This window comes from Methylotenera oryzisoli (assembly GCF_004661485.1).
Classification (GTDB): Bacteria; Pseudomonadota; Gammaproteobacteria; order Burkholderiales; family Methylophilaceae; genus Methylotenera; species Methylotenera oryzisoli.
In genome coordinates this window covers 173,015-230,685 of record NZ_PQVH01000005.1, presented here as the reverse complement: position 1 = coordinate 230,685, position 57,671 = coordinate 173,015, and the positions used below count along the sequence as shown (strand labels likewise).

The 57,671-nt window shown below is 46.5% G+C and carries 54 protein-coding genes (2 of these 54 running past the window's edge); 31 read left to right on the top strand and 23 right to left on the bottom strand.

Translation table 11 applies throughout. From position 1 onward, the window contains the following. A protein-coding gene (locus tag C3Y98_RS03335; RefSeq protein ID WP_135276682.1) for an NAD(P)/FAD-dependent oxidoreductase crosses the window boundary here: on the top strand, window positions 1–375 show its final stretch. 1,263 nt of this gene lie to the left of the window's left edge; only the last 375 of its 1,638 coding nucleotides appear in the window; the start codon falls outside the window, past its left edge; its stop codon occupies window positions 373–375. Between the two features lie 96 nt (window positions 376–471). Continuing rightward, on the top strand, window positions 472–669 hold the full coding sequence (locus tag C3Y98_RS03330; protein ID WP_425339458.1) for a YgaP family membrane protein: 198 nt from the start codon (window positions 472–474) through the stop codon (window positions 667–669). A 41-nt stretch (window positions 670–710) separates the two neighbouring features. Here the strand turns inward: C3Y98_RS03330 and ahpF are convergent, their stop codons facing one another. From ahpF to C3Y98_RS03305, 5 genes are all read right to left on the bottom strand, one after another. Beyond that, complete coding sequence (gene ahpF, locus C3Y98_RS03325) at window positions 711–2,294, bottom strand: alkyl hydroperoxide reductase subunit F (RefSeq protein WP_135276681.1); 1,584 nt, start codon at window positions 2,292–2,294, stop codon at window positions 711–713. Between the two features lie 155 nt (window positions 2,295–2,449). Further along, entirely contained in the window at window positions 2,450–3,013 is a 564-nt protein-coding gene (gene ahpC / locus C3Y98_RS03320) for an alkyl hydroperoxide reductase subunit C (RefSeq protein ID WP_135276680.1), read from the bottom strand. A gap of 199 nt (window positions 3,014–3,212) precedes the next feature. Beyond that, window positions 3,213–3,530, bottom strand: coding sequence for a thiosulfate oxidation carrier complex protein SoxZ (gene soxZ / locus C3Y98_RS03315; RefSeq protein ID WP_135276679.1), 318 nt, complete (start codon window positions 3,528–3,530; stop codon window positions 3,213–3,215). A 53-nt stretch (window positions 3,531–3,583) separates the two neighbouring features. Next, window positions 3,584–4,018 carry a thiosulfate oxidation carrier protein SoxY gene (locus C3Y98_RS03310; protein ID WP_135276678.1) on the bottom strand — a complete coding sequence of 145 codons (435 nt, stop codon included), beginning with the start codon at window positions 4,016–4,018 and terminating at the stop codon, window positions 3,584–3,586. An 8-nt stretch (window positions 4,019–4,026) separates the two neighbouring features. Next, the gene (locus tag C3Y98_RS03305) at window positions 4,027–5,469 is read right to left on the bottom strand and encodes a M48 family metalloprotease (RefSeq protein ID WP_135276725.1); all 1,443 of its coding nucleotides are present in this window, start codon (window positions 5,467–5,469) and stop codon (window positions 4,027–4,029) included. A gap of 110 nt (window positions 5,470–5,579) precedes the next feature. On the opposite strand from C3Y98_RS03305, the gene moaC reads away from it, so the two are divergent. Next, a complete protein-coding gene (moaC, locus tag C3Y98_RS03300) occupies window positions 5,580–6,062 on the top strand; it encodes a cyclic pyranopterin monophosphate synthase MoaC (RefSeq protein WP_135276677.1) in 483 nt (160 codons plus the stop codon). A 118-nt stretch (window positions 6,063–6,180) separates the two neighbouring features. Here moaC and C3Y98_RS03295 read toward each other — a convergent pair whose 3' ends face one another. The 7 genes from C3Y98_RS03295 to rpe form a co-directional block, all read right to left on the bottom strand. Further along, entirely contained in the window at window positions 6,181–9,285 is a 3,105-nt protein-coding gene (locus C3Y98_RS03295) for an efflux RND transporter permease subunit (RefSeq protein ID WP_135276676.1), read from the bottom strand. Next, window positions 9,285–10,421: an efflux RND transporter periplasmic adaptor subunit gene (locus tag C3Y98_RS03290; RefSeq protein WP_135276675.1), complete on the bottom strand. Its 1,137-nt coding sequence runs from the start codon at window positions 10,419–10,421 to the stop codon at window positions 9,285–9,287. Before C3Y98_RS03290 ends, C3Y98_RS03295 begins: the two co-directional genes overlap by 1 nt. A gap of 25 nt (window positions 10,422–10,446) precedes the next feature. Further along, window positions 10,447–11,733 (bottom strand): TolC family protein, encoded by a 1,287-nt coding sequence (locus tag C3Y98_RS03285; protein WP_245234304.1) that lies wholly within the window; start codon window positions 11,731–11,733, stop codon window positions 10,447–10,449. Window positions 11,734–11,963: 230 nt separating this feature from the next. Continuing rightward, window positions 11,964–14,561, bottom strand: a complete 2,598-nt coding sequence (locus C3Y98_RS03280) for a bifunctional diguanylate cyclase/phosphodiesterase (protein WP_135276674.1) — start codon at window positions 14,559–14,561, stop codon at window positions 11,964–11,966. A 9-nt stretch (window positions 14,562–14,570) separates the two neighbouring features. Then, entirely contained in the window at window positions 14,571–16,052 is a 1,482-nt protein-coding gene (trpE, locus tag C3Y98_RS03275; RefSeq protein ID WP_135276673.1) for an anthranilate synthase component I, read from the bottom strand. 181 nt (window positions 16,053–16,233) lie between these two features. After that, window positions 16,234–16,899, bottom strand: a complete 666-nt coding sequence (locus C3Y98_RS03270; RefSeq protein ID WP_135276672.1) for a phosphoglycolate phosphatase — start codon at window positions 16,897–16,899, stop codon at window positions 16,234–16,236. A gap of 122 nt (window positions 16,900–17,021) precedes the next feature. Then, window positions 17,022–17,732, bottom strand: a complete 711-nt coding sequence (rpe, locus tag C3Y98_RS03265) for a ribulose-phosphate 3-epimerase (protein WP_019896891.1) — start codon at window positions 17,730–17,732, stop codon at window positions 17,022–17,024. Window positions 17,733–17,849: 117 nt separating this feature from the next. Here rpe and hemA point away from each other — a divergent pair, with 117 nt between their 5' ends. The 7 genes from hemA (at window position 17,850) to C3Y98_RS03230 (ending at window position 24,848) form a co-directional block, all read left to right on the top strand. Continuing rightward, a complete protein-coding gene (gene hemA, locus C3Y98_RS03260) occupies window positions 17,850–19,094 on the top strand; it encodes a glutamyl-tRNA reductase (RefSeq protein WP_135276671.1) in 1,245 nt (414 codons plus the stop codon). 24 nt (window positions 19,095–19,118) lie between these two features. After that, entirely contained in the window at window positions 19,119–20,201 is a 1,083-nt protein-coding gene (prfA, locus tag C3Y98_RS03255) for a peptide chain release factor 1 (RefSeq protein ID WP_135276670.1), read from the top strand. Beyond that, entirely contained in the window at window positions 20,202–21,080 is an 879-nt protein-coding gene (gene prmC, locus C3Y98_RS03250; protein WP_135276669.1) for a peptide chain release factor N(5)-glutamine methyltransferase, read from the top strand. A gap of 162 nt (window positions 21,081–21,242) precedes the next feature. Next, window positions 21,243–21,716 (top strand): BLUF domain-containing protein, encoded by a 474-nt coding sequence (locus C3Y98_RS03245; protein ID WP_135276668.1) that lies wholly within the window; start codon window positions 21,243–21,245, stop codon window positions 21,714–21,716. 48 nt (window positions 21,717–21,764) lie between these two features. Continuing rightward, window positions 21,765–22,907 carry a homoserine O-succinyltransferase MetX gene (gene metX / locus C3Y98_RS03240; RefSeq protein WP_135276667.1) on the top strand — a complete coding sequence of 381 codons (1,143 nt, stop codon included), beginning with the start codon at window positions 21,765–21,767 and terminating at the stop codon, window positions 22,905–22,907. Further along, window positions 22,897–23,514, top strand: coding sequence for a methionine biosynthesis protein MetW (metW, locus tag C3Y98_RS03235; protein ID WP_135276666.1), 618 nt, complete (start codon window positions 22,897–22,899; stop codon window positions 23,512–23,514). The genes metX and metW overlap by 11 nt, the downstream gene beginning before the upstream one ends. Continuing rightward, window positions 23,514–24,848: an AmpG family muropeptide MFS transporter gene (locus C3Y98_RS03230; RefSeq protein ID WP_135276665.1), complete on the top strand. Its 1,335-nt coding sequence runs from the start codon at window positions 23,514–23,516 to the stop codon at window positions 24,846–24,848. The genes metW and C3Y98_RS03230 overlap by 1 nt, the downstream gene beginning before the upstream one ends. 131 nt (window positions 24,849–24,979) lie before the next feature. Here the strand turns inward: C3Y98_RS03230 and C3Y98_RS03225 are convergent, their stop codons facing one another. Next, window positions 24,980–25,750 carry an exodeoxyribonuclease III gene (locus tag C3Y98_RS03225; protein WP_135276664.1) on the bottom strand — a complete coding sequence of 257 codons (771 nt, stop codon included), beginning with the start codon at window positions 25,748–25,750 and terminating at the stop codon, window positions 24,980–24,982. Between the two features lie 33 nt (window positions 25,751–25,783). Between C3Y98_RS03225 and pyrE the strand changes: the two genes are divergently transcribed. Beyond that, complete coding sequence (gene pyrE / locus C3Y98_RS03220) at window positions 25,784–26,437, top strand: orotate phosphoribosyltransferase (protein WP_135276663.1); 654 nt, start codon at window positions 25,784–25,786, stop codon at window positions 26,435–26,437. A 59-nt stretch (window positions 26,438–26,496) separates the two neighbouring features. Next, a complete protein-coding gene (locus tag C3Y98_RS03215; RefSeq protein ID WP_245234303.1) occupies window positions 26,497–27,180 on the top strand; it encodes a DUF4124 domain-containing protein in 684 nt (227 codons plus the stop codon). Window positions 27,181–27,337: 157 nt separating this feature from the next. Here the strand turns inward: C3Y98_RS03215 and gatB are convergent, their stop codons facing one another. The 3 genes from gatB to gatC are packed head-to-tail and all read right to left on the bottom strand — an operon-like array spanning window position 27,338 to window position 30,592. Beyond that, window positions 27,338–28,786: an Asp-tRNA(Asn)/Glu-tRNA(Gln) amidotransferase subunit GatB gene (gene gatB / locus C3Y98_RS03210; RefSeq protein ID WP_135276661.1), complete on the bottom strand. Its 1,449-nt coding sequence runs from the start codon at window positions 28,784–28,786 to the stop codon at window positions 27,338–27,340. Further along, on the bottom strand, window positions 28,786–30,270 hold the full coding sequence (gene gatA / locus C3Y98_RS03205) for an Asp-tRNA(Asn)/Glu-tRNA(Gln) amidotransferase subunit GatA (RefSeq protein WP_135276660.1): 1,485 nt from the start codon (window positions 30,268–30,270) through the stop codon (window positions 28,786–28,788). Before gatA ends, gatB begins: the two co-directional genes overlap by 1 nt. 7 nt (window positions 30,271–30,277) lie before the next feature. After that, the gene (gatC, locus tag C3Y98_RS03200; protein WP_135276659.1) at window positions 30,278–30,592 is read right to left on the bottom strand and encodes an Asp-tRNA(Asn)/Glu-tRNA(Gln) amidotransferase subunit GatC; all 315 of its coding nucleotides are present in this window, start codon (window positions 30,590–30,592) and stop codon (window positions 30,278–30,280) included. A 299-nt stretch (window positions 30,593–30,891) separates the two neighbouring features. On the opposite strand from gatC, the gene C3Y98_RS03195 reads away from it, so the two are divergent. The 16 genes from C3Y98_RS03195 to C3Y98_RS03120 all read left to right on the top strand — a co-directional run bounded on the left by C3Y98_RS03195 (window position 30,892) and on the right by C3Y98_RS03120 (window position 46,283). Next, window positions 30,892–31,935 (top strand): rod shape-determining protein, encoded by a 1,044-nt coding sequence (locus tag C3Y98_RS03195; RefSeq protein ID WP_135276658.1) that lies wholly within the window; start codon window positions 30,892–30,894, stop codon window positions 31,933–31,935. Window positions 31,936–32,110: 175 nt separating this feature from the next. Beyond that, entirely contained in the window at window positions 32,111–33,214 is a 1,104-nt protein-coding gene (gene mreC, locus C3Y98_RS03190; protein WP_135276657.1) for a rod shape-determining protein MreC, read from the top strand. Then, window positions 33,201–33,680 carry a rod shape-determining protein MreD gene (gene mreD, locus C3Y98_RS03185; RefSeq protein WP_135276656.1) on the top strand — a complete coding sequence of 160 codons (480 nt, stop codon included), beginning with the start codon at window positions 33,201–33,203 and terminating at the stop codon, window positions 33,678–33,680. Before mreC ends, mreD begins: the two co-directional genes overlap by 14 nt. A 7-nt stretch (window positions 33,681–33,687) precedes the next feature. Continuing rightward, window positions 33,688–35,622, top strand: a complete 1,935-nt coding sequence (gene mrdA / locus C3Y98_RS03180) for a penicillin-binding protein 2 (RefSeq protein ID WP_135276655.1) — start codon at window positions 33,688–33,690, stop codon at window positions 35,620–35,622. Then, window positions 35,615–36,709 carry a rod shape-determining protein RodA gene (gene rodA / locus C3Y98_RS03175; protein ID WP_135276654.1) on the top strand — a complete coding sequence of 365 codons (1,095 nt, stop codon included), beginning with the start codon at window positions 35,615–35,617 and terminating at the stop codon, window positions 36,707–36,709. Before mrdA ends, rodA begins: the two co-directional genes overlap by 8 nt. Before the next feature lie 27 nt (window positions 36,710–36,736). Further along, the gene (locus tag C3Y98_RS03170; RefSeq protein ID WP_135276653.1) at window positions 36,737–37,705 is read left to right on the top strand and encodes a septal ring lytic transglycosylase RlpA family protein; all 969 of its coding nucleotides are present in this window, start codon (window positions 36,737–36,739) and stop codon (window positions 37,703–37,705) included. An 18-nt stretch (window positions 37,706–37,723) separates the two neighbouring features. Further along, window positions 37,724–38,902: a D-alanyl-D-alanine carboxypeptidase family protein gene (locus tag C3Y98_RS03165; protein ID WP_209308731.1), complete on the top strand. Its 1,179-nt coding sequence runs from the start codon at window positions 37,724–37,726 to the stop codon at window positions 38,900–38,902. Window positions 38,903–38,913: 11 nt separating this feature from the next. Then, window positions 38,914–39,195, top strand: a complete 282-nt coding sequence (locus C3Y98_RS03160; protein ID WP_135276652.1) for an HP0495 family protein — start codon at window positions 38,914–38,916, stop codon at window positions 39,193–39,195. A gap of 18 nt (window positions 39,196–39,213) precedes the next feature. Beyond that, on the top strand, window positions 39,214–39,864 hold the full coding sequence (gene lipB, locus C3Y98_RS03155; RefSeq protein ID WP_135276651.1) for a lipoyl(octanoyl) transferase LipB: 651 nt from the start codon (window positions 39,214–39,216) through the stop codon (window positions 39,862–39,864). Then, window positions 39,845–40,807 (top strand): lipoyl synthase, encoded by a 963-nt coding sequence (lipA, locus tag C3Y98_RS03150; RefSeq protein WP_135276650.1) that lies wholly within the window; start codon window positions 39,845–39,847, stop codon window positions 40,805–40,807. The genes lipB and lipA overlap by 20 nt, the downstream gene beginning before the upstream one ends. A gap of 65 nt (window positions 40,808–40,872) precedes the next feature. Further along, window positions 40,873–42,183, top strand: coding sequence for a glutamate--cysteine ligase (gshA, locus tag C3Y98_RS03145; RefSeq protein ID WP_135276649.1), 1,311 nt, complete (start codon window positions 40,873–40,875; stop codon window positions 42,181–42,183). Between the two features lie 11 nt (window positions 42,184–42,194). Continuing rightward, the gene (gshB, locus tag C3Y98_RS03140; protein WP_135276648.1) at window positions 42,195–43,130 is read left to right on the top strand and encodes a glutathione synthase; all 936 of its coding nucleotides are present in this window, start codon (window positions 42,195–42,197) and stop codon (window positions 43,128–43,130) included. Then, entirely contained in the window at window positions 43,131–44,234 is a 1,104-nt protein-coding gene (locus tag C3Y98_RS03135) for an FAD:protein FMN transferase (protein ID WP_135276647.1), read from the top strand. It abuts the gene before it with no gap. Further along, window positions 44,209–44,607: a NusG domain II-containing protein gene (locus C3Y98_RS03130; protein WP_135276646.1), complete on the top strand. Its 399-nt coding sequence runs from the start codon at window positions 44,209–44,211 to the stop codon at window positions 44,605–44,607. The genes C3Y98_RS03135 and C3Y98_RS03130 overlap by 26 nt, the downstream gene beginning before the upstream one ends. Before the next feature lie 39 nt (window positions 44,608–44,646). Beyond that, entirely contained in the window at window positions 44,647–45,183 is a 537-nt protein-coding gene (locus C3Y98_RS03125) for a Gx transporter family protein (RefSeq protein ID WP_135276645.1), read from the top strand. Between the two features lie 8 nt (window positions 45,184–45,191). Beyond that, window positions 45,192–46,283, top strand: coding sequence for a DUF3108 domain-containing protein (locus tag C3Y98_RS03120; protein ID WP_135276644.1), 1,092 nt, complete (start codon window positions 45,192–45,194; stop codon window positions 46,281–46,283). A 53-nt stretch (window positions 46,284–46,336) separates the two neighbouring features. Here C3Y98_RS03120 and C3Y98_RS03115 read toward each other — a convergent pair whose 3' ends face one another. From C3Y98_RS03115 to C3Y98_RS03090, 6 genes are read right to left on the bottom strand one after another with little or no spacing between them, the layout of a single operon-like run. Beyond that, window positions 46,337–50,725, bottom strand: a complete 4,389-nt coding sequence (locus C3Y98_RS03115) for a pilus assembly protein (protein ID WP_135276643.1) — start codon at window positions 50,723–50,725, stop codon at window positions 46,337–46,339. 8 nt (window positions 50,726–50,733) lie between these two features. Next, window positions 50,734–51,384: a pilus assembly PilX family protein gene (locus C3Y98_RS03110; RefSeq protein WP_245234302.1), complete on the bottom strand. Its 651-nt coding sequence runs from the start codon at window positions 51,382–51,384 to the stop codon at window positions 50,734–50,736. A gap of 11 nt (window positions 51,385–51,395) precedes the next feature. Continuing rightward, window positions 51,396–52,475 carry a PilW family protein gene (locus C3Y98_RS03105; protein ID WP_135276642.1) on the bottom strand — a complete coding sequence of 360 codons (1,080 nt, stop codon included), beginning with the start codon at window positions 52,473–52,475 and terminating at the stop codon, window positions 51,396–51,398. A gap of 37 nt (window positions 52,476–52,512) precedes the next feature. After that, on the bottom strand, window positions 52,513–52,935 hold the full coding sequence (locus C3Y98_RS03100; protein WP_245234301.1) for a type IV pilus modification PilV family protein: 423 nt from the start codon (window positions 52,933–52,935) through the stop codon (window positions 52,513–52,515). Between the two features lie 18 nt (window positions 52,936–52,953). Beyond that, a complete protein-coding gene (locus C3Y98_RS03095; RefSeq protein ID WP_135276720.1) occupies window positions 52,954–53,508 on the bottom strand; it encodes a GspH/FimT family pseudopilin in 555 nt (184 codons plus the stop codon). Continuing rightward, window positions 53,502–53,945, bottom strand: a complete 444-nt coding sequence (locus tag C3Y98_RS03090; protein WP_135276641.1) for a type IV pilin protein — start codon at window positions 53,943–53,945, stop codon at window positions 53,502–53,504. Before C3Y98_RS03090 ends, C3Y98_RS03095 begins: the two co-directional genes overlap by 7 nt. A gap of 254 nt (window positions 53,946–54,199) precedes the next feature. On the opposite strand from C3Y98_RS03090, the gene lptM reads away from it, so the two are divergent. Both lptM and lysA read left to right on the top strand, forming a co-directional pair. Then, window positions 54,200–54,322, top strand: coding sequence for an LPS translocon maturation chaperone LptM (gene lptM, locus C3Y98_RS03085; protein ID WP_135276640.1), 123 nt, complete (start codon window positions 54,200–54,202; stop codon window positions 54,320–54,322). A gap of 37 nt (window positions 54,323–54,359) precedes the next feature. Beyond that, window positions 54,360–55,610 carry a diaminopimelate decarboxylase gene (gene lysA, locus C3Y98_RS03080; RefSeq protein WP_135276639.1) on the top strand — a complete coding sequence of 417 codons (1,251 nt, stop codon included), beginning with the start codon at window positions 54,360–54,362 and terminating at the stop codon, window positions 55,608–55,610. 93 nt (window positions 55,611–55,703) lie between these two features. On the opposite strand, the gene purU is transcribed toward lysA, so the two are convergent. Beyond that, window positions 55,704–56,558, bottom strand: a complete 855-nt coding sequence (purU, locus tag C3Y98_RS03075) for a formyltetrahydrofolate deformylase (protein ID WP_135276638.1) — start codon at window positions 56,556–56,558, stop codon at window positions 55,704–55,706. A gap of 157 nt (window positions 56,559–56,715) precedes the next feature. On the opposite strand from purU, the gene ispH reads away from it, so the two are divergent. Further along, window positions 56,716–57,671 carry the 5' portion of a 4-hydroxy-3-methylbut-2-enyl diphosphate reductase gene (gene ispH, locus C3Y98_RS03070; protein WP_135276719.1) on the top strand. Its footprint extends 61 nt past the window's final position, so only the first 956 of its 1,017 coding nucleotides appear in the window; it begins with the start codon at window positions 56,716–56,718; its stop codon lies beyond the right edge, outside the window.

The window sequence follows — 57,671 nt, the reverse complement described above, 5'->3', positions numbered from 1 at the left end:
GGTGACTTTTTGCAAAACAAGCCTTCTACCCAGTTTGGCGAAGTAACGCCTTCTTACAAACCAGGCGTACACCTGACTAATTTGGCATCCGTCTTACCGGAGTTTGCCATTAGCGCTATCCGTGAAGCAATTCCGGAATTTGCAAAACAGGTAAAAGGCTTTGATTTAGCCGATGGCGTACTCACAGGGGTAGAAACGCGCACCTCCAGCCCTATCCGTATCAAGCGTGATGATGACAGCTTAGAAAGTATTAACACTAAGGGCTTATACCCTTGTGGTGAAGGTGCGGGCTATGCTGGCGGGATTTTGTCTGCTGGGGTTGATGGCATCAAAGTAGCGGAAGCCGTCGCACTAAGTATCATCAACGCTGGCTAGAACATCAAGCCAATACAAGCCACTTTCATGCACAGCGAGTTGAGCGTACACTAAACATTCTGTACTTTTTAGTGAGTCTTTACTCATAGGAGTTGCATGATGAAAGCTAATATTGGCGGAATCGACCGCACCATACGCATTGTTGCAGGACTGGCACTCATTGCATGGGCATTATTCGCAAACGGCCCGACTTGGGCTTGGATTGGCCTAGTACCGCTAGCAACCGGACTGATTAACTTCTGCCCAGCTTACGGTTTACTCGGAATGAGTACCTGTAAAACCAAACACGAATAAAAAAAGGCGGCCGAAGCCGCCTTTTTTATTGCCAGTTTACTTTACTGCCTAATCAAATAATCAAAGGCACCTAGTGAAGCTTTGGCACCTTCGCCCATCGCAATAATAATTTGCTTGTAAGGTGTAGTCGTCACATCGCCAGCGGCAAACACGCCCGGCAGCGAGGTTGCATTGTGATGATTCACTTCTACTTCGCCGTACTTGCTTAGGTTCACACTACCTTTTAACCAATCACTATTAGGCACCAAGCCAATCTGTACAAACACGCCATCCAGTGCCAAATGCTTAGATTCACCCGTCACACGGTCGTTATAGGTCAATCCATTCATTTTGTTACCATCGCCAGTGACTTCTGTCGTTTGCGCACTAGTAATAATGGTGACGTTGCTTAAGGTACGTAGCTTTTTCTGTAACACAGCATCGGCTTTTAATTCAGTATCAAATTGCAGCAAGGTCACGTGACCTACAAAATTGGCTAAATCGATAGCGGCCTCCACCCCTGAGTTGCCGCCGCCGACTACAGCTACCGGCTTACCTTTAAACAACGGGCCGTCGCAGTGCGGGCAGTATGCAACGCCTTTGCCTCGATATTCTTTTTCACCGGGCACATTGAGCTCGCGCCAGCGCGCACCAGTGGCAAGAATCACCGATTTACTTCTTAAAGTTGCGCCGCTTTCCAACTTCAACTCGATCAAATCATCGTTTTTGTTGCCATGTTTACCTGGCTCAGTTAAAGCAACTGCACGCTGTAAATTCATGATTTCCACGTCATAGCTTTTTACGTGCTCTTCCAGCGCCATCACTAATTTCGGCCCTTCTGTTTCTTTCACAGAAATAAAGTTCTCAATGCCAAGCGTATCCATCACTTGCCCACCAAAGCGCTCCGCAACGATGCCTGTGCGTATGCCTTTACGCGCTGCGTAGATAGCAGCTGACGCACCTGCTGGACCACCGCCTACCACCAACACATCGAAAGGTGCTTGTGCTTCTAGTTTTTTCGCTTCACGCGCTACCGCACCAAGGTCAATTTTTGGCAAGATTTCATCTAACTCCATACGACCAGCACCAAACACTTCACCATTTAAGTAGGTAGTTGGTACGGACATAATGTCTCTGGCTTTTACTTCATCCTGATATAGCGCACCATCAATCATCACATGGGTAATATTGGGGTTAATCACCGCCATCATATTCATTGCCTGCACCACATCCGGGCAGTTATGGCAGCTCAGTGAAATATAAGTCTCGAAGTGGAAACTGCCTTCAATTGCTGCGATTTGTGCAATTTTTTCAGCCTCTAGCTTCATCGGGTGACCACCAGTATGAAGTAGCGCCAACACTAAAGATGTAAATTCATGTCCCATAGGAATACCAGCAAAACGCACGCCGACCGCTTTATGTGCCTCGGTATGGGTTGCACCACGTTTTACAGCGAATGAAGGTTTACGCGCATCATCTTCCATGGTCAGCGTAATTTTGTCTGACATGCTCGCGATTTCTTCCAGCAGTTCACGCATCTCTTGTGCTGCTGCAGTTTCATCTAATGATGCAGCCAATACGATAGGCTCACGCAACATCTGTAAATAGGTTTGCAATTGGGTTTTGATACCGGTTTCTAATGCCATGATTGCTCTCTTCTTCAAATTCTCATCTGGCTGCGATTTAACGCAACCAACTTTACTTAAAATAAAGGCATTATCTTTTGAATAATGCCCTTGTTATTTCACTGCGCTAAGAGATGTTTGCTCGTTAGCGCAGCATTACCTTGCTTAAACCAGTATTAGATCTTACCTACTAAGTCTAATGATGGAGTGATTGTTTGAGCACCTTCTTGCCATTTAGCTGGGCAAACTTGGCCTGGGTTAGCTGCTGTAAATTGTGCAGCTTTCAATTTACGTAGTGTTTCTTTTACATCACGTGCGATTTCGTTGCTGTGCACTTCAACAGTTTTAATCACGCCTTCTGGGTTGATCACGAAAGTACCGCGTAATGCTAGGCCTTCTGCATCAATATGCACATCAAATGCACGTGTCAATTGGTGTGTTGGATCACCCACTAATGGGAATTTTGCTTTACCAACTGCTGGTGATGTTTCGTGCCATACTTTGTGTGAGAAATGTGTGTCGGTTGTTACGATGTACACTTCAGCACCTGCTTTTTGGAACTCAGCATAGTTGTCAGCAGCATCTTCAACTTCGGTTGGGCAGTTAAAAGTAAATGCAGCCGGCATAAAAATGACCACAGACCACTTACCCTTCATGCTTACATCGCTCACTTCAACAAACTTACCATTGTGGAAAGCTTCTGTTTTGAACGGTTGCACTTGTGTATTGATTAATGACATCGTTTTTTCCTATCTATTGATTAAAAAATGGGTTAATAGAACTATAAATTCATGATTTGAATTATAGAGATTAATTTTAATAAATCCAATATATCATTTTAATGATTATGATAAGTTAAATTTATCAAAGTTGACTGCGAAAGCATGTGCATAACGTCGATTGTAAATAAACTGAACCAAGTCAAGATATGTGGCTAACTCAAGCCGGCGTCACTGCAATACTTTGGCTGGCACTTTCACCAAGATTGTCATGCCACGTCACTTCAACGACATCCCCCACCTTGGCGCCTTTTAACCTAAAGGTTAAATATGGGTTTTTAGCAATACCTGTGCCCCACTGTGCTTCTATCACCGGCTTTCCATTCAAGGTAGCCGTCAATAGCTGTACAAAATGTGCAGGCACTAATTGGTCATGGTCATCTTTTCTGCGCCCAGTTTCCATCGGGTGACTCATCAACACCTTCACTTCGGTGTAGTCTCCCTTCAGTTGGGCACGCATTTTCATGTTGTTATCCATGTAAATTCCTTAGTACACAACGGCTAGGCCACGTTGAATCATATCAATCAACATTAACCGCAGCCGTTTTCTAACACGATGATATTTTTACTGCGTGTGAAATATTGCGTGCCTGACTTCACAATGATTTTAAGGTCAGAGGTTTCCGCCATTTTAATGCGTGTGATCACAAACGGCTCAGCGCCATTACTGAACATAAAATTGGCAATGAGCGGTGTGGGGTTGTGCTCCACCAAAATCGCAATCGCCTCTGTATTCTCGATTTTGCTGTGTACTTCCACCTGAACAATAGCGCCATTCTCGGCGCGGTCTGGCGCGATAATCACGATATCTTGCGTTGGGATCTCGGCACTGATATTTAAAGAGCGCGTTGCGTCATTGATTTTCACCGCTTCAAACGCGGTTTTATTCCATAAAGCAGCCCATACCTTAACCGGCGCTAACGCAATCAAAGTAAGCATTCCTAACAAAAAACTTCTGCGCTGCATATCGCCCCCTACAGTTTTGCCTTTTTCTCATCACCCATCATTTGCCTGAGCTGCCTTAAGCGTGCTTCAACAATTGATTGCTGATAAAAATCGCCGTCATTCGCTTTTGCAGCCAAATCCATCTGCTCGATAGCACGCGCAAGGTCATACTTTCTGTAATAGGCCTCACTCTGCGCCTGATGGCTAAGTAGCACTTTATTCTGCATAGTGTACGCCTTAGCTAGCAAGTCATACAAATAAGCATCATTCGGATATAAACCCTGTTTTGCTTTCACCAACTGGATAGCCTGGTCTGCCTGCCTCGTGGCGAGATAATGCTCTGCGTAACCATAAATCAAAGCGCGGCTGTCCGGAAAAATCTTTAATGCTGATGCATATTTCTCTGCGGCTGCGGCGGGTTTGTCTCTACCCACTTCTAAACGCGCAGCCAAGCTCTCTATCATAGGATGTGGCGTAGCGTTCTTCTTAAGCCATGCCAATTCCTTTTCCGCTTGCGCCCATGCGCTTTTGCGCAACAAAGCCACGGCTAAACCATAATGCTCTGCCGCAGCATTGGCATAGCGCTGCTCGCGGATATTCTGCTCAAATAAATCAATCGCAGCCTGATCGCCACCCTGCAGCGCACGCAGCTTGGCTTTTACATACTGAAACTCCACGCTATCTGCCACTTGCTTGTAGTGCATTTGTTCTACGCGGTTAGCCACGTCAGCGATACGCTCAGTGGTTAATGGGTGAGTACGCAAAAAGCTAGGCGCACTTCCCTCGGCAAAGCGTGAACCACGCTGCAAAGTTTTAAAGAACTCCGGCATGGCGCGCACATCAAAACCACCTGAATCTAAAATCTGCAAACCGATACGGTCAGCCTCACGCTCATGCTCCCGCGTGTAATCAAGCTGATTCTGTACGCCTATCGCAGAAGATGCCGTGAGCGCCCCGGTCGCCAACTGTGGGTTAGATCTCGCGACAAGCAACGCCAACGCAATGCCCGCTAAGTTTTTAAATGTGTCGTACTTTTGCGAAGCAAGCATACGCGCCAAATGTCGCTGCGTTACGTGGCCAATTTCATGCCCGAGCACACTGGCAAGCTCAGATTCACTGGTTGCCGCTAAAATCAAACCTGTATGCACACCAATCACGCCACCAGGCATTGCAAATGCGTTAATAGATGGGTCCTGCAGCACAAAAAAGTTAAAGCTCTGACGCTTATCGGGGCCATTCGCTACTAATTTTCCGCCCAAGCCTTGTAAGTAGTCAGACACTTCTACGTCATTCAACACTTCATCACTCACCGCCACCTGACGCATAATCTGCTCGGCGATTTCTTGTTCTTGCAAGGGCGAGAGTACTGTAGCTGAAACATCGCCTAAATCTGGCAACTCATTCGCGATTGCGGGATATACATGCGCTACAGATACAACTAATAATATAATGGTACGTAAAGTTAATTTCATCATTACTATGATAACGTTTGTCGTTGAATGTTTCATAATTTTGCGCAAATTATCCACCATCAACCTATGCATTTCAACACAGTAACACCCTAGATACCGAGACTTTCAAGATGACAAACCCACTTACCCACTTTGATCAAAATGGCCAAGCACATATGGTAGATATTGGCGAAAAAGCTGAAACTCACCGCATTGCCATTGCCACAGGCCTTATCAGCATGCTGCCTGCAACTTTGGCGTTGATTCAAAGCGGTACCAGCAAAAAAGGGGATGTGCTTGGTATTGCCCGAATTGCAGCGATTCAAGCCGCAAAGAAAACCTCAGACCTTATCCCGCTATGTCATCCCATTTTTCTCACGCGCATTGCGGTCAGTTTTGAGATAAACGAAACGCAATCTAGTATTAGCTGCACCGTCACCAGTGAAACCTATGGAAAAACAGGCGTGGAAATGGAGGCCCTCACCGCAGTGAGTGCTTGCTTACTCACGATTTACGATATGTGTAAAGCGGCTGATCGCGGTATGGCGATTTCTGAAATCAAACTGCTCGAAAAACAAGGCGGAAAATCGGGGCATTGGGTAGCTGAAAAGTAAATGCCATCTTGTGATTTAGCCATAGGATTTCTATCGCTAAATCACATCTAAGCGGGCGCCGAATATGTACATAGTCGGGTTAAATATTGTCCTCAATGAATGCCGCCTTGATTGCCAGTCACTCGCTAGAGGCTTCTTTATTTTTGATCTCTCCAGAGAATAGCGGGAACAATAAAGGCAGCAGTAGCAAGGTGAATATCGTGGCCGTGATAAGTCCGCCAACAATCACAACCGCGAAAGGACGCTGTGTTTCAGAGCCTATCCCATGCGAAAGAGCCGCTGGTAACAAGCCCAAACCAGCCATTAACGCAGTCATTAAAATCGGGCGTAAACGCACCACAGCACCCTCCATCACCGCCTCAGCGACACTGCGTCCTTCTAACAGCAGGTGGTTAAATTGTTCCAGCATAATCACGCCGTTTTGTACTGATATCCCAGCTAATGCAATAAAGCCAACCGCGGCCGAGATGGAAAGGTGGAGTCCTGCCAAACCTAGCCCAGCAAAGCCGCCAATTAAGCTGAAGGGTATCATCAGTAAAACCAGCAGTGCATTACGTACAGAACGGAATGCGCCAAATAACACCACAAAAATTAGCATTAATGATAACGGCACAATCACCTTGAGACGTTTAATTGACCGTTGCTGATTCTCAAATTGGCCACCCCATGTCATGGTATAGCCCGGCGGCAGCTTAACTTGCTGCTTCACCTTGGCCATGGCCTCTTTCACAAAGCTACCTTGGTCGCGATCAATCAGATTGGCTTTAATAGCCACTATCCGGGAAACGCCCTCGCGCGCTACTCTAGATGCACCCTGCTTAATGGTGACATCTGCAACCTCGCCCAAAGGGATAGTGCCTGCATTGTTAGGTAAAGCGATTGGCAGTTCATTAATATCATCTAAAGAGTCGCGGTAGTCTCTTGCTAACCTAAGCGTAACGTCGAAGCGGCGGTCGCCATCATAGAAGGTGTTTGTCGTCGTGCCGCCCAATGCGGTTTGCACAGAAGCATTCACGTCATTCACATTCATGCCGTAACGAGCAAGTTTCTGGCGATCTAAGGTGATATCAAGCTCCGAATTACCTGAGATGCGGATAGCCGCCACATCTGTAGCGCCTTTAATTGAGTTAAGCACAGTGGCAACCTGATCCGACTTTTCTTCCAGAACTGCTAAATCCGAGCCGAAAATTTTGACTGAAATCTCGCCTTTTACCCCGGACAAAGCCTCTTCCACGCTATCTTGAATCACTTGAGAGAAGTTAGTTGGAATACCCGGAATTTGGTGTATTTTCGCGGAAATGTCTGCAATCAGTGCTTCTTTGTTACTAAAGTGCCAAGTATCTTTAGGCTTTAAATCAGCCAATATCTCAATATTATTGGGGCCTTTGGGATCGGTGCCATCGTCTGGCCGTCCTACGTGGCTTACCACCAGATTAATTTCTTTATAGCTGGTTAAAACATTGCGAATGTTGCGTTCGATTTCTTTGGTTTTTTCTAAGCCTGTGGATGGTGGCATGCTGATGGTTAGCCAAATATTACCCTCATCCAGCTTGGGCAAAAATTCTGAACCTAGTAGTGGTGACAACACTAGAGAAAGTACTAATAAAGACACCGATGCCAAGATGACAGGCAGGCGGATTTTAACCACCTTGAGCAAAACAGTGCGATACCACTCTTGGGTATTGTGCATCCATGTGCTGTGCTTCTCCGCCATGTCCGTGCGCTTCATTAGGTAAGACATCAGTGCAGGCACCAGCGTGAGGGTGAGTAAAATTGAGCCCAGCAAAGCAAAACTCAAAGTAAACGCCATGGGTGAAAAGATTTTGCCTTCTACACGCTGGAAAGTGAAAATCGGCAGAAAGGCCAAAATAATAATCACTTTTGAAAAGAGGATAGGGCGCCCCATTTCAATGGCCGTATTTTTAAGCGTCGTGACACGCCATGAATGCGTACCATGATGTGGAAACTCATCTACTTTAGCGAGGGATAACTTCACCATGAGCGCCTCTACTAGCACCACGGCACTATCGATAATAATACCGAAGTCCACCGCTCCCAGTGAAATCAAGTTTGCCGAAACGCCGCGGATATCCATGACGATAAAAGCAAACAGCAGTGATAACGGGATAACCGCCGCAACAATCAGTGCTGCGCGCCAGTTACGTAAAAAGATGATAAGAATAGCCACCACAAGAAGCGCACCAACAATCATGTTTTCAGTCACCGTGTGAACTGTGTGATGAATCAGGCTAGTACGGTCATAAAAAGGTCTAATTTTGACACCTTCAGGCAGCTTGGGATTGACCTCGTCTACCTTGGCTTTTAAGGCTTCAATCACCTTCGCTGGGTTCTGACCTTTGTTCATCAGCACGATGCCTTCAATCACATCATCTTGATTGTTAAAAGCTACAATGCCTGAGCGGAAGCGGTTACCAATAACAACCTCGCCTACATCTTTGACTAGAATGGGTTTGCCCGCACTCGACAAAATAACGGTGTCGGCAATATCATCCAGCGAACGGTACAAGCCCAATGAACGCACAACCAGCGACTCATCGCCGCGGTGCATCAGGCCACCGCCTACATTACTGCTACCATTATTGAGTGCTTGATTAACCTGATCGATGCTGATGTTGTACTTCTTGAGCAGGTATGGGTCTAGCTTGACTTGGTATTCTTTAACTGCACCGCCAAAACTAGTAATGTCAGCTACACCAGGTACTGTTCTTAGCACTGGAATAATCTGCCAATCTTGAATTGCACGCACCTCGCGCTGAGGCATATCTTTCGGCGCATCAACCAAGAAGCGATAAATTTCACCCACAGCGGTTGTGAGCGGTGCCAGCGTGGGCTGGTACTCTGGCGGCAGATTGACCGCTTGCAACTTTTCCAACACTTGCTGGCGGGCAAAGTAGTCATCTGTCTTTTCAGAAAAAGTCAGTGTCACTACAGATAAACCAGTAATTGAAACTGAGCGCATCTGCGCTAGATTCGGCACGCCGCTCATGCCGTGTTCAATCGCTAGCGTCACAACACGCTCGACCTCTTCCGGTGCTAGGCCCGGCACTTGCGTGACGATACCTACGTGAACATCCTCAACATCAGGGAAAGCCTCTATCGGCAGATTCTGCACTGAGACGATCCCCGCGACCACAAGAACAAATGTTGCAATCAGTACGAAGGTACGTTGTTGCAGCGAAAAGGTAATCAGTTTTTCTAGCATTATTTACCCGCTGCCAGCTCTGAGTTAATCAAAATAGCGCCTTTGGTCACCACACGCTCACCTGCTTTGAGGCCGTCTTTAATGGTGGCGTAGTCACGCCCTTGCAAATCTAGCGTGACGCGGCGTTTTTGAATATGCCCATGACTGGTTTCAACGAATACATAGCTATACAAACCCTCAGTAATCAACGCGCTATTAGGGATGCGAATCACTTTTTGCTGCGACATGCTGAGCGGGGTCACGCGTGCATACATTTCGGGGCGCAGCTTGCCCTTACTCTCCACCGAGCAGCGCACTTGAACGCGGCGGCTGACTGGGTCCAGCATAGTACCAATTGACTGCACCTTGCCCTGAAACTCTTCATCCGGATAAGCATCCACCTTGATGCTTAAGGTTTGACCAAGACTCACTTTGCTAAGATCGCGCTCAGGCAGATCAATGATTGCCCACAGGTGATCTGGATTGGTAATAATAAATAGTGGGTTTGCTGCATCGGGACGGACTTCGTTGCCGATGTTAATCTGGCGGTCAACAATCATACCCGCCATCGGCGCTTTCAAGGTAAAGCTCTCATTGCCAAAAGTTGCGTGATTAATGCCCAGATTATGTAAGCGTGATTTTGTACGCTCTGCCTCAGCTTGTGATTGCGCCATATCCGCCTGCGCAGACTCCAGCTCTTTGTGTGCAACTACGCCGCCATCCACAAGCACTTTACTACGCTCCAAGGCCTTTCTTTTTAGGTCTAAATCCGCACTGGCTTTACGGTAGTCAGCAACTGCAGAGCCCATGTCAGGTGAGTCGATAGTTAAAAGCGCCTGGCCGGCCTTTACGCGGTCACCTAACTGCGCATGTATTTTGATAGCACGGCCTAGTACTGGAGAGCTGATGCGTGAGGTGTAGTTTTCATCAAAACCAATCTTTCCATTAAGAGGCTCGGTAGTGGAGGCAACCACCTCAGCAACAGGCTCAATTTTCAGATTAGCCTCCTGAGCGGAGTTTTCTTTCAGGATGACTTCATTGTCTGGCTTGGCGTGCTGGGCCGGGGAAGGCTTAGGGCCGGCCATAGCAGATGTCGGCAGCGTGAAGGAGGCTCCAACCAGTAGAATAGTGAGTAAAGAGCTGAGTCCGTGCTTCATGTGCTTCCCTTATTAATACTTAATTTTAATTATCTTCTATTCTTGTTGCTGCTTGCCATGCCGCTAGGGCTTTTGCATAATCCGCGTGGGAGGTGGCAGCATCTAATTGTATTGAACGCACTACACGGCGCGCATCGAGTAAATCAGTAATACCCGTAGCGCCATGACTATAAGCAAACTCAGCGGCGTCTGCCGCTTTTTGTGCCTCGGTCAAGATTTGTGTGTCAAAGCGATTTACTTTTTCGATAGCTGCATTTAAATCGGCGCGTGCACGCGAGATTTCACTCACCGCTGATGCACGTGCCTGCTGTTTTGCCTCCAACGCCGAAGTCAAATCAACTTCAGCACGGCTGATTTCACCTTGGTATTCGTAGTTAGTAAATAATGGAATGGTAATCGCGGCGCCAATGGTATTGGTGTCAGCACCTGGCATTTGCCCGGGAAAGCGTTGGTATTGCAGCGCAATATTCACATCGCGCGTTTTTAACGCATTGGCGAGACGTTGATTCTCTTCGGCTTGCTTGGTGCGTGCCTCTGCTGCTAATACATCGGGCCGTGCATCTACATCTTGCAGCGTGCTGATAGTCTGGCTAATTTTAGGCCAGCCATCTTGAGCATACAAACGAGCCGCCTCGTTCTCTTGCCCCATCATGTAGGCAAGATTCGCTTGCGCCTTTTCACGGTTTGCCTTGGCCTGACGCATGTCATTTTGTATTTTTAACAAATCCACGCGCATTCTGGCAACGTCGCTAGCGGCAATGTCACCCACTTTTAGTCTTAGTTCGGCTGCCTGAATGGTTTTTTCGTAAGCGGCACTATTACCAGCCAGAATTTTTTCGGCTTCTTGTGCCAATAGTAAGTCGTAATAAGCATCATTAAAATTCAACAGTAATTGACGCTCTGCGTCTTTTAAGTCGTAATTGGAGGCTTTGATCGCATTTTTGGCTGATGCCATGCGTAGCTCACGCTTATCACCGCGCTCGATTAATTGGCTAATCTGCACGGTTGAGTTGAGGGTTTGATCCGGCAGGCTGTTGCTGCCATTGGGGTTTTTATTGGCTGCTGAGCGATTAAGGTTAAAGCTTGCAACGCCGAGTGATAAGTTTGGATTTGGCTTTTGTGAGGCCGTGATTGCGTCGGCTTCTGCGCCTTGCACCATGCGCTTGGCGGAAATTAGCTCTTTATTATTTTCATGAAATAAATGTTGAGCTTCCTCCAGAGTTAAATGTGCCAAATCAGCTTCGGCATAGGCAACGGGCAGATTGCTCAAAAAACCGAGCGCCAGAATGTAAGCAACTTTTTTAAACATCATTATTCGCTATAGTTATTTTTAGTCAGAACGTCAGGGGAGTCTCGGGCTGCTTTAAAATAGATAGAATGCTCAATTGACCAATCTGCGTAAGAAAAATTCCACGAACGCATTAAGTTTAAATTTCAGATCAAACACCCCTGAGCAAAGCCCAAACAAAGATAGTAGTTCAAAAACATCGGGCAGTATATCCTATCTCCACCACTCTAATTATTACGAAATTATTATCCACCCTAGCCATTAATAACGAACTCTTCAAAATTTGCTACAACTACAGGCCGGCTAAAATAATACCCTTGGAAATAATCGCAGCCAAAGTCCCTAAGCAGGTCAAACTGTTCGACCTGCTCCACACCTTCCGCCACAATGTCACAATGAATGGTCTTGCCAACCGCAAGCACCATCTGAATAATGGCAGCATCGTTCGAGTCGGTTAGCACATCGTGCACAAATGACTGGTCAATTTTAATTTGTGTCACTGGCAGTTTTTTCAGATAAACCAATGATGAGTGGCCAATCCCAAAATCATCCAACGCGATACGCACACCCATTTGCCTCAGAATGCTAATCTTATTGATCACATCATCCATATTATCAATGACCGCTGTTTCAGTCAGTTCCAGCTTTAGCAAGCCAGGGTTAATCGCTGTTTTAGCCAGTATCTCTCGCAGCTCTTTTACAAAGTTGATGTATAAAAATTGCTTAGCACTAATATTGACCGAAAGCTTGATTTGGCTGAGGGCAGGGTTAGCCTCCCATGTTTTCAGTTGCTGACATGCCTGCTCAAGCACCCAATGCCCAATTTTAATAATGAGATTTGTTTTTTCAGCAATCGGTATAAACTCAACCGGACTAATCTCGCCTAATGTCGGATGACTCCATCTTAGTAGCACCTCGGCTGCCACCACTTGTTTAGCCACATTAACGATAGGCTGGTAATTGAGATACAACTCTTGATTCACCAACGCTAGGTTCAGCGCCGACTCTAATGCAAAGTTTTTTTCTATGCTCTCTTGCGTCAACTGATCATAAAAACGATAAGTATTGCCACCGCTGTCCTTTGATAGGTACATCGCGGTATCTGCATGCCTTAGATGATCTTCAAAAGTAAGTGCATTGTCATTAAATAAAGTGACGCCGATACTGGCAGAGGTGGAAAATTCAAATAAGCTTAGGTAGTAACTTTTATTCAACTCAGCCAACAGCTTTTGTGCAATCTCGCTTACCTGCTGATAGGCAATGCTGGCATTCTGGTCCAGGCTTTCTAATATCACCACGAACTCATCACCACTAAGTCTGGCAACGGTGTCACCAGAGCGCACCGTATGTTGAATGCGATGCGCCACCTCAATCAGTAGCTGGTCACCTACATCATGTCCCTTGGTATCATTAAGTACTTTAAATTTATCTAAATCAATAAACAATAAGGCGCAGTAAGTCTTAGCGCGCTGGGCAATCGACATAGCATGCTGATAGCGATCTGCGAGCAAACGCCTATTGGGTAAACTAGTTAACGCATCATAATAAGCAAAATTCTCGATTTCCTGCCTTGCTCTTTTTTGCTCGGATATATCACGCACAAAGCCGGTAACTAACGACAAATTGGCATCTTTTAAAGCAGTCAGCGTTAATTCGATAGGAAACTCACTACCATCTGCCCGCATCCCTACCAACTCAATACGCTGATTAAAAATATGCGTCACACCTGACAACTTATATTGCTGATGTCCTGCATGGTGAGCAGCACGGTAGCGTGCGGGAATAATCAGCTCAGACATTGACTTGCCAAGCACATCTTCTTTTTTATATCCAAAAATACGCTCAGCTGCCGGATTAAACTCAACTAATAAGCCAGCAGAATCTATGGTAACAATCGCGTCAAATGCCCCATCAATGACTGCGCGTAATTTTTTATCATTTTTTTGTATGGTCATATGCGCTAAATTGCGCTCAGACTGCAAAGCGGAAATTAATAGCATGGTCACCACCAGTGCCACCATAAACGTCCAAAGTGAAAACACGCCCTCACTTAGATCATGGCTGTAAAAATTGCCGCTGCCCTGTGAGGTTACCCAGACGGCTATGCTGGATAAAATAATCACAAAAAACGAACCACCAACCAAACCAAAGCTCATTGAAGCCCATATCAACATGGGTAAAATCACGAACATGGATAAAATAAACTGCTTATTTAGGTCCGGCACCGCACTCACAATGATGAGCTCAACGCAAACAAATAAAATGATCCACGCCAGCAACTGATAGCACTTGTTGTTACAACTAAATGTGCCCCTCCTACCTAGATTGAGCACCAAAGGCAATGCGAGTAGCACACCGAGGCTATCACCTAGCCACCAAATGAACCAGATACTGGATAACTTATCAGCTGGGGCAAGCCCGGTAATATATAAGCTAAACGCTCCACCCGTGGCGCATACCGACATGCCGATCAAGGCGACGATAATCATCAGAAAGATATCTTTTTGCTTATATAGATGATGATTAAAACGAAGTTTTGGCAGGAGGTATGCGGCGAGCACAGGACCCAGCGTATTGGTAATTGCAATCAAAACGCTGGTAGTGAAGGGTAAAACAGTTAACTCAACAAGCAATGATGCGATAAAGACAGCAGGAATGCTGACACGCCCCCACCGCATGATGGAACCGATAGCAATCCCGGTAGGAAGCCAAATCAGAGTCGCCACAGACTCTTTATAAGGCACCATCAGCCCAAGTTTAGCAGTGACAAAATAAGCAAACGCTACTGCTATAAAAGTAATTAACTTTCCTTTGAAAGTCAAAAAACGATATTGAGCAATAGCGTTTTGCATCACGTGCGCTTAGCTGATATCAAGTCCATCTTGCACCAACTCGGCAGCACGTAAAACTGCCCGAGCCTTGTTCTGCGTCTCCATCCATTCGCTTTCAGGGACAGAGTCTGCCACGATGCCGGCACCAGCCTGCACATAGAGCATATTGTTTTTAATCACACCGGTTCTAATCGCGATTGCCACGTCCATATCGCCATTAAACCCTAAATAACCGACAGCACCCGCATAAATGCCGCGCTTGCTAGGCTCTAATTCATCGATGATTTCCATCGCACGCACTTTAGGTGCACCGCTCACGGTACCGGCAGGGAACGTGGCCTTAATTACATCAATCGCATCCATTCCCGGCTTGAGCTTGCCCTCCACATTACTCACAATGTGCATGACGTGAGAGTAACGCTCTATCATCATATTATCGGTCACTTTCACCGAACCAGTCACTGCAACGCGGCCTACATCATTACGCCCTAAATCCATTAACTGTACGTGCTCTGCACGCTCTTTCGGGTCTGCAAGCAACTCTTCCGCTAATGCAATATCCTGCTCACGGGTCTTGCCGCGCGGCCTTGTGCCGGCGATTGGGCGCGCAGTCACAGTGCCGTTCTCAAGACGCACTAGAATCTCCGGAGAAGCGCCCACCACGTGATGGTCACCCATGTCGTAATAGAACATATACGGGGATGGATTCAGACTGCGCAATGCACGGTAAAGCGACAATGGCGGCGCAGAGAACTGCTGTGACATACGCTGTGACAACACCACCTGCATAATGTCGCCGTCTAAAATGTACTGCTGTGCACGCTTAACTGCCGCTTTAAAGTTATCTTCACCAAACTCTGAACTTGCCGTGGTTTTATCCATAGCGATAGATTTTGGAATCGTGACCGTGTTTCTTAATTTTTGCACCAAGTCATTTAAGCGCTGCTTAGCCTGCTCGTACGCACCAGATGCCGCAGCATCTGCGTAAACAATAAAATAAAGCTTACCGCTTAAGTTATCCACCACCGCCAGTTGCTCAGACACCATTAACAGCACATCGGGGGTCTTAATCGCGTCTGGTTTTACATTGTTTGCCAGGCGTTTTTCTATATAACGCACAGTTTCGTAGCCAAAATAACCAGCCAATCCGCCGGTAAATCTAGGTAAGCCTTCATATGGTGGCGTTTTAAAACGCGCTTGGAAGCTTTTCACAAAATCCAGCGGGTTGGTATTCTCAACACTCTCCACCACTGTGTCGCCATCTAATACCTGAATATTTTTGCCATGCGCCACAATGCGTATTTTTGCAGGCAAACCAATAATGGAATAACGACCAAACCGTTCACCGCCCTGCACAGACTCCAGCAAGTATGAAAAAGGCTGATTGGCGAGTTTTAAATAAAGTGAAAGCGGGGTATCGAGATCAGCAAAAGTTTCGAGTACGAGGGGAATGCGGTTGTAGCCCTGTGCTGCCAAGGCATTGAATTCATCTTGATTAATGGTATTTAACATAAACTTCCTAAGACTATATCATCGTGTTCTTAAAAATCGTGCGCTACACTTGGTGTATGCGCTGCGCTTCGTGCATTAGCGTTGCCAAGAGCCTCGCCAACTAGAAGAATCATTAAGAAACTTATCGTACAAATAATCGTCTGCGATGTGCTTCATATTCGAAGTTATGTTTAAAAAATTGCTAGGTTAATAGATTAAGTAAGTCGGGTAAATCGTCGATGGTGGCGTCCACCATACTTTCGTCAATTGCCTTACCTTGATTATACCCATAAGGCACAGTAACAATATAGCATCCTGCGGCGTGTGCGGCTACTACATCTGTATCAGAGTCACCCACCAGCATAGATTCGGTTTCCAACACCTCTAACTTTTTACAGATATGATGCAATTGCATTGGGTCAGGTTTCTTTTTAGGTAACGTATCTCCAGAAACAACCATCTCAAAAAAATCAATCAGCCCGGTCGCACTCAGGAGCGGCAGTGTGAATTTCTCTGGTTTATTCGTGACACACGCCAGCTTAAAGCCCGTGCGTTTGAGCTGGTCTAAAGTTTCCAGTGCACCATGATATGGCTGGCTGCTAGTCACATTCTGGGCATAATATTCAAAGAACAACGCCTGCGCTTCATTGAGTAAAACATCATCTGGCTCGGCTAACGCACCATTCGCCACGCAGCGCTTAACCAGCATTTGCGCGCCTTCACCAATGTAACGTGCTATCTGTGCCTGTGATTTATTAGGTAAATTTAATGCGTCCAGCATCTGATTTGCCGCATAGGCAATTTCAGGCGCAGTGTTCACCAATGTACCGTCAAGGTCAAACATGACGGCTTTAACATTAAATCCCATGACGGTTTACTTTAGTTTCAATGACGCTGATTTTAAAGCTAGATTTAATTGCAACGCACTTAATTTAGAAACGCCTAGCCACTCATTACGCTAGTGGCTAGGTATCTTAAAATATACTGCGCTTATTTTACTGTTGCTAAAGATGCGCGCATTTCAGATACAACAGTGTTGTAACGGTTTGCATCGGTATCTTTAGGTGAACCAAAAATCGCTGAGCCAGCAACAAAGGTATCAGCGCCAGCACGTGCAATTTCTGCAATGTTTTGTGCGTTTACGCCGCCATCTACTTCAAGCCAGATTTGACGGCCTGTTTTTTCATAGTAGGCATCAATTCTAGCGCGCGCTAATTTTAGTTTTTCCAATGTTTCAGGAATAAATTTCTGACCGCCAAAACCTGGGTTCACTGACATCAGTAAAATCATATCTACTTTGTCCATCACGTGATCTAAGTAGCTTAAAGAAGTAGCTGGGTTGAATACCAAGCCAGATTTACAGCCTAAATCACGTACCATCGCCAAGCTACGGTCGATATGCTCAGAAGCTTCTGGATGGAAAGTAATGATGTTTGCGCCTGCTTTTGCAAAGTCAGGAATAATACGGTCTACAGGTTTAACCATTAAATGCACATCAATCAGCGCACCTACTTTTTTTGCAGTTTCGCGAATGGCATCACATACCAATGGGCCGATGGTTAGGTTAGGCACATAGTGGTTGTCCATTACATCAAAATGCACGATGTCTGTGCCTGAAGTAATCACATCTTCAATCTCTTGACCAAGTTTGGCAAAGTTAGCAGAAAGAATACTTGGGGCAATTCTAAAAGTTTTATCCATGGCAATATCCATCAAATTAAATTTATTAATCAGTTTAAAGCGTTATTTTAACCTTATTTCATACTAATAAGATGATGCTTCTTGCTTAAGATAGTCCAATCCCTCAAAATTACACTTATGCAGTTATATGTTATAGGCGTGAACCACACAACCGCCCCCATCCAAATCCGTGAGCATGTCGCTTTTAACAGCGAGCATCTTGGTAGCGCCCTGCGCGAGCTGACCATGCACGATGCCTCTGAGGCGGCTATTTTGTCCACCTGTAACCGTACCGAACTGTACTGCAGCACAGACGACCCGCAAAAGGCGCTGGCCTGGCTGTCGCAGTATCACAAAATCGAACCAACGGCGATCGCCCCTTACATTTACACATTACCGGACGATGAAGCTGTAAAACATGCATTCCGCGTAGCATCCGGCTTGGACAGCATGGTGCTGGGTGAGCCGCAGATTTTAGGCCAATTCAAGCAGTCGGTAAAAATTGCCCAAGATGCCGGCACTTTAGGTACTTTGTTACACAAACTATTTCAACGCACGTTTGAAGTAGCAAAAGAGGTACGCACCAACACCGATATCGGCGCCAACTCAATTTCGATGGCAGCCGCTGCAGTAAAACTTTCGCAGCGAATCTTTGGTGATATCAGCGAGCAAAAAGTACTGTTTATTGGCGCCGGGGAAATGATAGAACTGTGCGCAGACCACTTTGCCGCACAAAAACCAAAAAGCATGACCATTGCCAACCGCACCATTGAACGCGGCTCTAATTTGGCGCAAAAAATCAATGGTGAAGCCATGCTACTCAATGACCTACCCGCACATTTTGCCAATTTCGATATCGTCATCACCTCTACCGGCAGCACCTTACCCATTATCGGGCTAGGCATGGTAGAGAGCGCAATCAAGGCACGACGCCACCGCCCGATTTTCATGGTGGACTTAGCAGTGCCACGTGACATTGAGTCTGAAGTAGCTGAGTTAGACGACGTTTTCTTATATACGGTAGATGATTTAGCGCAAGTTGTCTCTGACGGAATTGAAAATCGGCAGACTGCTGCAGTTGAAGCAGAAATGATTGTGGAAACACGCGTTGAAAACTTTATGCAGTGGTTTAAAAAGCGCGACGCCGTCCCCACGATTAAGGCATTACGCGACCAAGCTGAGCATATGCGCAAGGCCGAGTTGGATAAAGCCTACAAGCTGCTACAAAAAGGCGAAGCCCCGGAAAAAGCGCTAGAAGCATTGAGTGTGGCACTCACCAACAAATTTCTGCATGCACCTAGCCACGCCTTAAACAAAACCCATGGTGACGAACACGCCAAACTAGAAGAGATTCTAAAAGACTTATATCAAATTAAAAGTTAAGCAGTATTACTTGAGAAATAAACAATGAAACCAAGCATGATTACCAAGCTCGCCAACTTAAGCGAGCGCCTAGATGAAATTGACCGTTTAATGAGCAGTGAGGGCATCACTGACAACATGGACAACTATCGCAAATTAACGCGCGAACATGCAGAAATCACGCCTATCGTGGAGCAATACCGCGCATTTGAGCAGACGGAAGCTGACATCAATGAAGCGCAAACCATGTTGAACGACCCGGAGATGAAAGCGTTTGCGCAGGAAGAAATTGAAGTGGGCAAAGCCAAGCTAGAGTCGATTGAAGCCGCGCTGCAAACCTTGCTCTTGCCGAAAGACCCGAATGATGACAAAAACATCTTCCTAGAGATCCGCGCCGGCACTGGCGGCGATGAGTCTGGCTTATTTGCCGGCGATTTATATCGCATGTACTCCCGCTATGCAGAACGTCAGGGCTGGAAAGTAGAAGTCATGTCAGCCAACGAAGGCGAAATGGGCGGCTACAAAGAAATCATCGCCAAAATTGAAGGCTATGGCGCCTATTCAAAACTAAAATTTGAAAGTGGCGGCCATCGTGTGCAACGCGTGCCGGATACTGAAACTCAAGGCCGCATTCATACCAGTGCTTGTACAGTGGCGATATTGCCAGAAGCTGATGAAGTGTCGGATGTGGTCATCAATCCGGCCGATGTGCGCATCGACACCTTCCGCGCTAGCGGTGCAGGCGGTCAGCACATTAACAAAACCGATTCAGCGGTACGCCTCACCCATGCACCTACCGGCATTGTGGTTGAGTGCCAAGAAGGCCGTAGCCAGCACGCCAACAAAGCGCAAGCCTTTGCTGTATTGGCCGCGCGTATTAAAGCTAAACAAGTGGACGAGCAGCAAAGCAAAATTGCCAGCGAACGTAAAAGCCTGATTGGCAGTGGCGACCGCTCCGAGCGTATCCGCACTTACAATTACCCACAAGGCCGCATTACCGATCACCGAATCAATCTAACTTTATATAAAATTGATGCCATTACCGAGGGCGACATGGACGAACTGATAGGCGCACTTGCGGCTGAACACCAGGCAGACCTACTCGCCAGCCTAGGTGAAGATAATTAATTGACACCAACCGTCCGTAGCACATGGGTAGCAGCTCAACAGCGCCTGATTCAGCAATTAGCGCTAGAAGCTAGCGATGCAAAGTTTGAGGCACAACTCCTGCTGCAAAACGTACTCAATGTAAATCGTGCGTGGCTACTCGCGCACGAGCACGACACCCTACCAAGCAAGACAAATACAGACTTTGAAGCGCTACTGACACGCCGCCTCGCCGGCGAACCGGTAGCCTATATCTTAGGCTACCGTGAGTTTTATGGGTTAAATCTCATGGTGACCCCAGACACACTAATTCCAAGACCTGACACAGAAACACTGGTAGAAGCCGCCTTAGAAAAAGCCCCTGCCGATACGCGCTGTTCGATTCTGGATTTAGGCACCGGCACTGGCGCAGTAGCACTGGCCATTGCCAAACATCGCCCACACGCTCAGGTAATGGCGCTTGACGCCTCGCATGCCGCACTGCGCATAGCTGAACACAATGCCAAGCAATTAGGCTTAGCCCACGTAAACTTCACTTTAAGTCACTGGTTTTCAGCAGTAGAAGGTGAAAGGTTTAACCTGATTGTCAGCAATCCGCCCTACATTGAGCAACACGATCCACACTTAAGCCAAGGAGACTTGAGGTTTGAGCCCATGTCTGCGCTCGCCTCCGGTGCGGACGGCCTAGATGATATCCGTGAAATTATCGCGCACAGCTTAATCCACCTATTACCACAAGGCTGGCTGATGTTGGAGCACGGTTACAACCAAGCCCAGTTAGTGGCAGACTTGATGGCGGAAAGCGGCTTGGTCGACATTAACACCATCCAAGACCTAGGCGGCAATGACCGCGTCACCATAGGCAAAAACCCCTTAATAGTGAGCACTCACTGGGACTAAAATCTATACAAATAGAGCGCTGCAACAATACCAAATAACAGCCACCTCAAAAATCGCACCAATATTCAAACGTCCTCATGTGCCCACCGCCACTTGAACAAACACACGAAGTAAATGTCTGAAACGATAAGCACCACATACTAATCAAGGGGCACTCAACCTATGTCCGACCGACTGATCTTACTAGCCTACACCAGCGTTGCAACACATCCGATGACGCACGATGAGCTGCTATCACTGTTGGATTCAGCACGCAGCTGCAACCAGCGCCACAGCATCACCGGCATGTTGCTGTATATGGATGATTGTTTTTTTCAAGTGCTGGAGGGTGAGGAGCACACTGTAGATGCCGTATACGAGAAAATCTGTCTGGACAATCGCAACCATCACGTGGTGAAACTGATTAGAGAGCCCATCACGCAGCGTAGCTTTACTGAATGGACCATGAGCTATGAACATGTCACACGCGAAGAAATGGCATCCTTCACTGGCCTGACCGACTATCTTGACCAAGACCACCCAGGATTTAACGGCATGGCAGCAGGGCGTGCGCGTCAACTGATTGAATCGTTCAAGAATGGTCTATGGCACCGCCATGACCTAACGCAACAAAAATTTATCCACATCGGCACATAGCGCGTTCGCAACATAAACTTTTGCAGTCGGGCATAGTATAATCAAACTATGTCTGAAAATAACTCTATCGGCATTGTTGCCCCACAAACCGCACACTTTAGCGAGCCGCTCACCTTAAAAAGCGGCGCAGTGCTAGCGCAATTTAATCTTGTCTACGAAACCTACGGCACCTTAAATGCCGACAAGTCCAACGCGGTGCTAATTTGCCACGCGCTATCAGGTACACACCATGTGGCAGGCAAGTATACGGAACAAGACAAATATCCCGGCTGGTGGGACAACTTAGTGGGCCCAGGCAAACCGCTGGATACCAATAAATTTTTTGTGATTGGCGTTAATAATTTAGGCGGCTGTCATGGCAGCTCCGGCCCAGTGAGCATCAACCCTGCAACGGGTAAACCATGGGGCTCAGCTTTCCCCATCGTGACCGTTGAAGACTGGGTAAACTCGCAAGCACGTTTGCTAGACCAACTTAGCATTACACAGCTAGCAGCGGTTATAGGCGGCAGCCTTGGCGGCATGCAAGCACTGCAATGGACAATTGCTTACCCAGATCGCGTACGCCATGCCTTAGTGATTGCCTCTGCACCTAACCTTACCGCCCAAAACATCGCCTTTAACGAAGTCGCACGTCAGGCCATTATCACCGACCCTGAGTTTCATGGCGGTGACTACTACGAACATGGCGTGGTGCCACGTCGCGGCTTGCGCATTGCACGCATGCTGGGCCACATCACCTATTTAAGCGATGACGCAATGGGTGAAAAATTTGGCCGCAAACTGAAAGACGACATCAAATACGGTTTTAATGTTGAGTTTGAAATGGAATCTTACTTGCGTTACCAAGGCGATAAGTTCGCCGGCGAGTTTGATGCGAATACTTACTTGCGTATGACACGAGCACTAGACTACTACGACCCAGCATTGGCCTACAACGGCGACTTAAGCAAAGCACTTAGCCAAACCCAAGCCAAATTTCTAGTCTTGTCATTCACCAGCGACTGGCGTTTCTCGCCTGCGCGCTCACGCGAAATCGTAAAAGCGCTGCTTGATAACGAAAGCACCGTCAGCTACGCAGAAGTGACTGCTGCCCACGGCCACGATGCATTCTTAATGCCGGATAAACATTACCACGCTATTTTGCGTACGTATTTAAGCAACATTGAAGTTGGTGGTAACCATGCAAAATAATGTAAATATTACAAAAAATGTGACTGAGTATCGCCAAGATTTTGCAATTATTGCAAATTGGGTGAAATTTGGCACAAAAGTACTGGATTTAGGCTGCGGCGACGGAGAGTTATTACAATTTTTACGTAGCTCATTAGAAACCAAAGGTTATGGCGTAGAAAAAGACGACACCAATCTGATTGCTTGCGTTAAAAACGGCATCAATGTGATTCAAATGGACTTGGAGGATGGCTTGTCCGGCTTTGAAGACCAGTCATTTAACACCGTGATACTCTCGCAAACCTTGCAAGCCATGCACAATACAGAAGAAATTGTGCTGGAAATGCTGCGCGTGGGTAAAGAGATCATCGTGACATTTCCCAATTTTGGTTACTGGCGCAACCGCATGCAAATCACAGCGGGGCGCATGCCTGTTTCAAAAGCACTACCATACCAATGGTACGACACGCCCAACGTGCATTTATGCACAATTAACGACTTTGATTACTTCTGCCATCATCACAACATTGAGATCCTAGAGCGTCGCGTGATTACCGATGGCAAAGAAGTGAATTTTATGCCCAACCTACTGGGCAGCCTTGCAATGTACCGCCTGAAATCCAAGTAATGTCGGTGCAAACCATCGCGCAACCAACCATTCGCCAATCGCTCATGAGCAAAAAAATGCTCATCTGCGTATTTACCGGCTTTAGCTCGGGACTACCGCTATTTATTTTAATCAGCCTACTACCAGCATGGCTGCGCTCCGAGGGAGTAGACCTGAAATCGATAGGCTTGTTTGCATTAATCAGCCTGCCCTTTACCTGGAAGTTTTTGTGGGCACCGCTGTTTGATCGCTTCACGCCGCCGCTAGGGCGCCGCCGTGGCTGGCTGGTGGTCTGGCAGGTGTTATTGCTGCTGTCGATTCCCGCGTTTGGCGCTTTTAACCCAAAATTTGATATATGGAGCATTGCTTACCTTGCCACGGTCGTGGCCTTTTTTAGCGCATGCCAAGATATCGTGTTAGACGCCTACCGCCGCGAGTTGCTGATAGACGCAGAGCTAGGCCTAGGCAACGCCGTGCACGTGAACGCTTACAAAATTGCAGGCTTAGTGCCGGGCTCGTTGTCACTGATACTTGCAGACCATATGCCATGGAGCAGCGTGTTTACCATCACCGCATTATTTATGCTGCCGGGGCTAGTCATGACACTGCTGGTGACTGAACCAGCGCTAAAGTATGGCGCCCCCAAAACCTTGCGCGCTGCGATTATAGAGCCGTTTAAAGAGTTTATCGAGCGCAACGGCTTAAAATCAGCACTGTTTATCTTGGCGTTTATCTTTCTGTATAAACTGGGCGACAGCATGACTACTGCCCTTGCCACACCGTTCTATCTAGATATGGGCTACAGCAAAACCGAAATTGGCTTAATCGCCAAAAATGCAGGGCTATGGCCCAGCGTACTAGGTGGCTTAATCGGTGGGCTGTGGATGATCAAACTAGGCATCAATAAATCATTATGGATTTTTGGCGCAGTCCAAATGCTGGCTATCTTAGGTTTCGCTTGGCTGGCAGACGTGGCAAGCAACCCTACAGCATTCACTGCTATTTTTGAATTGGATATATTGGGCGCCAGCTTCAGCTTACAAGAACGTTTACTATGGCTAGGCATGGTGATTGGAGTAGAGGCGCTAGGAGTAGGGCTGGGCACCGCGGCATTTGTGGCCTATATAGCCAAAACCACACACCCACTTTACACCGCCACCCAATTTGCACTATTCACCAGCCTTGCTGCCGTACCGCGCACGTTTGCCAATGCCGCCACCGGCTATATGGTGGAAAGCATGGGCTGGCGCGATTTCTTCATACTCTGCTTTATCATTGCAATCCCTGGCATGCTATTGCTGCTGAAAATTGCGCCTTGGCATGAGACCGCGAAAGAGCTTCAAGCTAACACCTGAGAAAGCACGGATTAAAAGACTACGCCAACTTCGCTGCACGGCACTCATCACCGCGCCGCAAACGCATGCTATCTAGGCCTCACCGCTCTGTGCCCCCACCCCTGATCCCGCTCGCTCAATCACTCGCTTTATTAAGCATAATCGATGATTAAAGGTGCATGATCACTAAAGCGCTCATCCTTATACACACTGGTTGATACAGCTTTGGCTGCCAAAGCTGGGGTCGCAATTTGGTAGTCAATACGCCAACCCACATTATTCGCCCATGCCTGACCGCGGTTACTCCACCACGTGTAACAAGCATCGGTAGTATCTGGATGTAATGTGCGATAAACATCTACCCAGCCCATTTCAACAAACAATTGAGTCATCCATGCGCGCTCTTCAGGCAGAAAACCTGAGTTCTTACGGTTACCTTTCCAGTTTTTCAGATCAGCCTCTTTGTGCGCAATATTCCAGTCACCGCAAATCACCACGTCACGCCCGCTTTGCACCAGCGCCTGTAATTGCGGCATAAACCGCTCCATCACGCTAAACTTAAAAGCTTGGCGTTCTTCTCCGCTAGAGCCTGACGGCAAATACAATGACACCACGCTCAAGTTACCAAATCTGGCCTCAAGATAACGTCCCTCACTGTCGATATCGGCAATCCCCAAGCCCTCAATCACGCTATCTGCTTTAGTTTTTGCATAGATACCAACACCGCTATAGCCTTTTTTTTCTGCATAATGAAAATAGCCGTAATAACCTTCTGGATTCAGCATTTGATCAGTCATATCGCCAGCTTGCGCTTTGATTTCCTGCATGCAGATGACATCAGCATCTTGTTTTTTTAGCCATGCATACAACCCTTTGTTAGTTGCAGAACGAATGCCATTTAAATTTAACGATATAATCTTCAAAACTTCATTCCAAAATAATTAACAGAAACTATCATGACCCAATCACTCGATCAATTCAGGCAAGATTTTATCGCATTTGCAATCCAAAAAGAGGTTTTAAAGTTTGGTGAATTTAAAACCAAGGCCGGCCGATTAAGCCCGTACTTTTTTAATGCCGGTTTATTTAACGATGGTGAAAGCCTGATGAAGCTTGGCGAGTTTTACGCACAAGCGATTAAAAACTCAGGTATTGCGTTCGACATGCTGTTTGGCCCAGCTTACAAAGGCATTACATTAGCGGCAAGTATTGCCATTGCACTTGCCAAAGATGGTCACAATGTACCTTACGCCTACAATCGCAAAGAGGCCAAAGACCATGGCGAAGGCGGCGTGATTGTGGGCAGCCCACTCAAGGGTCGAGTTCTCATCATCGACGATGTGATTTCAGCAGGCACCTCAGTGCGTGAATCTGTCGAACTCATCAACGCCAGCGGCGCCACAGCTTGCGGTGTGGCGATTGCCATCGATAGACAAGAGAAAGGTCTGGGCGAGCTCTCAGCAGTGCAGGAAGTCATCAACAGCAACAAAATACCGGTATGCGCCATTGCCAATTTAAACGATCTTTTAGCCTATTTAAATGACAAAACCGAGATGGCGCAGAATTTGCATGCAGTCGAGGCATATCGACAAAAATATGGCGTCATTTAGTATCGTGGTTAAATAATGCCCCCTTAAATGTGGCCACTGGAAAGGTTATTGAAGACAAAATGCAAAAATTGTTAAGACCGCTACCTAGTCAATCAGCGCATGTGGCCACACAATCTATCCGTCAATTTGTGATGTACAGCATGTTTACATTAGGCTTGGGCTTACTGTTATGTACGGCACAATATGCGAAAGCAGAGGGCGGCGGCAAAATTCTGAAATGGAAGGATGAGAACGGTACCACGCACTACGGCGACAACATGCCTAGCCAGTATACCAATCGTGAAAACTCGCTGATCAATCGCCAAGGCATTACGGTGAAGCACAACATGCCGACCAAAGACAATGCTGACGAACTGCATAAAATAGAGCAGGAAAAATCCGAGCAGGCGAAAAAAGATAAAGCACTATTGGGCGCATTTACTAACGTGGGTGAAATTGACTTAGCGTTAGAGCGCAATATTCAACTGGATAAAATTGCTTTGGAGAACTTAAAGCAAGACCGGGCTACGCATCAAAAAAGCTTAGATACCAAAAAGTCCATGGCTGCCGGCTTTGAGCAGAAGAAGAAAGCCGTCCCCAAAGACCTCAAGGCTGAGATTGCAGATGAACAAGCTCAAATTAGCCGCTTAGATAAAAATATCGCCGACAAAAACATGGCGATTAGCGACACTCGCAAGCGTTTTGAAGAGGATAAAAAACGCTATACCCAACTTAAAAATGAGTCCGCTAAGTTGGCACCATAAATTAGCAGTACGCTGTAAGCAATATGTGATGCGATAGATAAAGAACGCCACTAACGCGGCTAATCTTATGTATGAATCTGTAAATAAAAAAATCCTGCGGTAGTTAACCGCAGGATTTTTTTATTATAGGCACTGCAAAACAAGTACCTAAGCAATATTAAGCGCCTAGCTTGTTTTTCAACACTTCATTCACTTGCGCAGGGTTAGCTTTACCTTTGGAAGCTTTCATCGCTTGGCCCACCAAAGCATTAAATGCTTTTTCTTTGCCTGCTTTAAACTCTTCTACCATCGCGGCATTAGCCGCCAGCACTTCATCAATAATCGCTTCAATGGCACCTGTATCAGACACTTGCTTGAGACCTTTGGCTTCAATAATAGCATCCACTTCACCCTCACCATTCCACATCGCCTCAAACACCTGCTTAGCTGCGTTATTGGAAATAGTGTTATCTGTGATGCGCTTAATCAAAGCTGCCAAGCTCTCAGCCGCCACCGGCGATGCAGCCAAGGTTTTTTCTTCCGCATTGAGCTTAGCTGAAATCGCCCCCATGACCCAGTTGGCGGCAGGCTTAGCTTCCGCGCCGGCACTCACTACCGCAACAAAATAATCTGCAAGCGCACGATTTGCCGTTAAGGAGGCCGCATCATAGCTTGTTAGGCCAAACTGGTTTTCAAACCTAGCTTTCATCGCCTCTGGTAACTCTGGCATTTCTGCTTGTACACGTGCTTTATCGGCTTCAGTAATTTCTAATGGTAATAAATCAGGATCCGGGAAGTAGCGATAGTCATTCGCTTCCTCTTTGCTACGCATCGCGCGTGTTTCACCTGTATCTGGGTTAAACAGTACGGTAGCTTGCTGAATCGTGCCGCCATCCTCCAGCGTTTCAATCTGCCAGCGTGTTTCGTACTCAATCGCTTGCTGCATGAACTTGAATGAGTTCAGATTTTTAATTTCACGACGTGTGCCCAACTTTTCAGTGCCTTTTGGGCGTACAGAAACGTTAACATCACATCTAAAACTGCCTTCTTGCATATTGCCATCGCAAATACCAATCCACTGCACGAGCTCATGCAGTTTTTTTGCATAAGCCACGGCTTCAGCCGCTGAGCGCATATCTGGTTCGGTCACAATCTCTAGCAATGGCGTACCGGCACGGTTAAGATCAATTCCACTCATACCCTCTACCGCACCATGCACAGACTTACCTGCATCTTCTTCCAAATGTGCACGCGTGATATTAATCACTTTTTCATAAGCAGCATTTTTGCCAACTGCCGGCACCTGTATGGTGACCGCACCTTTACCCACAACCGGTAACTCATACTGGCTGATTTGATAACCTTTAGGTAAATCTGGGTAGAAATAGTTTTTACGCGCAAATACTGAGCGCGGAGCAATTTCAGCATGTACGGCTAAGCCAAACTTAATCGCACAATTCACAGCTTCTTTATTCAGTACAGGCAACACACCCGGTAAGGCAATGCTCACTTCACACGCTTGCGTATTAGGCTCGGCGCCGTAAGTAGTTGAAGCCCCTGAGAAAATTTTAGTATTTGTTTTTAACTGGGTATGCGTTTCCAACCCAATAACGACTTCCCATTCCATTATGCGGTTCCTTCTGGCTTATCCAAGTTTGGTGCTTGAGCATGCCAATCTGTCACTTGTTGATACTGATGTGCAACGTTCAACATACGTGCCTCATCAAAATAGTTACCAATAATCTGCAAACCTACTGGCAAAGCCTTACCGTCAGCGCTAGTGCTAAAACCTGCTGGCACGCTCATGCCTGGCAAGCCGGCTAGGTTAGTAGAGATGGTGTAAATGTCTTGCAAATACATCGCTACCGGATCATCAACCTTCTCACCCGCTTTAAATGCAGTAGATGGCGCTGCTGGCCCCATAATCACATCACATTTTTTGAAGGCCTCTTCAAAATCTTGCGCAATTAAACGGCGAATCTGCTGCGCTTTCAGGTAGTACGCATCGTAGTAACCTGCGCTTAACACATAGGTACCAATCAAAATACGACGCTTAACCTCTGCACCAAAACCCTCAGCACGGCTCTTACAGTACATATCCATCAAATCTGTATATTCTGCGGTACGGTGACCGTAACGCACACCGTCATAGCGGGACAAGTTACTAGATGCCTCCGCTGGTGCTAATACATAATAAACCGGGATAGATAAACCGGTATTCGGCAGTGAAATATCCACAATCTCAGCGCCTAGTTTCTTGTATTCAGCAATCGCATCTTCAATCACTTTGCCCACGCCAGTATCTAAACCTTCGGCAAAAAACTCTTTAGGCAAGCCGATTTTCAAGCCCTGTAACGGCTTGTTTAAATCACGCGTGTAATCCTCTTTGTCGCGATTCAAACTGGTTGAATCACGCTCATCAAAACCGGCCATCACGTTCATCATCAACGCACAGTCTTCAGCAGACTTCGCCATCGGGCCCGCCTGATCCAAGCTGGAAGCAAAGGCAATCATGCCGTAGCGTGAAACCACGCCATAGGTCGGCTTCAAACCAGTAAAACCACACAGCGAAGCTGGCTGGCGAATTGATCCACCAGTGTCTGTACCCGTTGCCGCAGCACACAAACGTGCAGCCACTGCCGCTGCACTACCGCCACTGCTGCCGCCAGGCACGCGGCTAAAATCCCAAGGGTTTTTTACGCCACCAAAGTAACTGGTTTCATTGGATGAACCCATCGCAAACTCATCCATATTGGTTTTACCCAAATTCACGGCGCCGGCATTATCAAACTGCGTAATCACGTGTGCGTCATAAGGCGCAATAAAATTCTCCAACATCTTGGAGCCACAAGTGGTTTTCCAGCCTTGTGCACAGAAGATATCTTTTTGTGCAATCGGAATGCCAGTCAGCGGGGTAGCATTGCCAGCCGCAATACGCACATCTGCTGCCTTGGCTTGCGCCAAGGTTTTATCTTGGTCTAATGCAATGTAAGCATTGATAGTTGGATTCAGCGCATCAATTCGGTTCAGATAAGTTTGGGTAAGCTCTACGCTAGAGATTTCTTTGTTAGCCAACATTTGGGCTAATGTTTTTAAGCTACTGTTGATCATATTGCGATTACTCGATTACTTTAGGAACAAGATACAGGCCGCTGTCCACAGCATGCTCTTTCGAGCCATTGCCAAGCTCTGGCGAAATTTTTTGGAATGCTTCACGTTGATTGGTTTTGGTGACCACATCATCACGCAAGCGTTGCACCACATCCTGCGAATGCGACATTGGCACAATACCATCGGTATTCACCGCTTGCATTTGCTCAATCAGCCCCAAAATACCGGTCAGTTTTGACAAGGTTGCCGCAGCATCGCTATCACTCACTTCGACACGGGCCAGATGCGCTATTTTTTTAATATCTTCAGTACTCAGTGCCATACTTCTAACAATCCGAAATGGTTAGTTGAAATTTGATAAGTTTGCAACAAACCTACCTTTTTAATCTATTGTTTATATATTCAAGCAACGTGCCAGCGGCTCGACAGTCATTACCCCTGCCCGACTCAGACAAAATTACCCTTGGTGCATCTTAATTTTTCTAATGCATCTTAATTTTCAACAAGATATACGGTATTATAACCTGATTTTACGTGCACCTTAATCGTGTCAGCTACGATTAACTAGGGATTAACCACGCAAGCAGTATTAAACAAGCACCACACCACAGGAAAAACATAATGTTCGGCACTATAAGTAGTTATTTTTCAAACGATCTTGCCATCGATTTAGGTACGGCAAACACCCTTATTTACTCTCGCGGTAAAGGCATCGTGCTAGACGAGCCATCCGTGGTGGCGATTCGTCTAGAAGGTGGCCCTAATGGCAAAAAAATCCTTCTCGCCGTTGGCGCCGAGGCAAAAGGTATGCTCGGCCGAGCACCTGCCAATATTCAAGCCATTCGCCCAATGAAAGACGGCGTGATTGCTGACTTCACCATCACCGAGCAAATGCTCAAATACTTTATTCGCCGCGTACATGATTCACGCTGGTTCGCACCAAGCCCACGCATCATTATTTGCGTACCGGTTGGTTCTACCCAGGTTGAACGCCGCGCAATTAAAGAATCTGCAGAGCGCGCTGGTGCCAAACAAGTATTCTTAATTGAAGAGCCAATGGCTGCGGCCATCGGTGCAGACATGCCAGTGTCTGAAGCAACAGGCTCTATGGTCGTTGATATTGGCGGCGGCACCACTGAAGTAGGCGTTATCTCACTTGGCGGTATCGTATATGCCAAATCAGAACGCGTAGGCGGTGATAAATTTGACCAAGCAATTATTGACTACATTCGCCGTAATTACGGCATGCAAATTTCAGAACCGACTGCTGAAGCGATTAAGAAAAAAATCGGCTCTGCATTCCCTGGCTCTACCGTGCTAGAAATGGAAGTAACCGGCCGCAACCTTGCTGAAGGCTTGCCACGCAAGTTCACCATTTCAAGCAATGAAATTCTTGAAGCCCTAACAGAACCGCTCAATGCCATCGTAGGTGCAGTTAAATCAGCGCTTGAGCAAACACCACCAGAACTCGGTGCAGACATTGCAGAAAAAGGCATGGTACTCACTGGCGGCGGCGCATTGTTACGCGATTTAGACCGTCTGCTGATTGAAGAAACTGGTTTACCAGTGATTGTGGCAGAAGACCCGCTCACCTGCGTGGCACGCGGATGTGGTCGCGCACTGGAAGAAATGGATAGACTAGGCAGCATATTTGCCTACGAGTAATCAATATCTCTAAAACACTAGCCTTGATGCAAGCGGCTTAAAGTAACAACCGCACAGCTCGCCTGCGCTCAAGTCTAATTGTTGATTTACTTGTATTACAACATAGGCCGTATTATTACGGCCTATGTCTTACCTATCTGATAGCATTAAAGTTTGGAACTAGAACGCACTCACAATGGCCGGTTATCATCAAAATCTGGATCAACAGCAAGCCCCAGCTTTTTTTGCGCGCGGCCCTAGCCCACTGGCACGTCTAGCGTTTTTCTCCGCGCTTTCCCTTGCGCTCATGGCGACAGATTCACGCCTGCAGTATTTAGGTAGCGTACGTGAACACTTAATGGTGGTATTACAGCCCTTGCAACTGATTGCAAACGCACCCTCCGTGCTCTACGACTCAACCAGCGAGTACTTTTCTACGCATCATCGCTTACTGAATGAAAATCAGTTTCTGAGGAAACAAGCACTAGTACAGGCCATTTCTCTGCAGAAAATGAAAGCACTCACGCTGGAAAACACTAACCTGCGCGAGCTATTGGCAGCCAATCAATCACTGGAAGAGTTTAGCCAGCTTGGTGAGATTCTGCATGTAGGCCGCGATCCCTTTACCAAGAAAATCATCGTTAATCGCGGCAGCAACCAGCAAGTGGTCGATGGTGCGGCAGTGGTTGATGCCAAAGGTGTGATTGGACAAGTAACACGCACCTACCCGGCAAGCAGTGAAGTCACCCTGATTACAGACAAATCACTCACGATTCCTATCCAGATAGAGCGTAATGGCTTGCGCGCCATTGCCTTTGGCCATGGCCGCGACAACACCTTGGATTTGCCTTTTTTACCTGCAAACGTAGACATCAAACGCGGCGACAAACTGATTACCTCTGGCATTGACGGCGTTTATCCTAAAGGGTTGGCTGTCGCAACCGTGACAGATATTCAAACCAGCGCAGACTCTCCATTTGCAAGAATCGTATGCATCCCTACCGGTGGCATTGAGAATCATAAGCAAGTGTTAATTGTCAGCATCTCGCAGCCTGACAACCCCGCCAGCACTAACGCGGCCACCCAGCAACCGGGCAATGCCGACATCGCAACGAAAGCAGCGGCGCCCACTAAGCCTGATGCGGCCCAGTCACCTGCAAGTAAAGTGCCTGAAAACAAAACACCCGCAGTGCCAGTGCCAGCCACTGAAAATTTAAATCAACATAAAAAACCAGCCAACCCGACACCGGCTGTAGTCACAGAACCTAGCACCACCCACAAGCCTCATGCACAAGACTAAGTTACAAACCATCTACTTTTCACTGCTAGTGGCATTTATATGCGTACTATTGCCTTGGTCTGGCACCGCGCTTAAGTTACGCCCAGACTTTGTGCTATTGGTCATCATCTTCTGGATTCTGCGCGCCCCTAATAAATGCAACATCGGTACCGCGTGGTTTATCGGCTTATGGGTAGATCTGGCAACTGGGGGCGTCTTTGGCCAATATGCACTGGCTTACACCGTCACCACGTTTGTAGCCGTTATCTACCAGCGTCGCCTAGTATTATTTAGCAACACCCAACAGTTGGTATATGTATTGTTATTGCTGATCATTTCACAACTTACCTTGCTCACCGTTAAAATATTTTCCGGTAACGATGTTTTGGGTTGGAGTTACTTCCTGCCCAGCATCACCGGCGTCATCTTGTGGCAGGCAGCCGTTGCGCTTGGCTTAAACACCAGCAGACCTTCCCGTAGCAAGTGATGTAAGTATGGTTGCTGAACTCAAAAACTACATTCATGAGCAATATTACTTTAGGCTACGTCTTGGCGTAGCCGGCTTAATTGTACTCAGCTTATTCACGCTACTCGCGTTCCGCTTTTACTATCTGCAGATTCTGCATTACGACCACTATCAAACGCTGGCAGAAAATAACCGTATTTCGCTGGTGCCTACCATCCCAAACCGTGGTTTGATTTTAGATAAAAACGGCGTTGTGCTTGCGCATAACTTTTTTGTTTATACCTTAGAAATCACACCATCGAAAGTTAAAAATCTCGACAGTACCATTGCCGAACTAGGACAATTGATTGAAGTAAGCTCACAGGATAAAAAACGCTTTAAGAAGTTTAGAGAGCAAAGTCATAGCTTTGAAAGTGCACCAATACGCACTCATCTCAACGAAATTGAAGCCGCCAAATTTGCGGTGAACCACTTCCGTTTTCCAGGTGTTGAGATTAAATCGCGCCTGTTCAGACACTATCCATTGGGTAAACTAGGCTCACACATGGTGGGCTACATTGGACGCATTAACGACAAAGACATTGAGAACCTGAAAAAAGATGGGGTTTACTCCAACTATAAAGGCTCAGATCACATCGGCAAAAGCGGGTTAGAGCAGTTTTATGAACAACAACTGCATGGCGTGACCGGATTTCAGCAAGTTGAAATTGATGCTGACGGCCACGCTGTCAGGGTGCTATCCAGCAATGCGCCGATTCCTGGTGACAATCTGATTTTATCTGCAGACAGCAAACTGCAGGAAATTGCGGAGACGGCATTTGGCGAAAGACGCGGTGCACTAGTCGCCATCAACCCTAAAACGGGTGAAGTGCTCACCTATGTCAGCCAGCCTACGTTCAACCCCAATCTGTTTGTAGATGGCATTGATAGCGAGAACTGGAAATTACTCAACGAGTCTTTAGATAAACCTTTAATCAACCGGCCATTGCGCGGCATTTATCCGCCTGGCTCTACATTCAAGCCGTTTGTGGCACTGGCTGGACTCGAGGCCGGGAAACGCAACCCGCCATTCTCCATTCAGGATGGCGGCTTCTTCACGCTGGCTGGCAGCAGCCACCGCTACCGAGACTGGAAGCCAAGCGGACATGGCATGGTAGACATGCAAAAGGCAATTACCGTGTCTTGTGATACTTTTTTCTATGGTTTAGCCATGGAGCTGGGTATTGAAAGGCTCACATCATTTGTCAGTCACTTTGGGTTTGGCAGAAAATCCGACTTAGACATCAAGGGTGAAATTGGCGGTTTGCTACCGACACCCGAATGGAAAAAGCGCCGCTACAAACAGCCGTGGTACCCCGGTGAAACAGTGATTGTAGGCATTGGTCAAGGCTACACCTTGGTCACACCGCTGCAACTGGCGCAAGCGACTGCTATTTTGGCTAACAACGGCGTCGCAATGAAGCCGCATTTAGTCACTAAAATTCAAAACGGCTTAACCGGCAAGCAAGTGGATATCCAAGCCATCGTGCAAGACCGCGTTGAGCTAAACCCTGAAAATATGGCCATCGTAAAACGCGGGATGGTAGACGTCACGTTGCCAGGAGGTACTGCGGCAAGTGTGGGCGCAAATGCACCTTACTCCATCGCAGCAAAAACTGGTACCGCACAAGTGATTGGCATTAAGCAAAATGAAAAATACAACGAGCATGGCATGAACGAGCGCCATCTTGACCACGCTTTGTTTATTGCATTTGCACCCGCCGAGGACCCCACCATTGCCGTAGCTGTTATTGTAGAAAATGGCCGGCATGGCGGCTCGACAGCGGGGCCGATCGCGAGAAAAGTCATGGACTATTACCTGCTAGGAAAAATGCCAGCCATTGAACCATCGGCAGTAGCGGCCCCTGTGCCGGCAAGTGCCACTGGCACAGCCACCATTACTGAAGAAGAATTACATGATTAGTAAATTATTTCACTTTCTATTCAAGCACTTCGATTCATTTCTAATGGCTTGTCTGTTTTTTGCATTACTACTAAGCCTGTTCGTCTTATATAGCGCATCAGGCCAAGACATTACGCGTATATATGCGCAAGGTTTTAACGTCTTGGCTGCGCTTGGTGCCATGTGGTTAGCGGCAAATATTTCCCCGCTCAATCTGGAGCGTGCAGCACGGCCACTTTACATTCTAGGCATGTTGTTGCTAATTGCTGTTGCGCTATTTGGTACTATTAGCCACGGTGCGCGTAGGTGGTTAAATTTAGGCTTTATGCAAATACAGCCATCAGAGCTAATGCGGATTGCAGTACCAATGATGCTCGCCTGGTATTTTGCCAGCAGGGAGGGTAAGTCCAGCGCCAGTAATTTTGTGATTGGCAGCTTATTGCTGGCTTTTCCTGTGGCACTGATCATGAAGCAACCCGACTTGGGCACATCATTGTTAATCGCCTCCTCCGGTTTCTATGTACTATTTCTTGCTGGTTTAAGCTGGCGCTTCTTATTAGTAGCATCAGCCTCACTGTTGGCATTAATGCCTGTATTTTGGTCGCTACTACATGACTACCAAAGAAAGCGTATTGAAATACTGTTCGACCCTACCCAAGACCCATTAGGGGCGGGCTACCATACGATTCAAGCGATCATTGCGATTGGCTCTGGTGGTAGCGCTGGTAAGGGCTGGCTTAATGGCACACAAACGCAGCTAGACTTTTTACCCGAGCGCACCACCGACTTTATCTTTGCGGTATTCAGCGAAGAGTTCGGCTTTTTGGGCAATATGCTGCTGTTGACTTTATTTAGCCTAATTATCGCGCGCGGCCTAGTGATTGCCTCGCAAGCGCAAAACACATTTTCAAGATTACTAGCAGGCAGTATCACGCTTAACTTTTTCTCGTATGCGTTCGTTAACATGGGCATGGTAAGCGGTATTTTACCGGTAGTTGGTGTACCATTACCCCTCATTAGTTACGGCGGCACCTCGCTGGTGACACTGTATCTGGGGTTTGGTATTTTGATGAGTATCCACACCCATAAAAAACTCGTTGCAACCTAGCTGCTTGCATTACAGAGGAGAGATTTAATGGCTATTTTCCAAAAAAGCATCATCATCTTATGTATGGCGCTATTAACCGCATGCGCCGGTACATCTAATACTAAACCAGAACCAACCAGCGCCAAAAACACTACGACCAAACAACCCAACGGCTCCAGCAAGGGCGGAGGCTATTATCTGGATGATGGCCCTGGTGACAATACAGGGATAGATTTTGACAGCATCCCGGATGCACAGCTTAAAACAGAAAAGCCATTGGTCAGCAGCAACAAGCCTTATCAGGCTTTAGGTCAAAAATATGTGCCGATGACCAGCTATGTACCTTATACAAAACGCGGTATCGCCTCATGGTATGGCAAACGCTACCACGGCAGAAAAACTTCCAGCGGTGAAGTGTACGACATGTATAGCATGTCTGCGGCGCACACCACCTTGCCGATTCCTAGCTTTGTCAAAGTCGTAAATCCGGCCAATGGCAAAGCCGTGGTGGTGCGTGTAAATGACCGCGGCCCATTCAAAAGTGATCGATTAATAGACCTATCCTACGCGGCAGCCCACAAACTGGGTTTAGTCGCCAACGGCAGCGGTATGGTGGAAGTAACAGCGATTGATACCAGCCCGGAAGCTTTAAAAAACACCGCTAATATTACTGTGGCAAAAGCGGAACTAACCAATATTAATCCAACTCCTACACTGGACCAAAGCAACAACATCACAGACAACACATTGAGTTCCACGCCAGCCGTCAGTAACGAGGCTAGGTCCACCAGCTACTACGTACAAGCTGGTGCTTTCAAAAATGAAGCGAACGGAGAGCTATTACAAAAGAAAATTCTTGACCTTGACCTTGCTGGCGATGCCGCTGTGACTAACGTGTATAATAATGGTTTGCATCGCGTTAGATTAGGCCCTTTTGCTAACAAAAAAGAGGCTGACATTCATGCAAACAAAGTACGTAATCAACTCAATATTTCCGCAATTGTTACCAATCAGTAAATCTACACATTGAATCTCATGCATATCATCAAAAAACACGTTTTAACTCGTATTATCAGCGCATCCTTACTAGCAACCAGCCTAGTTGCCACAACTTTCACTAACTTGGCTCATGCCGGTGCTGCTCAAATTGCACCACCACCAAGCTTGGCGGTTAAAGCATATTTACTTAAAGACTTTAACAACGGCTACGTGATCGCACAAAACAATGCCAGCATGCGCGTGGAGCCAGCTTCACTCACCAAAATCATGACTGCATATTTGGCATTTAAAGCCGTTAAAAATGGTCATCTACAACTCAACCAAACTTTGCCAGTCAGTGAGCATGCGTGGAAAACAGAAGGCTCAAAAATGTTTATTGAGCCTAACAAACCGGCAACGGTTGATGAACTACTACACGGCATGATTATCGTGTCAGGTAATGATGCGTCGATTACACTTGCGGAAGGCATTGCAAGCTCTGAGCCATTGTTTGCACAAATGATGAACAAAGAGGCAGAGCGCCTAGGCATGAAGAACACTCACTACATGAACGCTACCGGCCTGCCAGACCCACAGCACTACACGACTGCTGAAGACTTAGCGACTTTGGCGATCGCTCTGATTCGCGACTTCCCGGAAGAGTACAAACGTTTATACTCTGTGAAAGAGTACGCCTACAACAACATCAAACAGCCTAATCGTAACCGTTTGTTATGGCTAGATCCTAATGTCGATGGCATGAAAACCGGCCATACTGAATCTGCTGGTTATTGCTTAATTTCAACGGCAAAGCGCGACAATACACGCTACATCTCTGTCATACTCGGTGCGCCAACCGATACAGCGCGTGCGACCGAAAGTCAAAAATTATTAAACTACGGCTTTCAGTTCTTTGACTCAACCCTGGTGTACAAACAAAACAAACCTGTGAGCAAACTTAAAGTTTGGAAAGGGGATGTAAATGAAATTAACTCCACCACGGCCAATGACCTTTACCTGACATTACCTAAAGGTGAATATGCCAACGTAAAAGCGATTGCTTCAAGCACACAGCCGCTAATCGCGCCTATCAAAAAAGGCCAAGTGATTGGACAAGTTAAATTTGTATTAAATGGCAGAACCATTAGCGAGCGTGCATTGGTAGCGGACAGATCAGTTGCCGCTGCCGGCTTGTTCGGCCGCGCTTGGGACTCTATTAAACTACTGATGCAGTAGGTGTGATAACGATGACCGATATTGACCCACAAACCACACCGCCACTTATCGAGTTTCCATGCCGCTTTCCCATTAAAGTGATGGGGGAAACGCAGGAAATATTCTCTACGACGATTATTGGCCTGATTCAAACCATCGTGCCCAGCTTTAATGCTGAGCATGTAGAGATGCGCGCGAGCACTAACGGCAAATATATCAGCCTGACCTGCTCAGTGGATGTGGTTTCACAAGCACAGCTTGATGATGTTTATCGCTTATTAACTGCGCATCCTTTAGTGAAATATACGCTTTAAGATACGCATCACCTTGCGATGCTAGCCAATATTATCGTTAGAAATTTAGGCATCACCTCATTTGAAGCTACATGCGAGGCGATGCAACAGTTCACCGCAGCGCGCACTGCCGATTCTGCCGATGAAATATGGCTCACAGAGCACACGCCAGTTTACTCAGTAGGACTTAATCGTAAGCAGATCATGCCGCCATCGCGGCATGATATTGCCGTAGTAAATACTGACCGTGGCGGTAAAATCACCTATCACGGGCCAGGACAAGTCATCGTTTACGTATTACTAGACTTATCTAGGCGTCATCTTAATATACGCAGTTTAGTCAGCCTGCTAGAACATACAGTGATAGAATTACTGGCGCAATACCATGTAAGCGCAGTGGCAAAACCCGATGCGCCCGGTGTTTATGTAAGTATAGCGAACGCGCCAGAAGCAAAAATTGCATCATTAGGCTTACGTGTTAAGAACAACTGCTGTTATCACGGCCTAAGCCTGAATATAGATATGGATTTAAGCCCATTTAACGCGATTGATCCTTGCGGCTACAAAGGGCTGGCAGTGACACAAACCAAAGATCTCGGCATTCATGCCAATATACAAACCATTGGTGAGCAACTTGTAACGATGCTTGCCAGCAAACTAGAGCCTTTGTATGACCAACGTAATCCCTAACAGAACACCTAAAGTTGCTGGTGTAAAAGAAATTGATGCGGCAAAAACGTCGCGCATCCCCATTAAAATCATTCCGCAGCCAGTCCAACGCAAGCCTGACTGGATACGCATGAAAGTGCCTGATGGAGAGCGTTATCAGGAAATCAAACGTGTACTGCGTGAAAATAATCTACATACCGTATGCGAAGAGGCCAGCTGCCCCAATATCGGCGAGTGCTTTAGCGGCGGCACTGCCACCTTTATGATTTTGGGCGACATTTGCACGCGGCGCTGCCCATTTTGCGATGTAGCCCACGGCAAGCCGCTGCCACCAGACCCAAATGAACCTGAAAATCTGGCAAAAACCATTGCACAGATGCGCTTAAATTATGTGGTGATTACCAGTGTAGATCGTGACGACCTACTAGATGGCGGCGCCCAGCATTTTGTCGACTGTATTCAGGCAGTACGTACACACTCACCCAATATCCGTATTGAAATCTTGGTACCCGACTTTCGTGGCCGCTTAGATGTAGCAATGGAAATCCTGCGTAAAGCACCGCCTGATGTAATGAACCATAACCTGGAAACTATCCCTAGACTGTATAAACAGGCTAGACCTGGCTCTGACTACCAAAACTCATTAAACTTATTAAAAGTATTTGGTGAAATGTACCCGCATGTGCCGACCAAATCGGGCCTGATGTTAGGCTTGGGCGAAACAGATGAGGAAATTTTGGCGGTGATGCAAGATTTGCGCGCACACAATGTCAGCATGCTTACGCTGGGGCAATATCTACAGCCGAGCGTGCATCATTTGCCGGTGATGCGCTACGTGGAACCGCAAACTTTTGAAACTTTAAAGCAAAAAGCTGACATGATGGGCTTTAATAATACAGCCAGTGGCCCCATGGTAAGAAGTAGCTATCATGCTGACGCTCAGGCCCATCAGGTAATCACTTAACGATGGAGCTCTGGTATCGGTGATGACCTCTAAATAACCGCGTTAAAGTTTTAAAAAAGGAAAATATGGTTCCGCATTTAACAACAGCACTCAATGGCCCACTGTTATCTCTAGAAAAAAGCATGCTCAATGCCATGCCCAAGATTGAGCATTGGTTTCGCACACAATGGCTAGATCATGCAGCGCCATTTTATGCATCTGTTGATTTACGTAACGCCGGCTTTAAATTAGCTCCGGTTGATACCAATTTATTCCCCGGCGGCTTTAACAACCTTAATCCGGACTTTTTACATTTAAGCGTGCAGGCTGCAATGGTCGCCGTTGAAAAAATCTGTCCGGAAGCCAGCCGCCTACTCATCATTCCTGAAAACCACACCCGCAACACTTATTATCTGCGCAATGTAGTGGAGCTCGCCAATATATTAAAACAAGCAGGGATGAATGTAAGAATTGGCTCTATCTCCCCAGAAATCACCGAACCCACATTGCTGGAAACACATGACGGCCAGCCACTATTGCTAGAGCCTGTGGTACGCGAAGGCAATCGCCTAAAATTGGCAGCCGCTAAAATAGGCGACACCGCTCTAAGTGAATTTGATAGCTGTGCAGTTCTGCTTAACAACGATCTATCGGGCGGCATTCCAGACATTCTGCAAGACTTAGAACAAAATCTAATCCCGCCGCTCTATGCAGGTTGGAGCACACGCAGAAAATCACAACATTTTGCTGCCTATAATCGGGTGGCGCGTGAGTTTTCTGACCTGCTAGGCATTGATGAATGGCTGCTGAACCCGTATTTTGAAACTTGTGGTGAAATTGACTTTAACGCCAGAACCGGTGAGGACTGCCTTGCAGCCAAAGTAGAGTCATTGCTTGAAAAAATTAAACTCAAATACGCAGAATATGGTGTGACACAAGAACCGTTTGTGATTGTGAAAGCCAATGCCGGCACTTATGGCATGGGCATTATGACCGTAAAATCGCCAGATGATGTGCGCGGCCTTAATCGCAAAGCACGCAACAAAATGTCTGTGATTAAAGAGGGCCTGGAAGTCACAGAGGTGATTATCCAAGAAGGTGTTTACACCTTCGAGAGCATTAACGATGCAGTTGCCGAGCCAGTCGTCTATATGATGGATCACTATGTCATTGGCGGCTTCTACCGTGTGCACACAGGCAGAGGGGTGGACGAGAACCTGAACGCACCCGGCTCACACTTTGTACCGTTAGCGTTTGAGAAGCCCTGCACCTTACCCGACTGTGCAGGCGCACCAGATGCCACTCCTAACCGTTTTTATGCGTATGGCGTTGTAGCGCGTTTAGCTCTATTGGCGGCCGCCATCGAGTTACAAGAACAAGACCCACTTAACCAATAAAGCCTGCCCCTATGAAATTAGTCTTTATTCTGGACCCGCTCGCAAGCTTAAAAAGCTATAAGGATACTAGCCTTGCCATTATGCGCGAGGCCAGCCTACGCGGACATGAACTATTCGTGAGTTTGCAGCACGACCTCTTCCTGCGTGGTGCACAGGCAAGAATTAACGTACAGCAGTTTAAGTTTACGGGCCAAAGTTATGTGGCTTCAGAAAAGGTGGAGTTCGCACCCAGTGAGTTTGATGCCATTATCATGCGCAAAGACCCACCTTTTGATAACGAATATCTTTACAGTACCTACCTGCTTGAAATAGCAGCCCAGCAAGGGGCACATGTATTCAACAACCCTAGTGCGATTCGTGGCTGGAATGAAAAACTCTCGGTGACGCGCTTTCCGCAGTTTGCACCAGAATTCTTGGTCACAGCAAATCAAGCATTAATCCGTGAGTTTCTTGTCACGCATGCAGATATTGTGGTTAAACCTTTAGATGGCATGGGCGGCAGCAGTATTTTTCGCCTGACATTACAAGACCCCAATATCAGCGTGATACTAGAAACCATTACCCAGTTTGGCACGCAAACCGTGATGGCACAACGTTACCTGCCAGCGATTGTGCAAGGTGATAAGCGCATTATTGTCATTGATGGTGAGCCATTGCCTTATGCACTGGCACGGATTCCGATGGCGGGGGAGACGCGCGGCAATTTAGCGGCAGGCGGCACTGGCGTTACACAACCGCTCACGGACCGTGACTGTGAAATTGCGACCACCGTTGGTCAAGTGTTAAAACAAGCAGGTTTGTTCTTGGTCGGCTTAGACGTGATTGGAGAGCATCTCACCGAAATCAACGTCACCAGCCCCACGGGGATGGTGGAAATTGCCAACCAAACTGACTGTAATCCTGCTAGCATCTTTATCAATGCGTTAGAGCAACGACAGCAAAAATAAATGCGTAAAGGATTGAAACCCCTATTGATTGTAGCAGCATGCTGCCTGGCAATATGGGGATACATTGCTTACAAGCAACCCGCGCTCTACCACAGCCAAAGCTACGTATTCGGTACGCTGGTTGATATCAGTATCTATGGCGAACCTGAAGAACGCGCCAAAGCACTGACCAATCATATCCTGCAAGACTTTCAGCACCTGCATGTGCAGTTACACGCATGGCAACCTTCAACAGATAATTCAGCCAACGAACTAGGCACCCTCAACGCCGCCTTCGCCTCCGGCGAAGAGCCCATACACATCAGCCCGCGCATGGCCGAGATTTTGCGCGACGCAACCAAGTTATCGCAGCAGTCTAATGGCTTATTCAACCCAAGTATCGGCCATTTAATTGGCACGTGGGGCTTTCAGCGTGATGAATTTAGTGCGGTGCATATAGATAAAGCGCATATAAGCAACCTAGTTAAGGCTAATCCGCGCATGTCGGATATCGTCATTAAAAATAATACTGCCTACAGCAAAAATCCGAATGTAAAACTGGATTTAGGCGGCTATGCCAAAGGTTATGCGTTAGATCAGGCTGCCGACTACTTACGCAAGCAACGGGTGCACAATGCCCTCATCAACATCGGTGGCAATATCATCGCACTGGGTCAGCATGGAGATACACCCTGGCGCGTAGGTATACAGCACCCACGTAAACCCGCAGCGATTGCCACACTGGAGTTGGCAGACGGTTGGGCAATTGGCACCTCTGGTGATTATCAACGCTATTTCATGTTAGATGGTAAACGCTATTGCCACATCATTGACCCGCACACAGGCTACCCAGTACAGCACACACAGGCGGTTACCGTGTTGATTCCGCCGCAAGCAGTGCATAGTACACAAGCTGGCACGTTATCTGACGTTGCATCCAAGCCGATTTTTATTGAACCATTGGCACAAAAATCAACCATCGCAGCCTCTCTGGGTATTCAACACTACATGGTGATCGATCAAGCCGCTCAGGCATTTGTTACTCCAGAACTGCAAACCAAGCTCACCTGGCTAGACGCAGACTTTAAGAAGCACTTGCATGTCCAAGCTACTGCACAACATTAAAACCAAAACTCGTTTCATGCGAATTGGTGATTGGTGCGTAGTCACCACTGGCATTGTTCTGGTGGTGGTATTATTTCAACAGTTATGGTCACACGAGGGGGCAACCCGTGTACAGATTCGGCTAGGTGACACCATATATGGCACATATAGCCTCAACCAGCAACGAGACATTCAGGTTGACGGCGCCATCGGCCCCGCTACCGTCAGCATCATGAATGGTAAAGCGAGATTCTCCAAATCACCATGCCATAATCAATACTGCGTACACCAAGGCTGGCTATCACGCTCAGGGCAGGCCGCGCTATGCCTACCTAACCAACTCAGTTTAGAACTGATTGGTGAAGCAAAACACTATGACTCGCTCAACTATTAGCACTGACATTACACGGCAAATCCATAGATAGACTAATCGATGTTTATTCAGACCTCCATAGAAGACCATCGCATTGCCAAACTAGCCGCCCTTGCTATTGCGTTGCATATGCTAGAGGCCGTGATTCCATCGCCGCTGCCAGGTGTCAAACCGGGCATCGCAAACATAGTGACCTTATATGTATTATATAAATATGACTTTGCCAGTGCTGCGTGGGTGAGCATACTGCGGGTATTTGCCAGCAGCCTACTACTAGGGCAGTTTCTATCGCCAACGTTTATACTAAGTCTGGCAGGGGCATTACTGAGCCTTGGTGTATTGTGGTTAGGGATGCACCTGCCGAAAAAGCACTTCGGCCCGGTATCATTAAGCATACTTGCTGCCTTTGCCCACATTGCAGGGCAATTGATGATTGTAAGGCTATGGTTGATTCCACATGCCAGCGTGGCTTACTTAGTCCCCATTTTTGCGATGGCTGCGCTGTTTTTCGGGCTAATCAATGGCATCATTGCCCACAAGTTACTCTATAATGAAACATCTATCATAGACACCTCACCTAGAAGCCAACAACACTAGCTAACCAAATGTTTCATACCATTAAATCACATGCTAAAGCTCATAAAACCTTTATAGCTGCTGTGATAGTGTCTTTGCTACTGCATACGGCATTTTTATCCGAACTCTCTTTCACACTGCCCGAACTAGGTAATGATCATCAGCCACTCAATGTGCAACTAGAGCAAACACCCGCACCCGCCTTGGTCAGCAAAACCATAGAAAAAGTTGTACCTAGACCCAAATCCACAAAAACTGAAATTGCAAGTACTGAAATTAATCAGCGTGTGGATACCATCGACACGTCAAGAGAAGACGAAGTTGACTTTCCTGCAGACGACGACATAGATACACCACCGCCGCCAGTTGAGCATGAACCTGTTAAGCAGAATGATGTACCTGCACCTACAGAATCATCAGTCCCAGAGCAAGCGGCGGCGGCGGCGGCAACTACACCACAGTATATAGAAACAGAATTCGATGTGTTTCAAGGCGGGAGTAAAAGTATAGTAGGTAATGCACGCATCACCTTCAATATAGACAAGTCCAGCAGTTATTCAATCAAAAGTACGATTGAAGCCCAAGGCATAACAGCGTTATTCTTTCAAAATCTAGTACAAGAGAGTCAGGGCATCGTGACAGAAAGCGGTTTAAAACCAAGCTATTACTCGTATCGATATGGCAATAAAAAATCACAAACTGCTAATTTCCACTGGGATGACGGCACATTAACAATGCGCACCGAAAAAGGTGAGAAAACCGAAAAATTAGAAGCCGGCACACAAGATTTATTAAGTTTCATGTACCAGTTCATGTTCACAGCACCCCTGGAGTCCAACGCAATCAACATGACCAATGGCAAAACATTGCGTAACTACAACTACCGTTTTGAGGGGGAAGAAATCATCTATTCAAAGCTTGGCGCATTAAATGCAATCCATTTAATCAAAGCTAGCGCAAATAGTGAAGAAAAAACAGAACTCTGGCTAGCTACAGACTACAAGAATCTACCGATCAAAATCCGTAAGACTGAAAAGAATGGCAGTGTGATTGAGCAGGTGATCATAAGTATTAATGCTAGACCAGCTTTAAAACTACCAGAACCTGATGTCACTTGGTAGCATTAAAAAATAAAGAGCGGTAAAACCGCTCTTTATTTTTAAACAATTACTACTTAATCCAGCAATTCACGCCAAATCGCCCGTTTACTTTGGAACTGGGCATTACCACTGCTAAACTCCGTGCTAACTGGCTCAAATTTTGCATCTGCCGTCACGGCAGAAACCACTGGCTTACCCTTAATATACATCACGTTAAACCCTACTATAGGTGCGTTAGTTTTTGTAGAAACCAATCCACTGGATAGATTTGGCGGCTTGCCTGTATCATAACTAAAGTAATTAAAGTAACTATAACCGCCAGGGCTACAAACCGCATTAGATGGTATCGTCGTCGGCACCAACAGCGTGCCAGCAACGAGCTGCCCTGCCACATTTTGCCGCTCAGCCGCAGTGGTAGTATCAGAGGCAGCAGGCACGTAGAAATTTACAAACCAGCCATCACCGCTGGTCATATCTACATTATTAGTTGACCCTGTACGCGTGTTGCTAGGTGCACTAAGCGTTTGCTCAACCAAAGTATTACGCGGGTTATCAATAGTAGGGCCATTGCTATCTTTAATTGCATAAAGTGTCTGTTGTTGTTTATCAGTCAAGTCATTAATCTCAAGATACTTACCCGTCCCTACAAATACAACGCGATACTCTCCCACCTTACCTAGCTCTGGCCGCACGGTAATTGGCTGTCTATTGCCTTGTGGGTCTTTTAAGATAGCCACAAGTTTAGGGTTAGGGCTAGATGGTGTAGCGCCAATATCAAAACGCCACAGATTACCTAATAAATCCCCGCCATAAATCCAATGCGCTACAGATTCCTTATCCGCATCTGCAACATCAGACAAAGCAGAAATATCAGCCAAGCCACTCGGCGTTACATTATCACCAGCACTAGTACTAATATGACTAACCAGTGGAACACCAGTCATGGCATTCAATACATATAACACTCCTTTACCAATTTCGCTGCCTCCGCCATTGTTATATCCAGATGTTAATACCACTACCCATTTATTTTCAGGAGTTTTCGTAATAATGGGGTTGCCATAGCTATAACCCATATTATTATCGGTACGCGTACAACCCTCGCAATCCGTATTACCAAACTCCCATAAGAGAATTGGCGATTCTGGGTTAGTAATATCTAAAGCATAGTATCCTTTGCCACCCGCATTCAGGCCACCGACTAAAATGCTTTTCCAAGTAGACCCGTCATAAACATCACCGACAACTGTGTCCCCATTCACATAATTGGTATGCATGGTTGAGTAGTTCTTATCAGCCAACTTCCACATATTAGGAATCACCATACTTGGCACATAAGCCCAGCGCTCTTCGCCTGTATCTGCATTAAAAGCATGCAGCATACCGTCATTGGTACCAATATATACCGTCCTGCCTCTGCCTGCAGTTATGCCACTAGGGTAGTTGTTTTCACTATATTTAAATACTGGATCACCTACAAAAACAGGTTTAGACTCCAGTGCATCACCTAAAAATGCCTCGCGATAACGGAACAGGCGGTTCACAGGCGTGTTAGTCCCTCGGTCTTCATACGTGATACTTCCACGCAAGAAGTTCACTAAATTGGCTTCTTTAGCGTTTGGCTGTTGCGTAACCGCATCTAGCGAGGTCCATTGACTCAATTTAGGCGCTAGATAAGCCTGCTGAAAATAAGACTGCTGAGCAGGTGTCATGTTTGTATAATCAAAACTCACCAATGCCCCCCCTTTATTCATCCAAACTTGCCTAGTACCTGCTGCGGCTTTAGCTGCAATTTGTCCAGTACCGGTCTTAGCTGCGGATACTTTGACCTTGCAACTTGTGCCATCCATGCTACCATCCACACAACTGCTTGCATTAGGGGTTACACAATAATAAATATTACTGCCGCTTGTTGGCTCTGCCACAATCGAGCTGGGTGACGGGCATGAGGCAGTGACGATATCTTCGACGCTCCACTCTGCAGACTCACTTACCTCACCGGTCGCAGTATTAATGGTGCGACTCTCTAAGTTACCAGTCCATTTAACTGTAGTGTAGCTTGCCAGATAAGCATAGTTATCCCCCTGCACAGGATTAAGCGTACTGGTTGCGGCGGCTGCACCCGCACCAATTTTTGCGTTGATTTGTGACAACGCCTCAGTTAAGCCCTTAGTAAGCTGAGCAGGGTCTTTTGCGCTAAAATAAGTCCCTTGCCCGTTAACTGCAGCATGCCAAAGATCATCTACTGCTGTTTCAGTGTCGGCTACAGGCTTAGGCCACTCCACCGTTTCAGGACTGCCCAAGCCATTTTTAAGGTTATAAAAGTCACCCGAGGTTGCAGTTTTATAATCACTGCTATACATTAAGGTACCGTCAATCCCCAAGCCTAAAGTAAACGTGGTCATATGCTGTTTTGGGTTATTATCGGTACCGCTTACAAACACATTGTTCTCGCAAACATCTAGGCCTAATGCACCTGTACAGTTACTTAAACCAGTAGTACGCAAGTCAGTATCATAATAATATTTAGCAACGTCTGCCAAACTATTACTAGAGCTTGCAGTCTTGCCTTCATACATCGGAAGCGCTGTACCGCTACCATCCTTATTGCCCACCTGACCGGTACCTGCAACATCTTTTACATCTGCATCTGCATCTGTATTCCAATAACCATCGGTGGTTAACAATGCAAAATTCTGCTGGCACGAGTATTGCACTGGGTCGGAAGAACCAACCGGTTTTTTACCCGCATAGATCCTGCCCACTATTGAAAGTGCTGAACGTAACGGTGTGCTACTGCTAGGCGTGATGCCAAATAGCTTGGTGTACCATTGCTCTTTTTGGCTACCTGTGCCAGCATCAAACTTATTAATTGGTAAATAATTACTGCTTTGGTTAGCAATCGTAATAAAGCCGACCCTGTAGCGATTATCAATCGGTTTAAACGCCAAGCTAGCGGAGGTTTTCATCGCTTGCATGCGCGTGCGGTAGTAAGTATACCAATTAGCAAAGTTGGTCATTTCTTTTACGTAGCTACAAGTTGCCCCGCAATCGGTGCGTGCTGCGGATTTAGGATAACTATCAGTTGTAGAAACAATATCGGTACGGGTAAAGGTGTAAGGTGGGGTAGATGTGCTAGTAACACCACCAGAAGCAATCACGACACTACCAACTGAAGCACTATTACTTAAGCCAGAAACTACAACCTTACCATTACCATTAGCACCAGCAGCAACTGTAGATGTGATGGTGATTTTTGGGCTATTTGCACCATCAGAAACGGCAGTGTATTCAGGGTTGGAGCTACAGCTATTAATCTTAGCAACAATTGCATCTGCTAGCGCATTACGTCTCGCAGACCCACCTCCTGATGAGGTAGATGATGCTGTTCCGCACCCAGTGCCAGTGCCACCCATAATCTCAACACTATTCACTGTGACACTGCTAACTGTAGTAGTGCCACTACTTACACTTGAAACCGTAAATGAGCCAACCGCCGCAACGCCTACAGTGGTGGCGCCTACATACCGTGGATACACATAAGTACCCGAGCGCGTTGACTTACAAGTGGTCAACGCCGTGTCACTACACCAGCGCGACTTAGCCGGAAAACTATAACTGACGCCTGCTACGGTTGTTGGCGTAGATGATAAAACGCAATTGACCAGCTCAGACTCACGGCAATACTCTGTCGGCACCACTGAGTAATAATACGGTGCACCAGACACTTTAATAACATTGGCTAACATGCTATCCGTCACCTTCTGGTCTGGTAATCCTGAGGTCCGCCCATACTTATAGGTTGCATCTGGGTACAGATAATCACTGTTTTTACGGCACACACTAGTATTGGTGAGCTCACTAGCTGTAGGGTTTTGTTTAGTGCACCAAACACGGTCCGGATAGTTGGTGGTGAGGTCAACATAATTGGTGCTGGTCAATAACTGTGTAGTATTTTGCTTATTGTAAGAGTCTGTCCTTACATTGGTTGGTGTGGTTTGGTCTCCTCTAGTTGTGCCATCAGCATTGACACCTGGGGTATAACGAATAGCAGGATTATAATACTGACTATTCATATCGCTATTCATATAAGGTACATCACCCACCACGCACACATCCAATACACGTGTTGTACCACTAACTACCCCAGAGTACACAGTACCAAGTGTGCCAGATGAACCTGATGTGCCATCATCACCACTATCACGGCAATTTTTATCATTAGGGGCTGGGTTATTAAAAATATCGCTGATGTAATCTGGTGTGTAGTCCTGCCCCATACTGCCAGAGTTATCCAAAATAAACATTAAGTTAGGCAGCACATTCGTGGTTGTGGCGTTTGCCAAAGGCACTGTGGCTAAATCAACCGTGGCCGCATGTACTGATGCTGTCGGCAAACCTCCTAACAGTAACCAGCTAGCGATGGAAAATAACGTTAACAAGGACTGTGTATAGTTTTTCATGATTAATCCTAATAAACAAATGCTTGTGTAAAGCTAAGCGTATTTCTAGGGCCAGTTACCCGCACCGTCACCCTGTACATTGGCTGATCACCCGAGCTAGACAAGTTCCCACCAGCAGTACCATACTCCTTTGTGGTTTGTGAGCTTGGTCTTGTTGATGCGGCACCAAGCAAACATTTGTCTTTTGCCTTGTATAACCCTGTAGTAGGCAACACTGTACCCGCCACGCACATTCTCTCTACCACATAGCTGATAGTATTGCCGCTAGTGTCTTTACCCGCAGAAATACCCGTGCCAGTCGCCAAGCTAGAGCCAGTCGTGAATCGCGCTTTTGCATCATCTTGGGGCGATGCATAATAACCATTATTCACGCTATCGTTATTGAGCAAAGCTGTTTGGTTCGCAGCCAGCCACTTAATGGCAGTTTCAACACCAGTATCCGCCGATGCAGTTGCAGATTGTTTAAATGCCAAGTTACCTGCAATTAATGTATTGGTATCTACTGAGCGAATCAATGCTACTGCCGCTAGCGACATCACTACCAGAGCCATTAGCGCAAAAAACAACACCACACCACTCTGTTTAGGCATGTTCTGCTGTGTAACGCAAGCTTGCTGCCTTACTGTAGCAAGCTTGCTGATTTCATTAACTGAGTTCATGGCGAATTTACTCATAATACGTTTCTGGACCAAATAATATTACGCAACGGAATAATTGTTTCATAGACACGATAGCGGTAACGTTGCCAATCGGCAATGGTCGTGAGGTCAACCACAGGTGCTGGTGAACCTGCTTCATCAGGCCAAGCAACTGGTGCATTTAAAGTAACCACTTCCTTCTCCAACTGCCCATTTCTGGCCACTACAGCAACACGTACTGCCTTAATACGATTTCTATCTGCAACCGTTAGTGCGCCCGCTGCCCATATGCCGCTTGCATCAACCCAAGCAGTCACTTGGTTATTGCTTGCAGTAGCAGAAATACCGTATTGCGCCTGTATATTCACGACTTCAGCCACACTAGGCTGACCATTTCGCTCAAGCATTGAGTTATTAATGCCATAACCCACAGCACTCCAATTACCTAAACAGAATAGGCTGGCACCAGATTTTGTAGCTCCAGCTACCTTGCCCCCGCCATCGACGGCAACAGTGACTTTAGTGGTAGCAGTAACGGTTCTGATTTTTGTCATTGCACAAACACCCTGATTCACAATCATGGCAACGTTATTCACCTTACAACCCATATTGTTATCCACTACGATTTCTGGCAAACCAGCAGAGTTACTAGATATCAATGAAGAAAATCCACCCATGGGCGCATCACCATAACGCACCGTAATTTGATCACTGCCAGTGCCGCCATCTACTATCGTTATAGGAAACATATCAAAGTCTTCAACAAACGCCGTATCTGGGTCATCATATGAGGGCGATGGACTGCATTGCATAGGTGAGCCTCTAGGATCAATTTCTGGCAGGCCAAATCCGGCCATTTGCACGTCTCTTTGAATATTGTAAAGCGCAATATTACCGTTAGTTTGGGCATCCGCCGTACCGGTAGTACTACGTTTTTGACCTTCAAACACCGAAAAAACCTGCATAATCACCAGCGTGACCAACATACCAATCACTAGGCCAACCATGATTTCAACTAAGCTAAATCCAGCTTGAGACACACTAACAGGTTTGCATCTGTAGCCATCAAGCTGCAGTATGTTTGCATCTTTTCTTTTAGTATTGGTTAGCATCTAAAAAGCCTCTGATTTAATACTCATCAATTGCAAATTAATTTGGTACTACTTTAACAATTGAAGCATTCATTACCACATTATGCGCTTCAGTCTCACCCGGCGCCTGCCAAGTCACTGTTACCTGAAACTGGTTCAAATCTGGCTGCGTCACTGTGCGTTTACCATTGGGTAATAATGTAGGAATTGCTGTCTGATTTTCCAGATAATTAATGGCATTATCTGAGTCTGCCCATATCTGGCCTATTCTTTGTTGTGCCACATAACTTGCATCCGCACGATATTTAGCATTGCTAGTATTACTTAACATTGACGCCTGCAAGCCAACTAATGCAAGAATACCCATAGAAAAAATTACAATTGCAATTAATGCCTCAAGCAACATCAGACCTTGCTGCGCTTTCGCACTGCTTACGTTAGTACATAAGCGTTTGTTCAAAAAGTTTGCTCTATTATTCACATTAAACCTCTTACACACTTAGCATTTGCGAGAGTCATCTGAAGACTGTGCAACGGCGGGATCACACATTCTTATATTACCTCCCACGCCAACCGTAATACGTAAGGCACGGCTGCCAGACACCGCCGTAGAGTTAATATCTACAGATGTAAATGACGCGCCTGTAGTCGCACCCAGGTTACTAAAAACAACGGAGGTTTGTGCAGCAGGCGTTGTTAGCACAGTGATATTGGCAGTTGAACCTTCGTTTTGATTACGACTCTTTATCGTAGCAGGGCAGTCATCAGCACCATCACCGTCAGCATCTCCTACCGCAACAACACAACCCACTGTCCAAGCAGAGTTGCCTGTAAACACAAACTGAACTTGCGCATTTCGCTTAACTGCCTCTGCACGCGCCACTTGCAGGCCGTTTTGAATGGACTCTGCGGCACTACGAATGCGGGTATTTTCTATCCAATCGCGATAACTAGTAGCACCCAACCCTGCCAACACCGCGATTAAAGCAATCCCAACCATCAGTTCTATCAAACTGTAGCCTAACGTATTGCGGATTGGTGCTGACACTAGCATGAAGCGCCTTTGCCTGTTAACCAACAATTGCCAGTAACGCCATCATATATTGATGACCTAACATCACTTTGATCCACCGTATATTGAAAATTAGCCATCTCGCCCACACCATCTGCAACCAACACAAAAGTGGTAGCTGTCGCACTACTACAGCTATAAGCAAAATATTTTGCACCGCTTGTAGGTGCACAAGCGCCACCCACGTAGGTACGGTTATCCTGATAATACTGCTCCATTCTTACTTTCAGGTTTGCCAGAATAGAAGGAGCTTCAGCAGCCCTACCTTTTCTAACGTAATCGGTATAACTAGGCAATGCTATCGAGGCCAATATGCCGATAATTGCCACCACTATCATCATTTCCACTAACGAGAAACCCTTCTGAAGAGGATACGTCTCGTGACTGTAACGTGATTGTGTATTAAACAAGATATTCATAGCGATTTTCCTTTTTCCCTTAGCGTGAATCCTCTGCTTAATTACTAGTCATGTCTATTAGCATCCGACAAATGGTAAATTTAGCCTAATAAACGGTTATTGCTATCAATTTATAGAACTGTAGCGCCTTTTGTACCAAGCGAACGATAGGTAAAAAAATGGTAGAATATCAGCTATATTTTTTCTTCACTCTCTGGATTAAGATGCGTTATCACGCTACAAGCACGTAGATAACCAACAAAAGGCTGATTTCAATGCGTGCAAAACTGATTATATTTCTACTAATTTTAAGCAGCGCATTAAGCGCATGCGGCACCAAAGGTCCGCTATATATTCCTGAAAAAGCATACCCACAGCCGACCACACCCAGCAAATAAATACGGCACTTTCAACCCCTATCGTTAAGACATTACCGTGAATACTTTTACACTCAAAAACAATGTGTTGCATGCTGAAAATGTAGCACTTACACAAATTACAGAGAGCTTTGGTTCGCCTTGCTATGTATATTCCAAAGCCGCACTTAGCCAAGCTTTTGAGCGCTTTAGCGCTGGCTTTAAAGATGCCAATCATTTAGTTTGCTTCGCTGTAAAATCCAACCCTAGCCTTGCAATCTTAAACTTGTTTGCCAAGCTTGGCGCTGGCTTTGACATCGTGTCGGGTGGTGAGTTGGCACGAGTGATTGCCGCTGGCGGCGATCCGAAAAAGGTTGTGTTTTCTGGTGTAGGTAAAACTGCAGATGAAATGCGAGCAGCATTAGAAGCTGGCATTTTTTGCTTTAACGTGGAGTCTGCCAGTGAATTAGTGCGACTAAACGATGTAGCAATCTATATGGGTAAAATCGCACCGGTTTCATTACGGGTAAACCCTAACGTAGATGCAAAAACCCACCCTTATATTTCTACCGGTTTAAAAAATAATAAATTTGGCGTTGCATATGAGGACGCACTAGACATTTACTTACAAGCAGCAGGAATGTCCAATATCGCCATTCATGGTGTAGATTGCCATATCGGTTCGCAAATCACCGAGCTATCTCCGTTCTTAGATGCGTTTGACCGCGTGCTGGCACTGGTTGATGCATTAGCAGAAAATAATATACAGATTCAACATATCGACCTAGGCGGCGGCATCGGCATTTGCTATAGCGATGAAACACCGCCAGAATTCACTGCTTACGCAAAAGCCATGCGTGAAAAACTAGGTAACCGCGATGTGAAGCTGGTGTTTGAACCTGGCCGTGCATTAGTGGGCAATGCTGGTATGTTAGTCACTAAAGTTGAATATATTAAACAAACCGAAACTAAGAACTTTGCAATTGTCGATGCAGCCATGAACGACCTGATGCGCCCGGCACTGTATGACGCTTACCACGATATTCAAGCAGTGCAACCGCGCAATGAAACTGCCGTGAACTATGAAATAGTCGGGCCAGTATGTGAAAGTGGTGACTTTTTGGGGCACGACAGAGAACTGGCCTTACAAGAAGGGGATTTGTTGGCCATTATGTCTGCAGGTGCTTATGGCATGAGCATGTCTAGCAACTACAACACCAGACCGCGCGTTGCGGAAGTCATGGTAGATGGTAGCCAATGCCACTTAATTAGAAAACGTGAGCTAATTGCCGACTTGTTTGCAAACGAAAGTATTTTACCGAACGGCTAAATACCTAACATACCCCGCCATTAGCTGATGAATACCTAACGGTGGTGATCATAAAAAAAAGCGAAGATTTATCTTCGCTTTTTTTATGTTTTGTTAGTCAAAAATCACCGTCTTGTTTGCATATAGCAGAATACGGTTTTCAATATGCCAGCTCACTGCTTTGGACAGTACTACGCGCTCTAAATCTCGCCCCTTTTGAATCAGGTCTTCAACTTGATCCCGATGCGAAATACGGTCGATGCCTTGTTCAATAATCGGGCCTTCATCCAGCACCTCGGTCACGTAATGGCTAGTTGCACCGATCAATTTAACACCGCGCTCAAAGGCACGATGATAAGGGCGTGCACCAATAAAGGCTGGCAAGAAAGAATGGTGAATATTAATAATGCGCTGTGGGTAACGTGACACAAAATCTGGCGACAAAATCTGCATATAGCGCGCTAACACGATTAAATCAATGCCGTAATCTGCAAACAGCTTAAATTGCGCGGCCTCAGCCTGCGCTTTGTTGTCTTTATTGACTTCAATATGGTGAAAATCAATGCCATAGAATTTAACTAAATTTTCGGTATCACGGTGATTACTGATCACTAATGGAATCTCACAGGCCAACTCGCCGCTTTTGTGTCTATGCAACAAATCGGCTAAGCAATGGTCATACTGCGATACCATGATGGCAACACGCGTTTTATGCTGCGACAACTTAAGTTGCCACTGCATGCTGAATTTATTGGCAACCTCAGAGAATGCATGATTAAAGCTGGCTTCATCCAGATTAAAACCGGTGAGATCCCATTCCACACGCATTAAAAATAGATTATTTTCCGCATCTTGATGCTGGTCTGCGTGTAAAATATTAGCATTGTGCTGAAGTAAGAAATCAGCAATAGCTGCGACAATGCCTTTAGTGTCTGGGCAAGTAATCAGTAAGGTTGCAGTATTTTTCATAGTAAAAATTTATAATCTAGCTAATTCCGGCATTCAACGATGCCAACTAACCGACAATATTTTTAAAGTTAATTATTTTAAAAAAAGCAATTATACCTGATGCGCTTAGCGCCTGATGCAATTTGAATGTGGATGATATATGAACACCGAGCAATCTATGCCTAACCAGCAAGTTCTAGGCGGAGAAATAACACCGAATGATGCAGCAATCGTGCTCGCTAACCCGCGCGGCTTCTGTGCCGGCGTTGATCGTGCCATTATTATTGTAGAGCAGGCACTAGAGAAATTTGGCGCACCGATTTATGTGCGTCACGAGGTTGTACATAACAAATTTGTGGTGGACGAACTGCGAGCGAAAGGCGCCGTATTTGTTGAAGAGCTAGATCAAATCCCTACCGGTAGCATCGTGATTTTTAGCGCGCACGGCGTATCTAAAGCGGTAAGGGCAGAAGCAGAATCACGCGGCCTAACTGCTTATGATGCCACTTGTCCGCTAGTGACCAAAGTGCATATAGAAGTGGAAAAAATGCGCAAAGCCGGCATGGAGATCGTCATGATAGGGCACAAAGGCCACCCTGAGGTTGAAGGCACCATGGGGCAGGTTGAGCAAGCAGGTAACAGCGCCACCAATACCGGCATGTATTTGGTAGAAACCCCGGAAGACGTTGCAGCGTTAGCCGTAAAAGATCCTAGCAAACTGGCTTACGTCACGCAGACTACGCTATCCATGGATGATGCTGCACTCGTCATCAATGCACTCAAGGCTAAATTCCCAGAAATTAACGCACCTAAGAGTGATGACATTTGCTACGCCACACAAAACCGGCAAGATGCAGTAAAAATTATGGCGCAAGACTGTGATTTAGTGATTATCGTGGGTTCACCCAACAGCTCAAACTCCAACCGTTTGCGTGAAGTGGCTAAGAACCAAGGCATTGAAGCCTACATGGTAGATAACGCAAGCTACTTAAAACCAGAGTGGTTAATTAACAAGAAAAAAGTAGGCGTGTCTGCTGGCGCATCTGCGCCTGAAATATTGGTGCAAGAAGTGATTGCACAGTTACAAAGCTTTGGCGCCGGCCAAGTACAAGAATTGCAGGGTGTAGTAGAGAG

Bases quoted from the DNA above. Each gene is read 5' to 3' on its own strand.
- C3Y98_RS03330 (WP_425339458.1), top strand. From the start codon at position 472: ATGATGAAAGCTAATATTGGCGGAATCGACCGCACCATACGCATTGTT.
- ahpF (WP_135276681.1), bottom strand. From the start codon at position 2,294: ATGGCATTAGAAACCGGTATCAAAACCCAATTGCAAACCTATTTACAG.
- ahpC (WP_135276680.1), bottom strand. From the start codon at position 3,013: ATGTCATTAATCAATACACAAGTGCAACCGTTCAAAACAGAAGCTTTC.
- soxZ (WP_135276679.1), bottom strand. From the start codon at position 3,530: ATGGATAACAACATGAAAATGCGTGCCCAACTGAAGGGAGACTACACC.
- C3Y98_RS03310 (WP_135276678.1), bottom strand. From the start codon at position 4,018: ATGCAGCGCAGAAGTTTTTTGTTAGGAATGCTTACTTTGATTGCGTTA.
- C3Y98_RS03305 (WP_135276725.1), bottom strand. From the start codon at position 5,469: ATGAAATTAACTTTACGTACCATTATATTATTAGTTGTATCTGTAGCG.
- moaC (WP_135276677.1), top strand. From the start codon at position 5,580: ATGACAAACCCACTTACCCACTTTGATCAAAATGGCCAAGCACATATG.
- C3Y98_RS03295 (WP_135276676.1), bottom strand. From the start codon at position 9,285: ATGCTAGAAAAACTGATTACCTTTTCGCTGCAACAACGTACCTTCGTA.
- C3Y98_RS03290 (WP_135276675.1), bottom strand. From the start codon at position 10,421: ATGAAGCACGGACTCAGCTCTTTACTCACTATTCTACTGGTTGGAGCC.
- C3Y98_RS03285 (WP_245234304.1), bottom strand. From the start codon at position 11,733: ATGATGTTTAAAAAAGTTGCTTACATTCTGGCGCTCGGTTTTTTGAGC.
- C3Y98_RS03280 (WP_135276674.1), bottom strand. From the start codon at position 14,561: ATGCAAAACGCTATTGCTCAATATCGTTTTTTGACTTTCAAAGGAAAG.
- trpE (WP_135276673.1), bottom strand. From the start codon at position 16,052: ATGTTAAATACCATTAATCAAGATGAATTCAATGCCTTGGCAGCACAG.
- C3Y98_RS03270 (WP_135276672.1), bottom strand. From the start codon at position 16,899: ATGGGATTTAATGTTAAAGCCGTCATGTTTGACCTTGACGGTACATTG.
- rpe (WP_019896891.1), bottom strand. From the start codon at position 17,732: ATGGATAAAACTTTTAGAATTGCCCCAAGTATTCTTTCTGCTAACTTT.
- hemA (WP_135276671.1), top strand. From the start codon at position 17,850: ATGCAGTTATATGTTATAGGCGTGAACCACACAACCGCCCCCATCCAA.
- prfA (WP_135276670.1), top strand. From the start codon at position 19,119: ATGAAACCAAGCATGATTACCAAGCTCGCCAACTTAAGCGAGCGCCTA.
- C3Y98_RS03245 (WP_135276668.1), top strand. From the start codon at position 21,243: ATGTCCGACCGACTGATCTTACTAGCCTACACCAGCGTTGCAACACAT.
- metX (WP_135276667.1), top strand. From the start codon at position 21,765: ATGTCTGAAAATAACTCTATCGGCATTGTTGCCCCACAAACCGCACAC.
- metW (WP_135276666.1), top strand. From the start codon at position 22,897: ATGCAAAATAATGTAAATATTACAAAAAATGTGACTGAGTATCGCCAA.
- C3Y98_RS03230 (WP_135276665.1), top strand. From the start codon at position 23,514: ATGTCGGTGCAAACCATCGCGCAACCAACCATTCGCCAATCGCTCATG.
- pyrE (WP_135276663.1), top strand. From the start codon at position 25,784: ATGACCCAATCACTCGATCAATTCAGGCAAGATTTTATCGCATTTGCA.
- C3Y98_RS03215 (WP_245234303.1), top strand. From the start codon at position 26,497: ATGCAAAAATTGTTAAGACCGCTACCTAGTCAATCAGCGCATGTGGCC.
- gatB (WP_135276661.1), bottom strand. From the start codon at position 28,786: ATGGAATGGGAAGTCGTTATTGGGTTGGAAACGCATACCCAGTTAAAA.
- gatA (WP_135276660.1), bottom strand. From the start codon at position 30,270: ATGATCAACAGTAGCTTAAAAACATTAGCCCAAATGTTGGCTAACAAA.
- gatC (WP_135276659.1), bottom strand. From the start codon at position 30,592: ATGGCACTGAGTACTGAAGATATTAAAAAAATAGCGCATCTGGCCCGT.
- C3Y98_RS03195 (WP_135276658.1), top strand. From the start codon at position 30,892: ATGTTCGGCACTATAAGTAGTTATTTTTCAAACGATCTTGCCATCGAT.
- mreC (WP_135276657.1), top strand. From the start codon at position 32,111: ATGGCCGGTTATCATCAAAATCTGGATCAACAGCAAGCCCCAGCTTTT.
- mreD (WP_135276656.1), top strand. From the start codon at position 33,201: ATGCACAAGACTAAGTTACAAACCATCTACTTTTCACTGCTAGTGGCA.
- mrdA (WP_135276655.1), top strand. From the start codon at position 33,688: ATGGTTGCTGAACTCAAAAACTACATTCATGAGCAATATTACTTTAGG.
- rodA (WP_135276654.1), top strand. From the start codon at position 35,615: ATGATTAGTAAATTATTTCACTTTCTATTCAAGCACTTCGATTCATTT.
- C3Y98_RS03170 (WP_135276653.1), top strand. From the start codon at position 36,737: ATGGCTATTTTCCAAAAAAGCATCATCATCTTATGTATGGCGCTATTA.
- C3Y98_RS03165 (WP_209308731.1), top strand. From the start codon at position 37,724: ATGCATATCATCAAAAAACACGTTTTAACTCGTATTATCAGCGCATCC.
- C3Y98_RS03160 (WP_135276652.1), top strand. From the start codon at position 38,914: ATGACCGATATTGACCCACAAACCACACCGCCACTTATCGAGTTTCCA.
- lipB (WP_135276651.1), top strand. From the start codon at position 39,214: ATGCTAGCCAATATTATCGTTAGAAATTTAGGCATCACCTCATTTGAA.
- lipA (WP_135276650.1), top strand. From the start codon at position 39,845: ATGACCAACGTAATCCCTAACAGAACACCTAAAGTTGCTGGTGTAAAA.
- gshA (WP_135276649.1), top strand. From the start codon at position 40,873: ATGGTTCCGCATTTAACAACAGCACTCAATGGCCCACTGTTATCTCTA.
- gshB (WP_135276648.1), top strand. From the start codon at position 42,195: ATGAAATTAGTCTTTATTCTGGACCCGCTCGCAAGCTTAAAAAGCTAT.
- C3Y98_RS03135 (WP_135276647.1), top strand. From the start codon at position 43,131: ATGCGTAAAGGATTGAAACCCCTATTGATTGTAGCAGCATGCTGCCTG.
- C3Y98_RS03130 (WP_135276646.1), top strand. From the start codon at position 44,209: ATGTCCAAGCTACTGCACAACATTAAAACCAAAACTCGTTTCATGCGA.
- C3Y98_RS03125 (WP_135276645.1), top strand. From the start codon at position 44,647: ATGTTTATTCAGACCTCCATAGAAGACCATCGCATTGCCAAACTAGCC.
- C3Y98_RS03120 (WP_135276644.1), top strand. From the start codon at position 45,192: ATGTTTCATACCATTAAATCACATGCTAAAGCTCATAAAACCTTTATA.
- C3Y98_RS03115 (WP_135276643.1), bottom strand. From the start codon at position 50,725: ATGAAAAACTATACACAGTCCTTGTTAACGTTATTTTCCATCGCTAGC.
- C3Y98_RS03110 (WP_245234302.1), bottom strand. From the start codon at position 51,384: ATGAACTCAGTTAATGAAATCAGCAAGCTTGCTACAGTAAGGCAGCAA.
- C3Y98_RS03105 (WP_135276642.1), bottom strand. From the start codon at position 52,475: ATGCTAACCAATACTAAAAGAAAAGATGCAAACATACTGCAGCTTGAT.
- C3Y98_RS03095 (WP_135276720.1), bottom strand. From the start codon at position 53,508: ATGCTAGTGTCAGCACCAATCCGCAATACGTTAGGCTACAGTTTGATA.
- C3Y98_RS03090 (WP_135276641.1), bottom strand. From the start codon at position 53,945: ATGAATATCTTGTTTAATACACAATCACGTTACAGTCACGAGACGTAT.
- lptM (WP_135276640.1), top strand. From the start codon at position 54,200: ATGCGTGCAAAACTGATTATATTTCTACTAATTTTAAGCAGCGCATTA.
- purU (WP_135276638.1), bottom strand. From the start codon at position 56,558: ATGAAAAATACTGCAACCTTACTGATTACTTGCCCAGACACTAAAGGC.